Source organism: Nocardioides pollutisoli (assembly GCF_040045055.1).
Lineage (GTDB): Bacteria > Actinomycetota > Actinomycetes > Propionibacteriales > Nocardioidaceae > Nocardioides > Nocardioides tweenelious.
In genome coordinates, this window is record NZ_JBDZDU010000002.1 from 622,219 (window position 1) to 679,889 (window position 57,671).

Sequence of the window (57,671 nt, forward strand, 5' to 3'; positions counted from 1 at the left end):
TCGGTGTAGCGCCAGTGCGTGGTGCACTCCCGGCCGTCCAGCAGGCCGGCGGCGCCGAGCTCGAAGACGCCCGAGCAGTGGGCGTAGAGGATCGCGCCGCGGTCGTACGCCGCCTGCACGGCCTCCAGGACAGCCGGGTCGTGGTCGAGGAACTTGTACTTCGGGGCCAGGCAGACCAGGTCGGCGTCGGCGACGGCCTCGAGGCCCCGCTCGACGTACAGGTCGTAGTCGGAGCGACCCTGGACCCGGCCCGGGCGCGGGGTGCAGACCTGGAAGTCGAAGACCGGGTTGTCGTCCTCGGGGTGGTAGGGCTCGCCCCACACCTCGACCAGGGAACCCAGGCCGAAGGGCTCCGCACCGTCCTGGACGATCACTGCCACCTTGCGCACCCGCACAGCATGCACCCGCGGTGGCAGTAAATCAACGTACCGTGACTTTTCTGCCACTGGTGGCGGGATATCGACAGGCGCAGTATTACTGCCATGACCTACCTGATGATCCTGCTGCTGATCGCAGTCGCGTTGAGTGTCGGCACGGTCCGGCTCATCGCCCGAGACGGCCGGGGGCCGCAGCGCCCGCCGGTCTCGCACTTCGAGGACTCCCGCTTCCTCGCACCGCGTGCGCACTGATCCGCCTCTCCCCCGTTGACCCGCCCGAAAGTATCGGGCGGGTCGACGTCATTTCGGGGATGCGTGGGATGGGTACGGCGTCCTCCGGGCGCTTCATTGTCTGACCCGCCCGGCGCCGGTCAAGGGTTCCCTGCGGCGCTTCGCGCCCTTGACAGTCGCCGTCCGGGACAGAAGATCGCGCCTATCCGGATGCCGCCGCAGGTGTGGTCAGCTGGGTGCGGGTTCTTGGATCGGTCGAATGGTCACAAAGCGCACGGAATCGGCCCGTAAATGTGCGGTTTGTGACCAATCGACACGGGTTCTACCCCGCAAATCGGGCCGAGGCACCGACCACAGGTCGGCGTCGTCCCGATAGCCAGCCGATCTCGGCCGGAGGCGGCGCGGTCCAGGGCGCGAAGCGGCGAAGCGAACCCTTGACGGCGCCGGTGGAGGCCGCACCCTTGCGCTATCGGGAGGACGCCTCCGAGAGCACCCGAAATGCAGATCGACCCGGCAGCAACTGCTGCCGGGTCGATCTTTTCGTTCTGGTCAACAACCTGGTCTCGATACGCGGGTCGCGAGCTCGTTCCTCGCTCGCGTCGCTACTCGACCTGGCTGCTGATTCCTGGCCTCCCGAGCACGCTCGGGAGACCAGGGCATCGCATCACTGACCGCCGGTGAGCTTCTCGCGGAGCGCCTGCAGCGCCTCGTCCGAGGCGAGCGAGCCGCCGGTGCTCTCGTCCTCGGCGGCGTCGTCGCTGCCACCGCTGGAGTACGAGGTGGCCTCGCCGGCCTCGACCTCGGCCTGCTTGGCCTCGGCCTGCTGCTTGACGTGCGCCTCCCAGCGGTCGTGCGCCTTGGCGTACTGGTCCTCCCAGACCGCACGCTGCTCGTCGAAGCCCTCGAGCCACTCGCCGGTCTCCGGGTCGAAGCCCTCGGGGTAGACGTAGTTGCCCTGCTCGTCGTACGTGGCAGCCATGCCGTAGAGGGTGGGGTCGAAGTCCTCGACGTCACCCGCGGCGGCGGTCTCGTTGGCCTGCTTGAGCGACAGCGAGATCCGGCGACGCTCGAGGTCGATGTCGATGATCTTCACCATGACGTCGTCGTTGACCTGGACGACCTGCTCGGGGATCTCGACGTGACGCTCGGCGAGCTCGGAGATGTGCACCAGGCCCTCGATGCCCTCCTCGACGCGGACGAAGGCGCCGAACGGGACGAGCTTGGTGACCTTGCCGGGCACGATCTGACCGATCTGGTGGGTCCGCGCGAAGTGCTGCCACGGGTCCTCCTGCGTCGCCTTCAGCGACAGGGAGACACGCTCGCGGTCCATGTCGACGTCGAGGACCTCGACGGTGACCTCGTCGCCCACGGCGACGACCTCGGACGGGTGGTCGATGTGCTTCCAGGACAGCTCCGAGACGTGGACGAGACCGTCGACGCCGCCGAGGTCCACGAACGCACCGAAGTTGACGATCGAGGACACGACACCCTTGCGGATCTGGCCCTTCTGGAGCTGGGTGAGGAAGCCGTGGCGAACCTCGGACTGGGTCTGCTCGAGCCAGGCACGGCGCGACAGCACCACGTTGTTGCGGTTCTTGTCGAGCTCGATGATCTTGGCCTCGAGGGTCTGACCCACGTAGGGCTGCAGGTCGCGCACGCGCCGCATCTCGACGAGCGAGGCGGGCAGGAAGCCGCGCAGACCGATGTCCAGGATGAGACCACCCTTGACGACCTCGATGACGGTGCCCTCGACGACGCCGTCCTCCTCCTTGACCTGCTCGATGGTGCCCCAGGCGCGCTCGTACTGTGCGCGCTTCTTGGACAGGATCAGCCGGCCTTCCTTGTCCTCCTTCTGGAGGACGAGGGCCTCGACCTTGTCACCGACGGTGACGACCTCGTTGGGGTCGACGTCGTGCTTGATCGACAGCTCGCGCGAGGGGATGACGCCCTCGGTCTTGTAGCCGATGTCCAGCAGGACCTCGTCGCGGTCCACCTTGACGATGGTGCCCTCGACGATGTCGCCGTCGTTGAAGTACTTGATGGTCGCGTCGATAGCCGCGAGGAAGTCTTCTTCAGAACCGATGTCGTTGACCGCCACCTGGGGCGCGTCGTAATCGGGAAGAATGGAGATGGTGCTCGTCATAAGGGAGGTAGTTCCTTGGATGGATGGGGTCGTGCGGGCACGTCGAAAGTCCGTTTCACCAACCGATGAGGGGAAGTGAGCGAGGGGTCGCTCCGTCTGGAACCCAGGCAGACCTCCGGCGCAGCCTCCAGCCTACGCGCGGCGCGCGAGCTACGTCCAACCGGCGGTCAGGGGTTGTTTTCAACTATCCGACCCCGGGTACGGTCGGTCGCGAGTGGGACTCGGCCCACAACACCGTCCCACGCCGGAGTATCTCGGACTCCGCTGACGCGCTCGTGCTCCGGGCGTGTCGGAACCGTGGGGTCCGAGGCATGGGTCTCCGGTCCGCTCTCGGGCCCTTGGAGGACCGATGAGAACCTCTCTACCCCTCGCCATCGGCGTGGGACTGTCCACCGCCGCCATGTACTCCATGGCCGCGATCACCTCGCCGTCCGCGGCGGCAGCAGCTCCCCCGACCGGGGCTGATGCCTCCGCCTCGGCGGAGATCCTGCACGTCTCGGCTCTCGCCGTTCCCGGCGCCGCGACCGTTGCCGATGCCGGCATCGGTGCCTCGAACGGCACCGTCGACGGGTCCGGCAGCCCGCGTACGGCGGCCTCCGCGGCCAACCTGACCGCGGCGCTCGCCGACCAGGCGTTGCCCGACATCCTGGCCGTCGCGCAGCAGCACGCTCCCGGGGACCACTTCACGCCCGCGACGGCCCAGTCCGTCGACGGCGCGGTGCCCGGGCTGGCCTCGGTGGACGCCTCCACGGCGTCCGCCCAGGCGCGCTGGACCGGCGCCGACAGGTGTCCCGCGTCCAGCGCTCCGCTCACCACGTCGAGGATCTCGACGGCCGACGTCGGCACCCAGTCGGTGCCGGGGGTCGGGACCCTGCTGAGCCTGGACGGCACGGTGTCGACGAGCCAGAGCACCGTGCTCGCCGGCGGCTCCACCCGCAGCGTGGTGACGACGGCGAGGGGAAGCGCGGCCGACGTACGCCTCCTCGACGGCCAGCTGCGCGTCGCCGTCACCGATGCGCCGGTCCTCAGGGCGCGGGCCAGCGGCACACCGGGCGGCGCGAAGGTCACCTGGAGCGCACCCGTGGTCACGGTCGCGCTCGCCGGTCAGAAGCAGGTCCTGCCTGCCGACGGCAGCCCGCTCGACCTCACCTCACCCGACAACCCGCTGCTGCACGTCGAGCTCAGCCTCGGACAGCCCGGTGACGTGGTCGAGTCGGCCGACGGCAAGAAGGCCTCGGCCACCGCGACCGTGCTCCACGTGAAGGTGGACCTGGGCGCCGGCGCAGCCCGGCTCGGCGTCCTCGACGCCGACCTCTTCCCGCTCGCCGCATCGGCGTCCGCTCCGGCGGGTGGCGTCGAGTGCGGTGCCGGGTCCACCGACACCGACGGGGACGGCCTCACCAACGGTGAGGAGACGTCGGGCGCCGCGAACGGCGCGTTCGACCACGCACCGACCAACCCGCGGGACGCCGACACCGACGGTGGCTCGGTCTCGGACGGCGCCGAGATCAAGGCCGGCACCGACCCCAACGACCCGAGTGACGACGTCAACGGCGGCGGCGGTGGCGGGTCGGCAGACGACCCCGACCACGACGGCCTGAGCAACCAGGACGAGGCCGACGCGGGCACCAACCCCGCCGACCCCGACTCCGACGACGACGGGATCAACGACGGCGACGAGGTCTCCGGCGCGAAGAACACCGCGTTCGACAAGGAGCCCACCGACCCGACCGAGTCCGACACCGACGGCGGGACCGTCGGCGACGGCGCCGAGATCAAGGCCGGCACCGACCCCAACGACCCGAGCGACGACGTCGCCGGCGGTGGCGGCGGCAGTGCCCAGGACCCGGACGACGACGGCCTGAACGCTCAGCAGGAGGCCGACGCGGGCACCGACCCCGCCGACCCCGACTCCGACGACGACGGGATCAACGACGGCGACGAGGTCTCCGGCGCGAAGAACACCGCGTTCGACAAGGAGCCCACCGACCCGACCGAGTCCGACACCGACGGCGGGACCGTCGGCGACGGTGCCGAGATCAAGGCCGGCACCGACCCCAACGACCCGAGCGACGACGTCGCCGGCGGTGGCGGCGACGGAGGTGGTGGAACACCGACTCCGGGCGACCTCGACGGTGACGGTCTGAGCAACCAGGAGGAGGCCGACGAGGGCACCAACCCCGTCGACCCGGACACGGACGGTGATGGTGTCGACGACGGCGACGAGGTGAACGAGTTCCAGACCTCGCCGACCGACGCCGACACCGACGGCGACCGGCTCACCGACGGCCAGGAGACGTCGAAGTACGACACCGACCCCAAGGTCAAGGACACCGACCGCGACGGCGTCGGCGACGGTCTCGAGGTGCTCAGCTACCAGACCGACCCGCTGAAGAAGGACACCGACAAGGACGGCCTGTCCGACGGCAAGGAGATCAAGAAGTACCAGACCAAGCCGTTGAAGAAGGACACCGATCGCGACGGTCTCGGCGACGGCGCCGAGGTCGACGGCCCGAGCAAGCGGTTCAGCACCTGCTCGACCGACCCGAGGAACAAGGACACCGACCGGGACGGCCTGACCGACCGCGCCGAGGTGAAGCGCTTCCACACCGACCCGTGTGACCGTGACACCGACGACGGCGGCATCAGCGACGGCAACGAGGTGAAGGCGGGCAGCGACCCGCTCGACCCCGACAGCGGCCCGAAGCACCCTGACGGCCGCGCGTCGATCGGCACGATGTTCTTCGGCCTCGGCGGCTGATCAGGACCAGCACCACCTGAGCGGGTGGCCCGGGGTCAGGACTCCTCGGGCCACCCGTGGTGCTCGGTCAGGCGCGCCTCGACCCGGGCGATGTCGTCCTCGCTCGGCAGCGCGTCGGTGATCTTCGTGATGTGTACGCCGATGTCCGCGGGGTCGGCGTCCTCGCCGCCGGCGATCTCGCGAGCGATCTCGTGCACCTCGTCCTCGGTCAGCCGCCGACGCAGCAGCGCGAGCAGCGGGATGTAGTCCTTCGGCGGCACACCCGTGGGGTAGCCCTCGCGCAGCCAGTCGAGCAGGCCGCGCAGCCGGCGGCCCGGTCCGTCGTGCTCCGTGCTCATCAGTCCTCCTTCGCCACGATCGTGGGGTAGCCGTGCTCGAACGAGACGACCTTGCCGAAGCCGGCCGCCGCGATGATCGTGATCCCGAGGGCGACACCGGCGAGCACGATCGCGAGGCAGACGGCGGCCAGCACCGTGCCGACCGGGTTCGGCCGGGCGTGGCTGACCTCGGCGTCACCCCCGGCGCCCCAGGCGAGCGAGCGGATCCCGAGGGCGTAGACGAGCGGGAGGCCGGCACCGAAGACCAGGCTGGCGACGAGCACCCGCCAGGCTCCGTCGAAGGCGTACTGCAGGTTGTCGATCATGCCGGTGCTCCTGTCCGGGTCCCGCGCGCCGACGGCGTGCCGTCCCAGTCGTCGTTGACGTTGTCGGCCGAGATCGGCTGCCGCCTCGACCGGAGGTAGATCAGTCCGGACAGGCCCACCAGGACGGCGACGACCACGATCGGGCCGGCGTACCCGCCGAGCAGGTCACCGACCCACCACATCGCGGCGCCGACCAGCCCCGCCGCCGGGAGGGTCAGCAGCCAGGCGACGACCATCCGCCCGGCGACGCCCCAGCGGACCTGGGCACCCGGCTTGGCGACGCCGGTGCCGACGACCGAGCCCGTCGTGACCTGCGTGGTGGACAGGGCGAACCCGAGGTGGCTCGACGCGAGGATCACCGCTGCCGAGGCGCTCTCGGCGGCCATGCCCTGGGGCGAGCGGATCTCGACCAGCCCCTTGCCGAGCGTGCGGATGATCCGCCAACCCCCGAGGTAGGTGCCGAGCGAGATCGCGAGCGCGCACGAGATCTTGACCCAGAACGGGACCGCACCGGTGTCGCTCCAGTGACCGCTCGCGATCAGCGCCAGGGTGATCACGCCCATCGTCTTCTGGGCGTCGTTGGTGCCGTGCGCCAGCGAGACGAGCGAGGCGCTGCCGACCTGGCCCCAGCGGAAGCCGGTCTCCGTGAAGCGCCGCGCGACCCCGGTGGTGACCCGGTAGACGAGCCAGGTGCCGACCCCGGCGACCACGCCCGCGATGACGGGTGACGCGACGGCCGGCAGGATCACCTTGCCGACGACCCCGTCCAGCTCGCTGCCGTCGCCGTTCCAATTCACGCCGCTGAAGCCGAGCGCGGCGATGGTGCTGCCGATCAGGCCGCCGAAGAGCGCGTGCGACGACGAGGACGGGAGTCCCAGCAGCCAGGTCGTGAGGTTCCAGACGATGCCGCCGACCAGCCCGGCCAGGATGATCAGGAGCAGGGCGTAGCCCTGGTCGGCGACCAGGTCCGGTCGTGGTGCACCGTCGTCGCCCTGCACCTTGATCACCGCGTTGGTGACGGTGAGGGCGACCTCGACGGACAAGAAGGCGCCGACCAGGTTGAGCACGGCGGAGAGCAGGACCGCCACCTTCGGGCGGAGGGCACCGGTGGCGATGGACGTGGCCATCGCGTTGGCGGTGTCGTGGAAGCCGTTCGTGAAGTCGAAGGCCAGCGCCGTGACGATGACCAGGACGAGGATGAGGGTTGCGGCTGTCACGACCACCCCGTGCGCTCCGGGGGCGCTGAGCAAACCCGACGTACGGCGCCTTCGCGTCCTGTTCATCTCCCATCAACGTCCGGGGCGGTCGAGGCACAGCGCTACGCTCCGAGCGTGGACAACCATCCCCCTGTGCGGGTCGAGCGTCGGCCCGTCTCGGAGGCGGAGTCGCGCCGGGCCAACGGACCCGACTGGGACCGCTACGCGGACGAGTACCAGGCCACCCACGGCGAGTTCCTCGGCGACGCCGGCTTCGTGTGGGGCCCCGAGGGCTTCACGGAGGCGCAGGCGGGGGTGCTCGGCGACCTCGCCGGCAAGGACGTCCTCGAGGTCGGCTCGGGCGCCGGGCAGTGCTCCCGGTGGGTGCGCTCGCGCGGGGGGCGCTCCTACGGGCTCGACCTCTCCTTCCGGCAGCTCCAGCACTCGCGGCGCATCGACGACGACACCGGCGTCGCGGTCCCCTCGGTGCTCGGCACGGCGACCGCGCTCCCGTTCGCGGACGACTCCTTCGACGTCGTCTTCTCGTCGTTCGGAGCGCTGCAGTTCGTCAGCGACATCGCCGACGCGGTCGCCGAGACCGCCCGGGTGCTGCGCGCAGGCGGCCGCTACGCCTTCTCGATCACCCACCCGACACGGTGGATGTTCCCCGACGACCCCGAGGAGCCGGGACTGGTCGCGAGCCAGTCCTACTGGGACCGCACGCCGTACGTCGAGATCGACGACGCCACCGGCGTCGTGTCCTACGTCGAGCACCACCGCACCCTGGGCGACTGGGTGGCGCTGCTCGCCGGCCACGGCTTCGTGATCACCGAGCTGCTCGAGCCCGAGTGGCCCGACGAGCACGAGCGCGTGTGGGGCGGCTGGTCCGCGGTCCGCGGCCGGCTCACCCCGGGCACAGCGATCTTCGGCGCCCGGCTCGGGTGAGCCGGACGCCGAAGAGGTAGAGCGGGAGGAGCGATCAGGCGGAAGCGCCCGTCAGCTCCTTGTCGTTGCTGGACCCCTCGTTCTTGCGACGTCGGGCGGTCAGCAGGAGGGCCCCTCCGGCGAGCAGGCAGAGGACGCCACCGACGAAGCCGACGATCGGCATGGTCACCGTCATCATGTCGAGCATCTGGATGTTCTTCTTCGTGTCGGACGCGAAGTCCTTCTGCTGCTGCTCGGTGAAGCCGATGTTCAGGTCGACGACCTGGGTGCCGTCGTCGAGGTACTGCTGCATGTCGACCTTCTGCTGCTGGATCGCGCCGGTCTTCGGGTCGATGTAGTAGGTGATCACGGTGTCGTAGGTCCCGGTGATCCCCTCGGCGATCGTGATCGGGGCGTCCTTGATCGTCTGGATGTAGACGTAGCACTTGACGCCGAGCAGGTCCTCGGTCCGGTCGTAGACCGCGTCGGTCGCCTCTCCGGCGGTGCCGTCCCAGACCGGGTAGGACTTCTTCTCCGCGTCGAAGGGCCACTTGTTCTGGAGGCCCTCGACGCGCGGGGTGCCGGGCGGCAGGCCCTTGTAGTCGGGGTTCGCGAGGGCGGTGACCCGGTCGGTCGCGAACACGTCGGTGCCGGCGCTGACCAGGCGCGGGTCGTCGCCGTCGACGCAGTTGGGCGCGTTGTCGATGTCGATCACGACGCACTGGGTCTGGGCGAAAACGACGTAGTCGTTGTCGGACGCGTCGGCGTCCGTCTTCGAGATGCTCTGCACCTTGACGGGGTTCTCGACCAGCTCGCCGGTGGCGGGGTCGAGCTTCTTCACCGTGCCGCTCAGGTAGGTCGTCTGGTTGATGTCGAGAGGCGTCTTCTTCACGACACCCGGAGCCCACACGGTGGCCATCACGCCTACGACGAGAAGGAACGCGCCCAGTCCGAGCAGGACCAGTCCGAACACCTTGCGCTTCACGAATTCCCCTCCCAAGGATGATGTGATCTCGGGCACGGTAGCAGTACCCGTCGGTAGAAATGCGGTGTCCGTCACACCCGTGATCGAAATGTTTCCCGGGCCCTGTGACAAACTCCCGGCGTGCTGCGCCGACCGGATCGTCTTGTCGCCGTGGGCGGGCTGCTGATCCTGATCCAGCTCGGATTCCGGGCCTGGGCGCTGTGGGGATCGTGGTTCTACTTCGACGACCTGGCCTTCATGTCGCGGGCGATGAACCAGCCTTTCGACGTCGGCTACCTCACCGAGTCGTACGGCGGGCACCTGATGCCGGCGGGCTTCGCGGTCGCCTGGGTGCTGACCCACGCGGCGGCCTTCGACTGGGCACCCTGGGCCGCCGTGCTCCTCGTCCTCCAGCTGGTCGCGAGCATCGGGATGCTCCGGCTCCTGCTCTCCATGTTCGGCCGCAAGCCGTTCGTGCTGGTCCTGCTCACGGGCTACCTCGCCTGGATCTTCACCCTCCCGGCCGGGCTCTGGTGGGCGGCGGGGATCAACCAGCTCCCGCTCCAGATCGCCCTGGTCTTCGGGCTGCACGCCCACCTGCAGTACCTCCGGACCGCGCGGGTCCACCACCTGGTCGCCGCCCTGGTGTGGGTGCTCGCCGGGCTCCTCTTCTACGAGAAGACGCTGCTCGTCATCGGGGTCTACGCGATCGTCACGCTCGCCTACTTCACGACCGGTACGACGCCCGAGCGGCTGCGCGCGCTCTGGACCGACTACCGCCCCGCGGTGATCGGCTTCGGGGTGCTCGGCGTCGCCTACCTCGGCTTCTACGTCGCGTTCGGGCTCGACTTCTCCCCCGCCGACTCCTCGGGTGGCGGCTGGGGCCAGCTGGCGTGGAACTTCGTCATGGTCACCTTCGCGACCGCCCTGATCGGCGGACCGGTGACGTGGCAGTCCCTCGGGGTGGGGTCGCTCGCCGACCCGTCCACGCTGGTCCAGCTCGCCGGCTGGGTCGCCCTGGCGGGCGCGACGTACTACGCCTTCGTGACCCGCACGCTGAGCCGGCGCGCCTGGTTGCCGCTCGTCTTCACGATGGTGGCCAACGTGGTGCTGCTCGCCAGCGCCCGGGCGATCGTGGTCGGGCCGGACATCGCGCGGGAGTACCGCTACCAGACGGAGTCCGGCGCGCTCTTCGCCATCTGCCTCGGTCTGGCGGTGCTGCCGCTGCTCGGCGCACGCGAGGTCAACGACGTGCGCGAGGAGGTCGCCCGGCCCTACGAGCGCCCGGCCCTCGTGGTGCCCGTGACGCTGGCAGTCGTGGCCGTCGCGACGCTCTCGAGCGTCCGCTACGTCGACACCTGGCAGCACGGCAACCCGTCGGAGGCGTTCTTCTCCACCGTGCGCGCCGAGCTCGACAGCGCCGACGGTCCGGTGCCGCTCGTGGACGCGGGCCTCCCCCAGGCGCTGCTCTGGTCCTACCGCTACCCGGAGAACATCTACAGCCACATCCTGCGCCCGTTCGCGGACCAGACGGCGTTCCCCGACGTCGCCGTCGACGACCTCTCCCTCATCGACGACACCGGCAGGCTCGCGCCCGTGGGCGTCACCCCGGTCCGGTCGATGAAGCCCACCGACGGCTGCGGTTACCGGTTGACCGGCGACAGCGTGACGATCCCGCTCGACGGCCCGGTGATCGGCGGCGGCTGGTGGATCCAGATGGACTACCGGAGCACCGCAGAGCTCCCCGCCCGCCTGGTCGCGGGCGACGCGGTGCACGACATCGACCTCCCCGCAGGGACGCACACCGTGTTCTTCTCGGCCGAAGGCACCTTCCGCGCCGTGGACGTGGAGCATGATGGGGACGACAGCGAAGGCCGAGACCCGGGACTGTGCGTGACCTCGCTCGTCCTCGGCCTGCCCGTCCCCACGAGGTGAAGACACTGACCACCCCGACGTCGACTGCGTCCGCGGCCCGTACGACGAGCCGCCGCGCCCCGGGCGCATCGGCGCGTCTGCAGGCGCGCGCCCGGGGGCTCGGCGCGCTGCTCCGCACCGACCGGGTCGCCCAGGCGGTCGCCGCGCTGGTGGTCGTCCACCTGACCTACCGCACCTGGATCACCGCGATCTCGTGGTACTCCGGGGACGACTTCGCCTTCATGTCCCGGATGTGGAACGACGGGCTCTCGCTGCGCGTCGCCGCCGAGCCGTACGGCGGGCACCTGATGCCCGGCGGCATGTACCTCACCTGGCTGGCCGGCGAGATCCGCCCGTACGACTTCACCGTCGCGGGCGCGATCCTGGTCGCGATGCAGCTCCTCGCCGACCTCGGTGCGGTCGTGCTGCTGGTCCGGATGTTCGGGCTGCGGCCGGGCATCCTCCCGCCGCTGGCGCTCTACTTCTTCACGGTCTTCTCCACGCCGATGGCCGTGTGGTGGGCCGCGGCGGTCAACCAGCTGCCCTTCCAGATCGTCTTCTTCTGGGCGATGGCCTCGCACATCTCCTACCTGCGCGACCCGCGGTTGCGACACCTCGTCGTGACGCTCGCGTGGCTGGCGGCCGGCCTGGTCTTCTACGAGAAGACCGTGCTGATCCTCGGGGCGATCGGCATCGTGTCGGTCGCCTACTTCTCCTCGGGCTCCCTGCTCGCCCGGGTGCGCACGATGTGGACCCGCTACCGCGCCGCGAGCCTGGTGATGATCGTGGCGGGTGCGGCGTACCTCGTCGCCTACGCGGCGCTCGGCCTCAACTTCAGCGCCACGGACTCCGACAACGACCTGCTCGGCGGGGTCGTCACCAACATGGTGGTCGACGCCTACGCCCCCGGCGTCGTCGGTGGTCCCCTGGGCTGGGACTTCCAGGGCCAGGGTGGCCTGCCGCACCCCGGCACGCTGGTGACGCTGGCCAGCCTGGCCGTGATCGCGTTCGTGCTCCGCGAGATCCACCGCTCGCGGCGACGCAGCCTGCGCGCCTGGTGGCTGCCGGCGTTCTTCCTCGGCTGCGACATCGTGCTGGTGCTCGCCGGGCGGGCGTCCCTGGTCGGCGACGCGATCGCCCTCGAGTACCGCTACCAGAGCGAGCTCGGCGCGGTGACCGCGCTCGCTCTCGCCTGCGCGACGATGCCGATCATCGGTGCGGTCGAGTCCGTCGAGACCCGGCGAGCCAGCAAGCTGCTGGACGACCCGCGCCGCGTCGGCGCGGTCGTCGCGGTCGTGTCGGTGCTCGGCCTGGTGTCCTCGACCCAGTTCGCCTGGCACTGGAGCACCCACGCCGAGGGCCGCGACTACTACGCCAAGCTGCTGCCCGTCGTGAGCGACCCCGTCTTCCCGGTCCCGATGGTCGACGCGGGCGTCCCGAACTTCGTCATGTGGGGACTGGGCTACCCCGCCAACCTGCTCAGCCACGTCCTCGAGCCCTACTCCGACAACATCGACTACGAGAGCTCGGCGGTCGACCACCTGATGGCCGTCGGCGAGGACGGCCAGGTCGCCCCGCTCGTCGTGCCCCCGACCCGTCGCGGCAAGCCCGGACCCGAGGCCGGCTGCGGCTACCCCGTCTCGGCGAGCCCGGTGAAGATCCCCCTCGACGGTCCCGTGGCGTACGGCGGGTGGTGGGTGCGTGTCGGCCTGCTGGCGTCTGCCGACACCCCGGTCCGGGTCGACGCGGGCGGGAAGTCCTACGACCTGGTCGTGCCGGCCGGAGTGCACGCGATCTACGTGCAGGGCGGCGACGACTTCGACTCCGTCCGCCTCTCGCGGGAGAATGACGCCGCCACCGTGTGCACCGACGACATCACGGTCGGTCGTCCCCAAGCCGTGACCCAGACGCAGTCGCAGGAAGGCGCCCCGTGACGCGCAGCAACGACCGGACCTTCCCGACCCTGAACGCGCTGCGCGCGATCGGGGCGATCATGGTCGTGCTGACCCACTCCGCCTTCAACACCGGTCGGATCAACGACGGCTGGACCGGCGCCGTGCTGGCCCGCTTCGACTTCGGCGTGACCCTCTTCTTCGTGCTCTCGGGCTTCCTGCTGAGCCGGCCGTGGTTCCTGGCCGCCGCCCGCGGTGAGACCCATCCCTCGACCCGCCACTACCTGTGGAAGCGCGCGCTGCGGATCCTGCCGCTCTACTGGGTCGTCGTGGTGGTCGCCCTCGTCCTCGACCCGGCCAACAAGGACGCCGACTGGGTCGACTGGGTCACCAACCTCACGCTCACCCAGCTCTACGTCCACGGGCTGCTCCCGAGCTCGCTGACCCAGATGTGGAGCCTCTGCACCGAGGTCGCCTTCTACGTCGTGCTGCCGCTGCTCTGCCTGGCCTTCATCGGCCGCAGCGGACGCTCGCTCGACCTGCGCCGGGTCCTGGTGGGGGCCTCGGTGCTCACGGTCGCCGGCGTCGCTTGGCAGGTCGTCGCCGCCCAGATCCCCGGCTACCACGGCCACTACGCGCAGTGGCTGCCCGGCTACCTGCCGTGGTTCATGGTCGGCATGGGCTTCGCGGCCTGCTCGGCCAGCCTGGCGGCCGAGCCCCGCGACCACGTCCTGACCCGGCTCGGCAACGACCTCGCCGGCTGCTGGATCCTCGCCGTCGCCGTCTTCGCCGTCGCCTGCACCCCGCTGGCCGGGCCACGCCTCCTGCTCGTCCCCGGCGCCTGGGAGGCCGGCTCCAAGGTCGTCCTCTACACGGTCGCGGGCGCGTTCTTCGTGCTGCCGCTGGTGTTCGGCCCGGAGCGCGAGGGCTGGGTCCGCGAACGTCTCAGCGGCCCGGTGCCTCAGTGGCTCGGCGAGATCTCCTACGGCATCTTCGCGATCCACATGCTGGTGCTCAACCTGGTCTTCTCGCTCCTCGACCTCACCGTCTTCACCGGCCGGTTCCTCACCGTGGCCGCGATGACGATGGGCATCACCATCGCCCTGGCGAGCGTGTCCTTCTACCTGCTCGAGAAGCCCGCCCTGCGGGCCAAGAACATCCGCTACTTCGCCCGGATGGAGCCGCGGGACAGGACCGTGGCGCCCGCGCCCGACATCGCGCCATGACCGCAGGATCCCGGCGGCGCCCCGCGGGCGCCGACCGAGTCCTGCTCGGCGGGGTCGCCCTCATCGTGCTCGCGGCCGCCATCCGCACGTGGACCGCGACGCAGACCTGGTTCTACGTCGACGACTTCCCGCTCGTCGCGACCGCGGCGCGCGACGGGCTGTCGCTCCACGACCTGTTCCAGCCCTACATCGGTCACCTGATGCCGGCCGGGCGCGCGGCGGCCTGGCTGACCACCGCCGGGGGCGGCTACGACTACCCGGTCGCGGTCGCCGAGCTGATCGCGCTCTACGTGCTCGTCGGTGCGGGCGCCCTGCGCCTGTTCCGCACGCTCTTCGGCTCCCGTCCGGTCGTCCTGCTGCTGCTCGCCTACCTGCTCCTCAGCCCGTGGCTCATCTCCCCCACCGCCTGGTGGGCGGCCGGCATCAACCACCTGCCGGCCCTGGCGGCGACCGCCTGGGCGCTCGATGCCGTCATCCGCCACCTCCGCGACCCCCAGCGCCGGCACCTCGTGGCCTCGGTCCTCTGGATCGTCTTCGGCCTGGCGTTCGCCGAGCTCGCCCTGCTCGCCTACGTCCCGGTCCTCGTGGTCGCCCTCGGCTACTTCGCCCGCGGCTCGCTCCCCCAGCGCGTCGGGCACCTGTGGACGTCGTACCGCTCCCTTGTCGTGGTGCACGCCGTCCTCGGGGCCGCCTACCTGGCGGCGTACGTCGCGACCTCGTGGGACCCGACCGGCGACCGGCCGCCCGCGCCGTGGCGCGACTACCTGGTCAACCTCATCGGCACCGTCCTCCCGAGCGCCTTCATCGGCGGCCCCGGGACCTGGAAGCAGGAGTGGGCGGCGCAGTTCGACGTCGCCCCCGCCGTCTGGATGCGGCTGCTCGGGCTCGCCGTCGTGGTCGGGCTGGTCGCCCTCTCGGCGATGACCCGGGAGCGCGCGCTCCGGGCCTGGCTGATCCCGCTGAGCCAGGTCGCGGCCACGGTCGTCCTGATGTCGCAGACCCGGTCGATCTTCGGCGGCAGCTTCATCCTCGACCTGCGGTTCACGACCCCCCTCGCCCTCGGCACCGCGCTCGCGCTCGGGCTGGCGTTCCTCCCCGTCGAGGGCGCGCTCGAGAGCTCGGCGCCGCGCAGCACCCACTGGCTGGTCGACCGACCTGCGCCAGCGGTCCTGGCGCTCGCCGTCTTCGCCGGGCTGGCCGTCTGGAGCGCGACGACGTTCCCGCTCCTCCACGTCCCGCAGGACCAGTCGGCGAAGCGGTTCTTCGCGACGTTCGAGCGATCGCTCGACCAGCACGACGCCCCGGTGGAGATGGTCGACGCCCCGATGCCCGGCTTCGTCTTCAGCGGCGTCGAGGGCAGGTACGCCACCTCGCTCTCGATGTACGACGAGGTCGAGGTCCCCGCCGTGGTCCAGGACGACTACTACGTCCTCGACGACACCGGCGCCCTCGTCCGTCCCGCCCTCGACGTCGCCCGCCGTGCCCCCGCGGTGACCGGTGGGACCGGCTGCGACGGCCACCTCGTGGGCAGCACCGGCGCCGGCATCGCGCTCGACGGCCCCGTCTTCGGAGCGACCTGGCGGCTGCGGGTCACCTACTCGGCGACGGCCGAGACGCCGGCGGTCATCACCCTCGGCGACCGGGAGGTGCCGGTGACGCTGCTCGCCGGCGAACACACCCTGGAGACCTCGGGGGCCGGCCAGTACGACGCCGTGCGCATCGACGGGCTCGACGACGGCGTGAGCGCGTGCGTCAGCTCGCTGGAGGTCGGGACGACGCGCGTGCCCTGAGCCCGACCAGGCCTCCGACCAGGCACACGATCGCGACCAGGCTCCAGGCCTGGGTCCACTCGACCGCCCACGACTGCTCGGTCAGGCGGTCCCACGACATCGCCGTCGCACCGATGATGAAGGCCAGGCCGGCCAGCAGCGCCCAGCCGTGGAAGACCCGGCGCAGCACGGTCGCCACCACGATCGTGGCACCGGCCGCGACCACACCCCACCAGCCGGCGAGCAGCGCCGGGACCGCGAACGCGACGACGAGGTCGAGCAGTCCCGGTCGTCCGGTCTCCAGCGCGGGCAGCACCCTGCGCGGCGTACGGCGTCGGGCCAGCGGCACCACGACGACCAGCAGCACCAGGGCGACCCCGATCGCGCCGAGGCCGAGCGCCCAGGCGAAGGTCCGGTCGGGCGGGTAGCTGAGGTGGACGGTGCCCGCGGCACCGGCGGGGAGCACCCACGCCTGCTTCCAGCCGGCGACCCGGGTGGACGCGAGCGTCTTGCCGTCGAAGGTGGCGACCCACCCGGCGTTGAGGTTCTGCGGGAGCGTGAGGACGGTCGGGCCCGACCGCTCGGCGACGTGCACCGAGGTGGGCATCCCGCGGTCGTCGCGGTCGAGCTCCAGCGGCTGGGTGGCGGCCGCACCGGCGCCCACCCGGGTGAGGTCGAGGGTGTCGACCCGGAAGAGGGCCGACGGCGGCGCCGAGATCACGTGGTCGACCCCGCCACGGACGGCGGTCAGGTCGGAGCCGCAGATCCGGAAGGGGACCCGCTCCCCCCGGACCAGCTCCCGGGTGCTGGCGACGACCTCGGTCTGGAAGACGCGCCGGTCGACGTTGACGGTGGGACCGGAACCGCAGCCGAAGGTGCGGGACTTGATCGCGGCGGCCCGCTGCTCCTTGGCCAGCGCGTAGCCGCCGAACGCGAGGGTGCTGATGCCGGCCGGCGCCTGGACGAAGCGCTGACCGACCACGAGGAACGCCGGCTCGGTCGCGACGACCTGCAGGTCGACCTTGTCGACGTCCCAGCGCGGGAGCTCGCCGTGCCCGTCCTTGTCCAGGGTGACGACCCGGATCCGACCCTCGGACGTCAGCTTGATCCGCGTCGGTCGCGAGGCGGCCGCCGCGGGGTTGACCCGCACCCGGATGTTCTTCAGCTGCGTCGTCTCGGGGAACTGGACGGTCACGGTCTCGTCGTCGTCCTGCGAGAGCCACGTCGTGCCGGGGTCGCCGTCGAGCATCGCGGTCGGGCCGGCGGCGACGTCGAAGGAGTCGGCCTCGTCGCTCGTCGCCGACAGACCGGAGTCGACGAACGGCAGCCCGTCGATGCTGCGGCGGAGCGAGACCGTGCCCGCGAGCGTGTAGCTCGCGGTCTCGTTGACCTGGAACTGCCGGACCAGGCTGTCACCGTCCTCGCCGGGCGCCACCAGCGCCTGCACGCAGGGGTAGGTCCGGCCGACGGTGAGGCAGGGAGCGCGGTCGGGGTCGCGGGTGAGCGAGACCAGGTCGACCGGCAGCTCCGCGTCGGGATCGGGGAGGGTGAGGAAGCGCAGCGGGAACAGGTCGCGGACCTGCACCTCGCTCAGTGCGAAGGAGCCCGGGAGCGAGAGGTCGCGGCCGGCTGCTGTGATCCGCAGGAAGTCACCCGTGCCGAGGTGGGTGAGGTAGCTGCGCGTGCTGCCGGGCTTGGGCGCCGGCGCCTCGACCTTGAAGCCGCCGGCCCAGAACTCCAGCTTGTCGACCGGGGCGGCGTCGGCCGGCATGGTCACGGAGACGGAGTCGACGTCGGTGGTGGACGCGAAGTTCTCCTGCCAGAACTGGCCGGTCGGGTCCAGGTGCTGAGCGGAGCGCCAGGCTGTCGACGGGTCGCGGTCGAGCGCCGCTCCCGGGTGCGACCCGATCTCCAGCGGTGGGATCGCGTTGGCGGCGGACTGGCTGGTGCTGGCCTCGACGGAGGTGATGCCGGCCCACGACTCGGTCGTCTGCCAGCGGTCCTGGTCGTCCACCACGCGGTGGGTGTGCTCCGGCCCGGAGAGCAGGTAGGGGTCGTCGGCGGCCATGGTGGCCGACTGGTTCCAGCGGACGGCGGCGAAGTTGGTCTCGCGGCGCGGCATCCCGTCGGTCAGGACCTGCCCGGTCACCCCGGTCTTCTCCTCCGCGTCGTCGCCGAGGTCCTCGACGTCCGCCGCGAGCAGTCCCTGGCCGGCCGTGGCCGTGCCGACCGCGGGGTCCAGCCCGCTGGCCGGGTCACCGACGAGCGCCTTCGGGTCGCGGGTGAGGTAGGCGGACTGGGTGCCGGAGACGTCGTACACGTCGACGGAGCCGACCCGGAGGGAGAGCCCGGAGCCCTGGATGACCCGGGTGTCGTTGCCCGGCGCGCGGGTCATCACCGCCGACCCGACGCGCGGGCCGAAGGACTTCGCGAGCGTGATGCCCTGGGCGTGCGCGAGCAGCCCGGCGACGTACGACGGGTCGGGTGCGCCGGTCTCGAAGCGGTCGAGGTCGTTGCGGACCACGAGCCGGCCGACACCGTTGTCGGCGAGGAACCGGGCGAAGTCGGGGCTGGGGTGGCCGGACTCGAGGTAGCGGGTCACCGCGTCGAGGAAGACGACGTTGCCCGGCTGGGCCAGCGGGATCACGTTGCGCACGGCCCACGGGCTGCGGGCCAGCCCCTGGAGGACGTCGTCGTGGGTGTTGCCCCAGGTGTAGACACCGAACGCCGAGGCGGGCACCTCGAGCGCGACGTTGCCGTCGTCGGTCTCCTCGAGGTAGTCGGCGACCCCGTTCCAGTAGTCGGGGACGGCGAGCACGCCCTCGCGCGGGGCGATGTGGTCCTGGGCCCACGGCAGCGCGAGCGAGCAGAGCGCCAGCACCGTGGCGAGCCGGACGACCGTCAGCCCGGCGCGGGCGCCCTGGCCCCTGATCAGCGACGGCAGCACGGCGAAGAGGTGCGCCAGGCCGAGGACGAGCGGGATCCGGAGGACCACGTCGAACTTGTGGAGGTTGCGCAGCGGCGCGAGCGACTGGTCGAGCCAGGCGGTGCGGTCGGCGGCGAGGAAGCCGGCGACGTCACCGGAGTAGCCGAAGCCGATCAGGGCGACGCCGGTCAGCACACCCAGGGTGAGGAAGCGCTGGTGCGGGTTGCCCCGCAGGCACACCCCGACCAGGCCCAGCGCGGCGATCGCGGCGGCGTCGAGCACGAGGAACGGCGTGGTCACGAGCTGCTGGCCGGCGGTGTAGTCGACGCCGGCGAAGTAGGCGACCCAGTCGGAGGTGCCGACGACGGTGCGGGCCAGGCCGGTCGGGATGCTCGTGATGGTGGCGTTCTCGATGTAGTCGAGGAACGGCGGGCTGTAGCGGCCCAGGATGAGCAGGGGCAGGCTCCACCACAGGGTGGCGAGCCCGGTGAAGAGGGTCCACCAGCCGAGGAGCCGCCACTTCCGCGGTCCGCCGGCCCGGGTCAGGATCCAGATGACGCCGAGCGGGAGCGTCGCCGCGACCGCGATGGCGTTGACGCCGCCGCAGCAGGCCACCGCGAGGGCGCTGAGGGCCGCTGCACGGCGTACGGATCCGCGCTCGGCGCCGACGACCAGCGGGATCAGCACCCAGGGTGCGAGGGCCATCGGCCAGATCTCGACCGACGTGCCGCCGAGCAGCGTGGTGATCCGGGGGGTGAGGACGAAGGCGAAGCCGGCCAGCACCTGGGTCAGCGGCGAGCCGAGAGCCAGCTTCTGGGCGAGCTTGACGATGCCGAAGAACGCCAGGCAGAGCAGCAGGCTCCACCACAGTCGCTGGGTCACCCACGGCGGCAGGTTGACCAGGTCGCCGAGCAGGAAGAACGGCCCCATCGGCCAGAGGTAGCCGTAGGCCTGGTTCTGGATCTGGCCGAACGCCGCGATCGGGTCCCAGAGCCGCAGGCCGCCGGCGAGGAACTTCAGCGGGTTGGTGAGCAGGTCGAACTTGGTGTCGGCCACCATCCGGCCGGCGGACTGGGAGAACGAGAGCGCGACGATGATCGCGGCGTAGCCGAACATCCGCAGGCGCGACGTCGCGAGGCCCTTGTGCGGGCTGTCCTTCGGCGATTCCGTCACGCTTTACGCACCACGATCACGAGGTTCCAGGTGACGAGCTCGCGCAGCAGCGGCACCCGGGTCAGCCAGTAGCTCCACCGGGGGTTGTAGCGCGGGATCAGGGCGAGCACCTCGCCGCCCTGCTGGCGCTCGGCCCACCGGATGCCGTCGCGGACGGTCACCTGGAAGAGCGACTCGCCGTACTTGTTCTTGGGCTCGTGACCGTGCTTGCGGGCGTAGCGCCGGCGGGCGCGGGCACCGCCGAGGAAGTGCCACGGCGACGTCTCGTGACCGCCCCAGGGGCCGTACCAGAGCGTGTAGGAGATGAAGGCGATGCCGCCGGGGCGCGTGACCCGGAGCATCTCGTCGGCCATGTCCCAGGGCCGCGGCACGTGCTCGAGCACGTTGGAGGAGTAGCAGAGGTCGACCGCGCCGTCGCGGAACGGGAGGTTCATCCCGTCGCCGACGACGGTCCCGCGGGCGATCTCGCCGAGGCCGGCCAGCTCCCCCACGTCAGCATCGAGCGCCCAGTAGGCCGCACCCGCGGCCTGGAACGCGTCGCGGAAGTAGCCCGGCCCACCGCCCACGTCCAGGACGGTGCTGCCGGCCAGGTCGAGATAGCCCGACAGCTGGCCCACGGAGTCGGCTGCGAGGGCGGAGTAGAAGCGCGCCGGGTCGGTCTGCTCGACCCTGAAGTCCGACATCAGCCGGACCGATCGGCGCAGGTCGGCGGTCCACGGCGTGGCCCCCCGTGTCGCCGCGTCAAGCATGCGCGCACCTTATCCGAGCGGCCCTCTCCGAGCGGCGGCGAGGTGTGACGGGCGGCACGGTAGCCTCGCCGGGTGCCGAGGACCGACGCTGCTCTGCTGGTCGGGCGCCATGTCGCGTTCTTCAGCTGGCGCGACACCCGCAACCCCGAGGGCGGCGGCGCCGAGCGCTACCTGGAGAAGGTGGCGACGGGCCTGGTCGAGCGTGGCTGCACGGTCACGATCTTCTGCGCGGCGTACGCCGGCGGCGCACCCGACGAGGTCGTCGACGGGGTCCACTACGTGCGCCGCGGCACCAAGCTCTCGGTCTACGTGCTGGGGATGTGGGCGCTGCTGCGTCGCCAGCTCGGCCGCGTCGACGTCGTGGTCGACGTCCAGAACGGGCTGCCCTTCTTCACGCCGCTGGTCACTCGCAAGCCGGTCGTCGTGCTCGTCCACCACGTGCACCGCGAGCAGTGGCCGGTCGTCTACCCGGGCGTCACCGGACGGGTGGGCTGGTGGATCGAGAGCAGCTTCGCGCCGCGGCTCTACCGCCGCCGGCAGTACGTCGCCGTCTCGCGCGCCACCCGGGCCGAGCTGCGCGAGCTCGGCGTGACCGGGCCGCGCGTGGCGGTGGTCCACAACGGCACCGACCCGGTGGTGTCGGTCGACGCGCGCAAGTCGGCGTACCCCTCGATCTGCGTGGTCGGCCGGCTGGTCCCCCACAAGCAGGTCGAGCACGCGATCGACGCCGCCCGGGAGCTGGTCGAGGAGTTCCCCGACCTCCGCCTGCGGATCGTCGGCGGCGGCTGGTGGGAGGCCGAGCTGCACGACTACGCCCGCGACCTGGTCGAGCGCGGCGTCGTGGTGTTCGAGGGACACGTGACCGAGGTGCGCAAGCAGGAGATCTACGAGGAGTCCTGGCTGATGGCGCTGCCGTCGGTCAAGGAGGGGTGGGGGCTGGTGGTCGGCGAGGCGGCCGCGCACGGAACGCCCACCATCGCCTACGCGAGTGCGGGCGGGACCCGTGAGTCGATCGTCGACGGCGTCTCCGGCGTGCTCGTCGACTCACCCGGTGAGCTCACGGCCGCGCTCGGCGCGCTGCTGCGCAACCGTGAGGAGCGTGAGCGGCTGGCGCTCGGTGCCACGACCCACAGCGAGGGCTTCACCTGGGCGCACTCGCAGTCGGCCTTCGCGCACGTCGTGGCGTCGGCCTTGCGAGGAGACCTGGTCACCGACCAGGACGCGACCGAGGACTGATCCTCCAGGTCGGCGTGCCCGTGGCCGGTGTCAGCGCGTCAGTTGGACGACGAGCCGTAGTCGAGCGTGACGTTGCTCGAGTCGATCGGAGACTTGTCAGGCGCAGCAGTCTGCGAGTTGACGAGCCCGACAACCGTCGCCCCGGCGAGTGCACCGCCAACGACCAGGCTCACCATGGTGATCAGAATTGCTTGCACGTGAGTTCCTCCCTCTCGGCGCAGACCGTATCACCCGGAACGGGGTCGGGTACGCATTCTCGACGCCCCCGACCGGAACGCGTGCCACAAGCCTAGCCCGACCACCCCGAGGAACCCCGCCCACGCTGCGGCCAGCGCGATCCACCACCCGGTCGTCACCTCGCGCGCGTCGACGGGCGTGTCGAGGGCAACCAGCTCGACGTCGGCGCCCTGGTGGAGAACGGTCCCGGCGATAGGCGCGTCGTACGTCGCGTTGGTCGGCACGTCGGTCTCCCGCGCGACGACGCCGATCCCGATCTCACCGAGAGCGGTGGCGCGGGTCTCGGGTGTGGGCTCCCGCAGCGCCGCGAGCACCTCGGGCACCCGCGGGTCCTCACCGTCGATCAGCCGGCCGTCGACGGCGAGCTGGTCGTTGACCACGTAGTTGGGCTGGAGGTAGCGCGGCAGCGGGTCGAGCACCTTGCGGTCGTGGTTCCACGCCGGGGCGCGGTAGCTGGTGAACGGCAGCACGAGCACGTCGCCGGGCGGTGCGTCGTCGAGGGCGCTGCGGGCGGCGGCGTAGTCGGCCGGGTAGATCGCGGGTCGCAGGTTGCCCGAGATGCCCCACGCCGCGTCGGGCATCACCGCCAGCGGGACGAGCGCGGCGGCGACCGCGACGACCACGCGCGGGGCCGGGTCGCGCCAGCGGTGCGCCAGCCGCTCCACCCCTGCCGCGACCAGCACCACGGTGAGCGGGGCGCAGAGCACCAGGAACCGGGCGCCGTCGCGGAGCAGTCCTCCGCCGGGGACGTGGGCAGCCACCCAGCCGATCGCGTCGGGCGCGGCCCAGGAGAGGACGGCGAGGCCGTAGCCGAGCACCCAGAGACCGACCAGCGCGCCCGTCGTACGACGTCCGAGGCGGCGCGCCGCGGGCTGGGCTCCGAACGCCGCGGCCGCGAGCAGCAGCACGGTGAGGACGAGGGGCAGCAGGACGCCGTCGCGCGAGGACGGCACCACCTCGGCGTTCCAGATGCCGCCGAGGCTGAGCGCGGCGAGCGGAGCCGGCAGGCCCTCCGAGCCGAGGCCGAACAACGCACCGGCAGCGCTCGAGGTCGCATCGGAGGCGTGCAGCAGCCCGGCGACGAGCCAGGGCGCGTTGGCGGCGACCACGAGCAGGACGAGCTTCGCGGCACCTCGCCAGGTCAGCCCGACGGCGAGCACCGTGAGGGCGGACATCAGGCCGGCGTTGGCGCTGAGCGAGCCGATGAGGAGGAGGAACGGCAGCGCCGCACCGATCCGGGCGTCGGCGCGGAAGCGGACCGCCGCGGCGACCAGCCAGGGCAGCACGGCCCAGCAGAGCAGCAGCGGCCAGTGCCCGATCCAGAGCCGCTCGACCACCAGCGGGCTCCACACGAAGACGCTCACCGCGGCGAGCCGGGCCACGACCGAGGGGCCGACCAGCCGGGCAGCACCGAGGCCGCCGAGCAGCAGGGTGCCGACCAGGACGACCTTCTGCAGCAGCATGCCGGGGAGCACGGCGTCGAGGACGGCGACGACCGCGTCGGAGGGTACGGCGCGGGGCAGGGCCGTGCCGGCACCGAGGAAGTCGGAGCGCACGGCCAGGTCGGGCACCCACACCATGTCGTAGGTCAGGACGTAGCCGTGCCCGAGCGCCGGCCCGAGCATCAGCACGGCGAGGGCGAGCGCCCACGCCGGCACGGCGTACCTCCGGATCACCGACAACTAGATCGGGAGCTTCCGGAAGAGCGCTCGCGGGACGTGGCGCAGGCCCGACATCACCCCGCGCATCGCGCCCGGCACCCAGATCAGGTCGTCGCCGTTCGCGACCGCCTTGGTGACCGCGGCGGCGACGTCCTCGGCGTCGACCGACAGCGGAGCCGCGTCGCGGCCCTCGGTCATCTTGGTGCGCACGAAGCCGGGGCGGACGACGAGCACGCGGCCGCCGGTGCCGCGCAGCGCCTCGCCGAGACCGAGGTAGAAGCCGTCCATGCCGGCCTTGGTCGAGCCGTAGACGAAGTTGGAGCGACGCACCCGCTCCCCCGCGACCGAGGACAGCGCGACGATCACGCCGTGGCCCTGCCGCTTGACCTGCTCGGCCAGGCAGACGCCGACGCTGACGGGTGCGACGTAGTTGACGGTGGCCAGCTCGACGGCCAGGTCGTGGTCCTGCCAGGCCCGCTCCTCGTCGCCGAGCAGGCCGAAGGCGACCACCGCGACGTCGATGTCGCGCGTGCTCGCGACCGACGCGATGAGCGCGGCGTGCGTGTCGGTCGCGTGCGCCTCGAAGTCGACCGCGTCCACGGTGAGACCCAGACCGGTCAGCTCGGTGACGGCAGCGTCGCGCCGGGGCCCCGGCCGGGCGGCCAGCGTCACGTGCAGGGCACCACGGCGGGCCCAGTCCCGGGCGATGGCCAGCGCGATGTCGCTGGTGCCGCCGAGCAGCAGCAGGGTCTGGGGCTGGCCGAGCGCGTTGATCATGGGGTCCTTCTCAGGTGGGTGTCAGAGGTCGAGGCGGCGGGAGAGGTCTGACTGGAAGGTACGTCGTGGGTCGACCCGCTCCCGCACGGCCCGGAACTCGTCGAGCCGGGGGTACATCGCCGGCAGCATCGCGGCGGACAACCGGGAGTCCTTGGCGAGGTAGACGCGGCCGCCGGCGGCGACCACCTGCTCGTCGAGGCTGTCGAGGAGCGGTGCCAGGGCGGGGTGGGCCGGCACGTCGTACGCCAGGGTCCAGCCGGCCATCGGAAATGACAGCGGGCTGTCGTTGCCCGGGCCGAACCGCTTGAGCACGGCGAGGAAGCTCGGCAGCCGCGCCTCGGCGATCTGCTCGAGGATCCGGACCAGGGCCTCGCCCTGGTCGTCGGGGACGACGAACTGGTACTGCACGAACCCGTGCGGGCCGTAGGCGCGGTTCCACCCGCCGATCCCGTCGAGCGGGTGGAAGAAGGCGCTCAGCGACTGGATCTCCCCGACCCGGTGCCGGGGCGCCTTGCGGAACCACGCCTCGTTGAACGCGCGCACGGCCGGCCCGGAGACCAGGTTGACCGGCGGGGTGATCGGGACGGTCAGCCGCGGCGGACCCGGCGGGACCAGCGGCTCGCGCGCACCGATGACATCCCTGGCGGCGTGCTCGCCTCGCGAGAGCACCGAGCGCCCGAGCGAGGCACCCCGGGCGAGCGTGTCGATCCACGCCACCGAGTAGGTGAAGTCCGCGTCGCCCTCGCGCATCGCGCGCATCACCTCGTCGAGGTTCGCGAGGCGCTGCGTGGTGACCTCGGCGTACGCCGTCTCGACCGGGATCGTGTCGACGACGGCGCTCAGGACGACCCCGGTGAGTCCCATCCCGCCGACGGTCGCCCAGAAGAGGTCAGCGTCGGTGTCCGGGCCGACGGTCCTGGTGCTGCCGTCGGCGAGCACCAGGTCGAGCGAGCGCACGTGGTCGCCGAAGCTGCCGGTGACGTGGTGGCTCTTGCCGTGCACGTCGCAGGCGATCGCGCCGCCGACCGTGACGTAGCGGGTGCCGGGCGTCACCGGCACGAAGCGGCCCTGCGGCAGCAGCGCCGCGATCAGGTCGTGGAGGCTGGTGCCGGCGCTCACCCGGACGGTGCCGTCGGCGGCGACCGGCCCGATCTCGGTCGGGAGCGGCAGCAGCACCCCTCCCCCGGCGTTCTGCGCCGGGTCGCCGTACGACCGGCCGAGGCCGCGCGCGATCAGGCCACGCCGACCGGTGGCGCGCACCAGGTCCGGCACCTCGGCCGCGGTCGGGGCGACCGGCGCGCCGACCGACGGCGCCGTCCGTCCCCAGCCGGCGAACTCAGGCACTCAGGACTCCCAGCGCGAGCACCACGATCCAGACCGCGCCGATGCCCTGCAGGACCCGGTCGCGCCACACGATGTCCTCGGGCTCGGCGGCCAGGCCCTTGTCGATGTCGACGGCGTAGCGCATCAGGCCGACCACGAACGGGATGATCGAGAGGGTGTGCCACGGGACGCCGTCCTCGGTGGCGTTCTCGAAGGCCCACAGGCAGTACGCCGTGATGGTGACGGCCGCGGCGATGCTCCACACGAACCGCAGGTAGGTGTCGGTGTAGCGCACCAGCGAGCGGCGGGTGCCGGCCTCGCTGCCGAGCGTGTGCAGCTCGGAGTAGCGCTTGCCCGCGACGATGAAGAGCGAGCCGAAGCCCGACACGAGCAGGAACCAGTCGGAGATCAGGATGTCCGCGGCGAGGCCGCCGGCCACCGCTCGCATCAGGAAGCCGCCCGCGACCAGGGCCAGGTCCAGCACCGGCTCGTGCTTGAGCCAGAGCGAGTAGAGGACCATCACCACGATGTAGGTGAGCAGCAGCACCACGAACTCGGGTCGGGCGGCGAACGCCACGGCGATGCTGGTCGCGAGGAGCAGGGCGGCGACGACCAGGGCTGCCCGGACCGACAGCTCGCCGGCGGCGATCGGGCGGGACCTCTTGCGCGGGTGCAGCCGGTCGGCCTCGACGTCGGCGCAGTCGTTGACCAGGTAGATCGCCGACGACGCCGCGCAGAAGGAGACGAAGGCCAGCACGGTCGGGCCGAGGACTCCCGGGTCGCTGAGGTCACCGGCCGCGAGAGGCGCCGCGACGACCAGCAGGTTCTTGGTCCACTGCTTCGGTCGCATGGACCGGAGCACAGCACCAAGGGAGATCACGGCCGCGAGTCTAGGGTGCGGCGTTCTGGCCGGGGTCGGGACTCGCATACGCTTCCGGCCGTGTCCTCCACCGCTCCCGGCCGCGTGCGCTCGCTCCTGAGCGGCGGCGGCTCGATCGCGGTGGCGATGGGCATCATGAACGTCGCGACGTACGGCTTCACGATGATCGCGGCCCGGATGCTCGGGCCCCGGTCGTACGGCGCCCTCGCGAGCCTGATGGCGACTCTCCTGGTCATCACCGTGCTCCAGCTCGGCCTGCAGGCCACCGCAGCCCGGCGGATCGCCGCCGAGCCCGAGCACGTCGCGCAGATCGAGAAGACCATCCTCGGCGTGACCTACCGGGCGGCGGTCGCGCTCGGCGTGCTGCTGCTGGTGCTCGCACCGCTGCTCAACGTCGTGCTGCGGCTCGACAGCCTGGTGACCGCGGCCCTGGTCTCGGTCGTGTCGATCCCGTTCACGATCATGGGCGGGCAGGCCGGCATCCTCCAGGGCGAGCGCCGCTGGACCGCGCTCTCGGTGCTCTACCTGCTCAGCGGCGTGCCGCGGCTGGTGATCGGCACCGCCCTGGTCGCCTGGCACCCGACCGAGCTGGCCGCGCTGATCGGCACCGGCCTCGGCGCCTGCTTCCCGGTGGTCGCCGGCTGGTGGTTCCTGCGCCGTACCCGCGTCCCGGGCATCCAGAGCGAGGAGCACGGCTTCCGGAAGGTGATCCGGGAGTCCTTCCTCAACTCCAGCGTGCTGCTCGCCTTCTTCGCGCTGTCGAACGCCGACATCGTGATCGCCCGCAACGTCCTCGACGAGCACGATGCCGGTCTGTACGCCGGCGGCCTGATCCTCACCAAGGCGGTGCTCTTCCTGCCGCAGTTCGTGGTGGTGATCGCGTTCCCGTCGATGTCGACGATCAGCGAGCGCCGCCGGGCGCTCACCGGCAGCCTGGGTCTGGTCGTCGGCCTGGGCGCGGCGGTGACCCTCGCGACCGCCGTGCTGCCCGACCTCGCGCTGATCTTCGTCGGTGGCGACGACTACCAGGAGATCTCCGACCACCTGTGGATCTTCGCGATCCTCGGCACGGTGCTGTCGATGCTCCAGCTGCTCGTCTACTCCGTGCTCGCCCGTCAGGGCCAGCGCTCCGTCTACCTGGTGTGGGCGGCGTTCGTCGCGCTGATCGTGCTCGGCCTGATGGCCGAGAGCCTGCGCGGCCTCTTGAGCGTGGTCATCGTGATCGACTCGCTGCTCCTGGTCGCGCTGCTCGCGATCAGCCTCTACGTCACCCGGCCGTCAGTGAGCAGCCTCGTGCCAGCTGCGCCCGAAGCCGACTGACACGTCCAGCGGGACGGTGAGCTCGGCCGCGCTGCCCATCTGCTCGCGGACCAGCAGCTCGAGCGCCTCGCGCTCGCCCTCGGCCACGTCGAACACGAGCTCGTCGTGGACCTGGAGCAGCATCCGCGAGCGGAGACCAGCCTCGGTGATGGCGCGGTCGACGTTGAGCATCGCGACCTTGATCAGGTCGGCCGCCGAGCCCTGGATCGGTGCGTTGAGCGCCATCCGCTCGGCCATCTCGCGACGCTGCCGGTTGTCGCTGGTGAGGTCGGGCAGGTAGCGGCGCCGGCCCATGATCGTCTCGGTGAAGCCGGTCTTGCGGGCCTCCTCGACGACGCCGCCGAGGTAGTCGCGGATGCCGCCGAAGGTCTGGAAGTACTCGTCCATCAACCCGCGGGCCTCCCCCGGGTCGATCCCGAGCTGCTGGCTCAGGCCGAACGCGGACAGGCCGTAGGCGAGGCCGTAGTTCATCGCCTTGATCTTGGCGCGCATCTCGGAGCTGACGTCGTCGGCGGGGACGTCGAAGACCCGGGCGGCGGTGATGGAGTGGAAGTCGTGGCCCGAGCGGAACGCCTCGATCAGGAGCTCGTCCTCGGAGAGGTGGGCCATGATCCGCATCTCGATCTGGCTGTAGTCGGCCGTCATCAAGGACTCGTAGCCGTCGCCGACGACGAAGCCCTCGCGGATCCGGCGGCCCTCCTCGGTGCGGACCGGGATGTTCTGCAGGTTGGGGTCGGTGCTGGAGAGACGTCCGGTCGCCGCGATCGTCTGGTTGAACGTCGTGTGGATCCGGCCGTCGGAGGCCACGGTCTTGAGCAGCCCCTCGATCGTCTGGCGCAGCCGGGACACGTCGCGGTGGCGGAGCAGGTGGAGCAGGAACGGGTGCTCGGTCTTGACGTAGAGCGCCTGGAGCGCGTCGGCGTCGGTGGTGTAGCCGGTCTTGGTGCGCTTGGTCTTCGGCATGTCGAGCTCGTCGAAGAGCACCACCTGGAGCTGCTTGGGTGAGCCGAGGTTGATCTCCTTGCCGATGACGGCGAAGGCCTCCTCGGCCGCCGTACGCACCTCGGTGGCGAAGTGGCTCTCGAGCGACTCGAGGTGGTCGACGTCGACCGCGATGCCGGTCTGCTCCATGGTGGCGAGCAGGTCGACGAGCGGGAGCTCGACGTCGTTGAGGAGGCGGGTGCCGCCCCGCTCCTCGAGCTCCTCGTCGAGCGCGGACGCCAGGTCGAGGACGGCCCGGGCGTGGAGCATCTCCACCTCGCCCGCGTTGTCGTCGTCGAGGCCGTCGAGGCTGAGCTGGCCGTCGTCGGCCCCGCCCTGCTTGAGCTCACGCTTGAGGTAGCGGACGGTGAGGTCGGCCAGGTCGTAGGAGCGCTGGTCGGGCCGCGCGAGGTAGGCCGAGAGCGCGGTGTCGCGGTCGAGCCCGGAGAGCGGCATCCCCCACGCAGCGAGGGCGAGCATCGGGCCCTTCGCGTCGTGGAGCACCTTGGGCCGGGCCGGGTCGGCCAGCCACTCCGCCAGCGCCGTCTGGTCGGCCGGGTCGAGGGTGTCGGCGGCGACCCAGGCGGCGGTCCCGTCGGTGGTCGCGAGCGCCAGCGAGGTGACCTCGCCGGTCCCGGCACCCCAGCGACCGGCCAGGTGGAGGCCGACGCGCTCGCCGGCGACGGTGTGCTCGGCGAGCCAGGCGCCGAGCTCGCCGGACTGGAGGACGCTCATCGCGACGTCGAAGCCGGAGTCGTCGATGTCCTCCTCGGAGGACAGCGTCTCGAAGAGCCGGTCGCGCAGCACCCGGAACTCCAGCCCGTCGAAGAGCGTGTGCACCTCCTGCCGGTCCCACGGCCTGAGCGCCAGGTCGGCGGGCGCGAGCTCGAGGTCGAGGTCACGGATCAGCGCGTTGAGCTGCCGGTTGCGGATCACGTCGCCGAGGTGGGCGCGCAGCGCCTCGCCCTTCTTGCCCGGGATCTCGTCGGCGTGGGTGATGACGTTGTCGAGGCCGTCGTACTGGTTGATCCACTTGGCGGCGTAGCCGACGCCGACCCCGGGCACGCCCGGCAGGTTGTCGGAGGTCTCGCCCACGAGCGCCGCGATCTCGGGGTAGCGGGCGGGCGGGACGCCGTACTTGTCCTGCACCCAGGCGGGCGTCATCCGGGCCAGGTCGGAGACCCCCCGCATCGGGTAGAGCACGGTCGAGGTGTCGGTGACGAGCTGGATGGAGTCGCGGTCCCCGGTGAGGATCAGCACCTCCATGCCGTCGGCGAGCGCCTGGGTCGCGAGGGTGGCGATGATGTCGTCGGCCTCGTAGCCGTCCTTCTTGAGGAACGGGATGCGCAGCGCGTCGAGCACCTCCTCGATCAGCGGCAGCTGGCTGCTGAACTCGCTCGGCGTCTTGCTGCGGCCCGCCTTGTACTCGGCGTACTCGGCCAGCCGGAAGGTCTGCCGCGACACGTCGAAGGCGACGGCGATGTGGGTGGGCTGCTCGTCGCGCAGGACGTTGATCAGCATCGATGTGAAGCCGTAGACGGCGTTGGTGTGCTGACCCGTCGTCGTCGAGAAGTTCTCGACCGGGAGCGCGAAGAAGGCGCGGTAGGCGAGCGAGTGACCGTCGAGCAGCAGGAGGCGTGGCACCCTGCGACTCTATCGGCGACCGCCGACAGGCAGGATGGCGCCATGAGCGACGTTCCGAGCGAGAACCTGAGCATCGACGACTACATCTCCTCCATGCCCGAGGGCATGGGCGGGCTCAACGAGAAGATGGGCATCGAGCTCGTCGAGATCTCGGCCGAGCGGGTCGTCGGCACCATGCCCGTCGAGGGCAACACCCAGCCCTACGGCCTGCTCCACGGCGGCGCGTCGGTCGTCCTGGCCGAGACCCTCGGCTCGGTCGGCTCCGCCGTGCACGCCCACCCGGACAAGCTGTCGGTCGGCATCGAGATCAACGCGACCCACCACCGCTCCGCCACCTCCGGCACCGTCACCGGCACGGCCACCGCCATCCACCTCGGCCGCACGACCGCGACGTACGAGGTCGTCATCACCGACGAGCGCGGCAAGCGGGTCTGCACCTCGCGGATCACCTGCGCCCTGCTCCCGCGGGAGCGGTACGCCGGCTGAGCGTGCCGCCGGTGGTTGAGGAAGGACGAAGTCCTGTCTCGAAACCCCTGCCGTGCGCGCGACGCTGCTGGTCGTCTCACCGGGTCTCGACACGCCAGTCGCGACTTCGTTCCTCAGTCGCGCGGCTTGCTCGACCACCATCAGCGGATCCGCTGACGCGTCCCCGCTAGCTCTCGAGGCCGGCCCGGCTGCGGCGCAGGGACCGGCGGGCGGCCAGGACCTGGGTCAGCTGACGGCCCGACGCGGCGTTGGCCGGCCGACGGTGGGCAGCGAGCCGGGTGCGTACGGCGTGGGTCGTGGCGACCCGCAGCACGGCGTACGGACCGAGGGCGATGCGGGCCATGAAGCGGTTGGCGTCGCGAGACCCCGCGACCGCCGCGGTCGCGACGTGACCCACGCCGAGCTCCTCGGCCCAGGTCACGGCGGCGTCCATCAGCGCGCTGCCGACACCGTGCCGGCGGAACGGCACCAGGACGTGCGGTGAGAGCGCTCGGACGACCGGCTCGAGGTTGAGCGGGGACATCGTGGTGGCCTGCAGGTGCACGGCACCGGCGAACTGGGCGTCGTACTCCGCGACCACGATCCGCTGGTCGGTGGACGCCTCGACCCGGGCGATCACCGCGACCATGTCGGCGACCTGCTCCTCCGGTGCGGCCTTGCGCAGGACGTCGCCCCACACCTCAGCGAGGTGGGGCGCGTCCTCAGCCGTCGCCGAGCGTAGCGACACCATCGAGCGCGTCATCGGGCCCTGGCCTTTCCGGGTCGGCCGCGTCTCTCGTCCCCCGAACGCGGCGCCACTGGATGAGACTACGCTCAGCGTCCTTGTCCTGTCATTGGAGTCCCGTGATCCCCGGAATCGGCACCATCGTCAACGTCGTCGCCGTGCTGATCGGCTGCACGATCGGCGTCCTCCTCGGCAACCGGTTGCCCGTCCGCACCCGCGACGTCGTGACCGACGCGCTCGGCCTCGTGACGCTCCTGATCGCCGGTACGTCGGCCATGGCGGTGCTCGACGACGACTTCTCGGACGCGGTCGGCGACAACGCGCCGATGCTGATCGTGCTCGGCTCCCTCCTGATCGGCGGGATCGTCGGCTCCCTGCTGCGCCTCGAGTCACGGGTGGAGGGTGTGGGCGGCTGGCTGCAGAGCCGTCTGTCGGGCGGCGCGGGCGCCGTCGAGCGGCACCGCTTCATCGAGGGCTTCGTGGTCTCCTCCCTCGTCTTCTGCACCGGCCCGCTCACCATCTTGGGATCCCTGAACGACGGACTCGGGAACGGTGCGGACCAGCTCTTCCTGAAGTCCGCCCTGGACGGCTTCGCGGCGATCGCGTTCGCGGCGTCCTTCGGGTGGGGTGTGGCCGCCAGCGCGGTGACGATCGTGGTGATCCAGGGTGGCCTGACGCTGCTCGGGCTGGCGCTGGGCGACGTCCTGCCCGACGCTCATCTGGCCGCGATCACCGCCACGGGTGGTCTGCTCCTCGTCGGGGTGGCCATCCGGCTGCTCCGGATCCGCGAGATCCCCGTGGCTGACCTGCTTCCGGCGCTGCTCGTCGCACCGGTCCTCGTGGAGATCGTCAGCGCCCTGCGTTGACTGTGCAGCATTGACGTAACGGTTCGCTAACGACAGGGTGCCGTAAAGCCCGGCACCATGCGGCCAGTCCTACGGTGGCATGGCTAATGCCCAACCTTTCGGGAGGGCGGGCGCGGTGAAGTGCATCAACGCGACAGAAAGGTTCACCCCGTGAATCGACCCAAGACCGCCACATGGCTGCGGCTGATGGCCGGCACGGCCGTCCTCGGCCTCGCCCTGACTGCTTGTGGCAGTGACTCGGACGGCAGCAGTGCCGGCGACACTCCCAGCACCAGCCCCTCGGCGTCGGAGTCCGATTCCGCACCTCCTGCGGACTCGTTCACCGACGACAAGTGCTCGTCCAGCCAGACCAGCGCAGACACCCTGCGCGTCGGCGGCATCCTGCCGCTCACCGGCTCCCTCGCCTTCCTCGGCCCGCCGGAGATCGCGGGCGTCGGCCTCGCCGTGTCGGACATCAACGCGGCTGGCGGCGTCAACGGCTCCCAGGCCTGCCACGACATCCAGGACTCGGGTGACTCCAGCGACATGTCGGTCTCGACCGCGTCCGCCGGCACCCTGGTCGCCAGCAAGCCGTCGGTCGTCATCGGTGCCGCCTCGTCCAGCGTCTCGCTGAACGTCGTCGACACCTTCGCCGACAACAAGATCACCGAGGTCTCGCCGGCCAACACGGCCGTCGACCTCAGCGGCTACTCGCCGTGGTACTTCCGCACCGCCCCGCCGGACGGCGTCCAGGGCAACGCGCTCGGCACCCTGATCACGACCGACGGTTACACCAAGGTCGCGTTCATCGTGTTCGCCGACACCTACGGCACCGGCCTGCGCAACGCGGTCGAGGAGACGGTCAAGGCCGCTGGTGGCTCCTGCACCTACGGCTGCAAGGGCCAGGGTGACGAGTTCCCGCCGGGACAGACCACCTTCTCCTCCGAGGTCAGCGGTGCGCTCGCGTCGAAGCCTGACGCGATCGTCGTCCTGGCGTTCGACGAGACCAAGTCGATCGTCCCCGAGCTGAAGTCGCAGGGCTGGGACATGTCCAAGACCTACTTCACGGACGGCAACACGGCCGACTACAGCAAGGACTTCGCGAAGGGCACCCTCGAGGGCGCTCAGGGCACCATCCCCGGTGCTGACCCGGACCAGACCTTCAAGGACCGCCTCAGCGGTTGGGCCGAGGTCGGCGAGGGCAAGCCGCTGCAGGACTACTCCTACGGTGCCGAGTCCTACGACGCCACCATCCTCGCCGCGCTCGCCGCGGTGAAGGGCGGTGCGACCGACTCGCAGACGATCCGCGACAACTACGCGGCCGTCTCCGGTGCCACCGACGGCGAGGAGTGCAACACCTTCGCCGACTGTGCCGCTCTGCTCGCAGACGGCAAGGAGATCCGGTACGCCGGTCCTTCGGGCATCGGTCCGATCGACAAGGAGAACGACCCGTCCTCCGCGTTCGTCGGCATCTACACCTTCAACGCCGACAACAAGAACGAGCTCACCAGCACGGTCGAGGGCTCCAAGCAGTAATCACCACCCGTAGCACCGAAGGGCCCCGGACCGTCAGGTCCGGGGCCCTTCGTCTTGCCCGGCACGCACGCCACCCATCCCCCACCACCGGCCCGGCTGCCTCGGTGTCGGTCCGGCACGGCGATGGCGCGGGCGGAGCCGGCGCCCCACTCCGGACCGGCACCGGTTGGTCAGCACGGACCAAGCCCGGACAGCGGAAAGCCCGACGCGCAGCGTCGGACACCAGGTCCCAGGAGGGCTGCGGGGGTTTCGAGACAGGCCCCCAGGGGGCCTTCCTCAACCGCCGCACATGAACATCGACCCGCCCGAAAGTTTCGGGCGGGTCGACGTGCAGAACGGGTCAGTGGTCGTCGCGCGCGTCGTCCACGTCCTTCGCGAGCGTGCCGAGGTAGAGCTCGATGACCTTCGGGTCGTTGGCCAGCTCGCGACCGGTGCCCGTGTAGGCGTCGCGGCCCTGGTCGAGCACGTAGCCGCGGTCGCAGATCTGCAGGCAGCGGCGGGCGTTCTGCTCCACCATCACCACGCAGACGCCGGTCTTGTTGATCCGGCGGGTCCGCAGGAAGGTCTCGTCCTGACGGACCGGGGACAGACCGGCGGACGGCTCGTCGAGGAGCAGCACCGACGGCTCCATCATGAGCGCCCGCGCCATGGCGAGCGACTGGCGCTCACCACCGGACAGCGCGCCCGCGCTCTGGTTGCGCCGGTCGTGCAGCACCGGGAACAGGTCCCACATCGCGTCGAGCCGCTCGCGGACCTTCTTGGGGCGCAGGTAGAGCCCCATCCGGAGGTTCTCCTCGATCGAGAGCGACGGGAAGACGTTGTTGGTCTGCGGCACGAAGCCGACACCCATCTCCACGAGCTGGTTGGTGCGCAGGTTGGTGATGTCCCGGTCACCGAGCACCACCGAACCGGAGTGCACCTTGACCAGGCCGAACATCGCCTTGAGCAGCGTCGACTTGCCGGCGCCGTTCGGGCCGATGATGCCGATCATCTCGCCCGGGTAGGCGACCAGGCTGCACCCGTTGAGGATGTTGACCCCCGGCAGGTAGCCGGCGACGACGTCCTTGGCCTCGACGACGGCCTTCTGCGTGGGTGCCGCGGTCGCGACACCACCTTGCTGCTGCTCGCTCACTTGAGACCCTCCGCCTCTTCCTCGGCCTGGCGTTCCGCTTCTTCGGCGGCCACCTCTTCAGCGATCTCCTCGAGTGCCTCGTCGCTCAGCAAGGCGTCGTCACCGAGGTCGGTGTCGTGGTGCGCGCCGAGGTAGGCGTCGATGACGGCCGGGTTGGACATCACGGTGTCGGCCGAGCCCTCGGCGACCAGCCGACCTTCGGCCATCACGGCGACCCAGTCGGAGATGTGGCGTACGACGTGCATGTCGTGCTCGACGAAGAGCACGGTCATGCCCTCGTCGCGCAGGCTCTGGATGTGGCCGAGCAGCGACTGCGTCAGCGCCGGGTTCACGCCGGCCATCGGCTCGTCGAGCATGATCATCTTCGGGTCGCTCATGAGCGCACGCGCCATCTCGAGCAGCTTGCGCTGGCCGCCGGAGAGGCTTCCCGCGTAGTCGTGCTTCTTCTCGAGCAGCTTGAACCGGTCCAGGAGCTCGTCGGCCTTCGCCTCGATGTCGCGCTCCTGCGCGCGCCACGCGGGACGGAAGACCGACTTCAGGAGGTTCTCGCCGGCCTGGTTCTGCGCGCCGAGCATCATGTTGTCGATGACGGTCATCCGGCTCAGCGCCTTGGTGAGCTGGAAGGTCCGCACCATGCCGGCCTGGGCGACGCTGGACGCCGAGGTCTTGTCGAGGGTGCGACCGTCGAAGGCCCAGTGCGCACCCTGCTTCGCCGAGGTCGGCCGGTCGAAGCCGGTGATCAGGTTGAAGAACGTCGTCTTGCCGGCACCGTTGGGACCGATCAGCGCGGTGATGATGCCGCGCTGGACCTCGAGGTGGCCGACGTCGACGGCGGTCATGCCACCGAACTGACGGACGATGTTGTCCACGACCAGGATCGGGTCGGGCTTGCTCGCGCCGGGGTTGGCGTCGAACCTCGTCACCAGGTCGCGGCGTACGGCGGGATCTGCCATCCCGGTCGGGGTGATGGTGTGCTCAGACATCGAAGCGCAACTCCCTCTTGTTACCGAGGATGCCTTGTGGTCGGAAGATCACGATCAGCATCAGCGCCACACCGACGACGATGTAGGAGAACTGCTCGGTCTGCTGGTTGTTCATGATGCTGTCGGGGATGTACGCCGCAGCGGTGTACTTGATCCCGATCCGGGCGGCGTAGAAGATCACCGCGCCGAGGACCGGGCCGAAGATCGTCGCGGCGCCACCGATCAGCAGAGCGGTGTAGCAGAAGAACGTCAGCGAGCGGCCCATCGAGTCCGGCTGGGTGCTGGTCGGCAGCACGTAGATCATGCCGCCGATCGCGCCGAAGAGACCACCGATGATGAGCGCCTGCATCTTGATCGAGAAGACGTTCTTGCCGAGCGACCGGATCGCGTCCTCGTCCTCACGGACGCCTCGCAGGAGCCGCCCCCAGGGGCTGCGCACCAGCAGGAAGACCACGAACGTGCACACGGCGACCAGCGCCCAGGCGACGAACCGGACCCACCAGCCGTTGACGCCGGTGGCCTGGTTGGGCACCGGGAAGAGGAAGAACAGCAGGAGGACGCCGACGACGCCGAGAGCGATCGCGGCGAGGATCCGACCGTTGCCCGACAGGCCCGCGCGACCGCGCAGGACGAAGACGAGTGCGGTGATCAGGCCGATCAGCAGCAGCCACCCGACGATCCTCACCCAGGCGGCGCCGTCGGCGACGTCGAGGTAGTTGAACGGCAGCAACGTGAACTGCCCCTTGCCGAAGAACGACAGATTCTGGAAGGGGTGGGCGTACTGGCTGCCGGGGATGCCCTGCGCGGCACCCGTGAAGTCGGAGAGCAACGACGACCTGCTGACGTACCTGAGGATCTCGGCGGCCGAGATCGTCACGATCGCGAGGTAGTCACCGCGCAGCTTCAGCGTGGGTACGCCGAGCACGAGCGCGAAGACCAGGGCCGCCGCGAGACCGAACAGGATGCCGACCGCGAAGGGCAGGCCGTGCCAGACGGAGATCGCCATGCCGTAGGCACCGAGCAGCATGAAGCCCGCCTGGCCCATGTTGAGCAGGCCGGTGAAGCCGAAGTGGATGTTGAGGCCGATGACGGCGATGGCGACGGCAGCGGTCTGCGGAGACAGCGCCTCGCGCATCATGCCGTTGAGAATTCCCTGGATGGTGTCCATGTCCCTGTCCTTCCTCAGCCGACCCGCTGCGGCTTGCCGAGGAGGCCCTGGGGCCTCACCAGCAGGAGCAGGATCAAGATCAACAGCGCCGTGGCGTACTTGAAGTCACCCGGCATGCCGACCACCGGCGAGACCTCGACCACCAGTCCGATGATCAGGGCGCCGACGAGAGCACCGAACGCCGTACCGAGGCCACCGAGCGTCACCGCCGCGAAGAGCAGCAGCAGGATCTGGAGACCCGAGTCCCACTTCACGCCGTTCACGACGAGGGCGTAGAGCAGGCCGGAGAGACCCGCCAGGCCCATCGCGACCGTCCAGACCAGGCGGATCACCTTGTCGGTGTCGATGCCGGACGCGGAGGCGAGGGCCGGGTTGTCGGAGACAGCGCGGGTCGCGCGACCCACCCGGGTGCGGAGCAGGGCGTAGCCGACCAGGGCGAGCACGACGACGGAGATCCCCATCGCGGCCAGCGACTGGTTGGTGATGGTGATCGGGCCGAACTCGGAGACCGACGGGTTCTCCTGCAGCACGCGGACCGTCCCGGCGCCGACGAGGTACTGGTAGACGTACTGGAGGGCGAGCGAGAGACCGATGGTCACGATCATCATCTGGCTCAGCCCCAGGCCACGGCGTCGCAGTGGTTGCCAGAGCACCCGGTCCTGGAAGTAGCCGGTGAAGGCGCACAGCAGGACGACCAGGATCCCGCCGACGAGCAGGCCGAGGCCGTGCACGTTGATGAGGAAGTAGCCGAGCATGCCGCCCAGGGTGACCTGCTCGGCGTGCGCGAAGTTGGAGAGGCCGGTCGTGCCGTAGATCAGCGACAGGCCGACCGAGGCGAGCGCGAGGAGCAGGCCGAGACGCAGCCCGTTGACGGTGCTCTGCAGGAGCTCGTCGAACTTGCTGGTCGACGCGCTGTAGTTCTCGGTGCGAATCGTCAGCAGGGCCGGGATGGTCGCGCCGAACTTGGCCTTGACCGTCACCTGACCGGTGTCGACGACCAGGTCCTTCGGCAGCGTCGTCTCGTCGATCTTGACGACGTACGTGCCCTCGTCCTCGACCTGGATGTTCCACTTGCCCGTGTCGCTGGTCGTGACCTCCTGAGCCTGACCGGCCTCGTCGGTGATCGTGATCGTGACGTCGGGCAGGACGCCGTCCTCGGTGCGCAGCGTTCCTGCGATGCAGGCCTTGTCAGGGCCAGGGAGGCACAGGGTGTCGACGGCGCTCGCCGTGCTCGCCGTGAACATCACCAGCAAGGGCGCGAACAGCAGCGCGACGATGAGTCCCGCTGCCCCCCTGCCCACGGTCCGTTCACGGACAACGTGTCGAGACTTCAAGTCGGTCCTCCCATCCCCGAACCCCCGCCGGGCTCGCAGGGCAGTCTAGGGGCCAACACGCCGCTGAGCGCCACATCGACACCATCGCCCTGCAGGTCGTGGCTGGGCTTTACCGAAGCGTGATGTTGCCGAGACGTCCGGTCAGCCGGCGATGCCGGGACCGTGGGTGATCACGCCGTCGGCGACCTGACGCATCGACAGGCGCAGATCCATCGCGGTCTTCTGGATCCACCGGAAGGCGTCGGGCTCGGAGAGCTTGAGCTGCTCCTGCAGGACGCTCTTGGCGCGATCGACGGACTTGCGGGTCTCCAGGCGCTCGGTGAGGTCGGCGACCTCGGCCTCGAGCATGGCGAGCTCGGCGAACCGGCTCACCGCCATCTCGATCGCCGGCACCAGGTCGGTCTGGGTGAACGGCTTGACGAGGTAGGCCATGGCACCGGCGTCGCGGGCCCGCTCGACCAGGTCGCGCTGGGAGAAGGCGGTGAGGATGACGACCGGGGCGATCCGCTGGGCGGCGATCCGCTCGGCGGCGGCGATCCCGTCGAGCACCGGCATCTTCACGTCGAGGATGACCAGGTCGGGCCGCAGCTCCTCGGCGAGCTCGACGGCCTTGGCTCCGTCGCCCGCCTGCCCGACGACGTCGTACCCCTCGTCGGAGAGCATCTCGGCGAGATCCATCCGGATCAGGACCTCGTCCTCGGCGATGACGACACGGCGCACGGGGCCCGCGGTCGGCTGGTCGGTCGGCTGGCTCACGGCAGAAGGTTATCCGCCGACGCGCACGTCCGGACGCGGGACGGTCAGGCTGGACGCGGCGCGGCGCCCACGGCCGGCAGCGAGACGGCCCGGTGCTGGTGGAGGAAGAGCTCGACCTCGTGGCGCTCGACGGCGCAGCGCGCGAGCTCCGTCGCAGCGGAGCGGGCGTTGCCGACCGCGACCTCGTTGCTGCTCCGGGGCCACTCCCACGGCTTCCACATGACGACCTCCACTGTCCCGAGCACCCTTCGGTCGAAACTGTAGTAGTTCGATCGACTTTAGCCAAGGGATCGACCCGACCGCGATTCGGCTAGGGTTCTCGCGCTGTCGGCCCCGGTATCCCAACGGCAGAGGAAGCGGTCTCAAACACCGTCCAGTGTGGGTTCGAATCCCACCCGGGGCACCCACGGTTGAATCGAGAGTTCCGTCGGTTGAATCGAGACATTTGTATCGACTCAACTGCCGGAAGTCTCGATTCGACTGACGGAAGTCTCGATTCGACGATCAGCGCGGGGCGCGCTTGTACGCCGGAGCCACCTCGTTGATCGCGTCGCCCATCCGGTGGATGCGGAGCGCGTTGGTGGAGCCGGGGATGCCGGGAGGGGCACCGGCGATGATCACCACGAGGTCGCCCTCCTTGACGCGGCCGATCTGGAGCAGCTGCTCGTCGACCTGGCGGACCATCTCGTCGGTGTGCTCCACCATCTGGGTCTTGAACGTCTCGACGCCCCAGCTCAGCGCGAGCTGCGAGCGCACCGCGGCCTCGGGGGTGAAGGCGAGGACCGGGATCGGGCCGCGCAGGCGCGCCATCCGGCGTGCGGAGTCACCGCTGGTGGTGAACGCGACGACGTACTTGGCCTCGACCCGCTCGGCGACCTCCTCGGCCGCCTTGGCGATCACGCCGGAGCGGGTGTGCGGGTCCCAGTCGATCGGGGCGAAGACGCCGGCGCCGTCGCCGGAGGAGATCGCGTGGTTCTCGGTCGAGGTGATGATCCGCGCCATGGTCTCGACGGTGTGCACGGGGAACTCCCCCACGCTGGTCTCGCCGGACAGCATCACGGCGTCGGCGCCGTCGAGGACCGCGTTGGCGACGTCGGAGGCCTCGGCGCGCGTGGGCGACGGGCTGGAGATCATCGACTCGAGCATCTGGGTCGCGACGATGACCGGCTTGGCGTGCAGCCGGGCCTTGCGCACGATCGTCTTCTGCAGGAACGGCACGTCCTCGAGCGGGCACTCCACCGCGAGGTCGCCGCGCGCGACCATGAAGCCGTCGAACGCGTCGATGACCTCATCGAGGTTCTCGATCGCCTGCGGCTTCTCGATCTTGGCGATGATCGGGAGGTGGATGCCCTCCTCGTCCATGATCTTGCGGACGTCGGCCGCATCCTTCGCGTCGCGCACGAAGCTCAGCGCGATGAAGTCGACCGTGAGGTGCAGCGCGAAGCGCAGGTCCTCGATGTCCTTCTCCGACAGCGCGGGGACCGACACCGCGACGCCCGGCAGGTTGATGCCCTTGTTGTTGGAGACCTTGCCGCCGACGAGCACCTCGGTGCGGACGTCGGTGCCGTTCTCCACGCCGAGCACCCGCAGCCGGATCTTGCCGTCGTCGATGAGCAGCGGGTCGCCCACGGCGACGTCACCGGGCAGGCCCTTGTACGTCGTGCCGCAGATCTTGTCGTCACCCGCGACGTCGCGGGTGGTGATCGTCCACTCCTGACCGCGGTGCAGCACGACCGGGCCGTCGGGGAAGGTCTCGAGGCGGATCTTGGGGCCCTGGAGGTCGGCGAAGATGCCCACCCCGTGGCCGCTCGCGTCGGAGGCCTCGCGCACGAGGCGGTAGGCCTCCGCGTGGTCCTCGTGGGAACCGTGGCTCATGTTCAGCCGGGCGACGTCCATCCCGGCGTACACGAGCTCGCGGATCCGACGCGGCGACGAGGTCGCGGGGCCGAGGGTGCAGACGATCTTTGCTCTACGCACGTGCCTCAGCCTACCGCGACTTTGATCGTTCAAAGACCTAACTCCCCCGGTTCCGTCGACCCGCCCGTAAGTTTCGGGCGGGTCGACGTCCCGTTCACACGACGAGAGGGCGTTCGGTCGGCTTGATCGGGGCCGGCAGCGTGGTCGAACCGGTGAGGAACTCGTCCACCGCGGCCGCTGCGGCGCGGCCCTCGGCGATCGCCCAGACGATGAGCGACTGCCCGCGACCCGCGTCACCGGCGACGAAGACGCCGGGCACCGAGGACATGTAGGACAGGTCGCGCGCGACGTTGCCGCGCTCGTCCAGGTCGACCTCGAGCTGCTCGACGAGGCCGGCCTTCTCCGGACCGGTGAAGCCCATCGCGAAGAGCACCAGCTCGGCCGGGATCTCGCGCTCGGTGCCCTCGATCTCGGTGAGCTTGCCACCCTCGAAGACCACGTCGACGAGCTTGAGCGCCCGCACGTTGCCGTCCGCGTCGCCCAGGAACTCCTGGGTCGACACGGCGTAGACGCGGTCGCCCGCCTCCTCGTGGGCCGAGGAGACCCGGAAGATCATCGGGTACGTCGGCCACGGCTGTCCGGCCGGACGCGACTCGGGAGGCTCCGGCATGATCTCGAGCTGCGTGATCGACGCGGCACCCTGACGGGTGGACGTGCCGAGGCAGTCGGCGCCGGTGTCACCGCCACCGATGATGACGACGTTCTTGCCGGTGGCGAGGATCTGGCCCTCGACAGACTCACCGAGCGCGACCCGGTTGGCCTGCGGGAGGAACTCCATCGCCTGGTGGATGCCGCCGAGCTCACGGCCCGGGACGTTCAGGTCGCGGGCCTCGGTCGCACCCATGGCGAGCACCACGGCGTCGTACCGCTCGCGCAGCTTGGCGCCGGTGATCTCCTCACCGACGTTGACGCCGGCCCGGAAGACGGTGCCCTCGCGGCGCATCTGCTCGAGACGCTTGTCGAGGTGCTTCTTCTCCATCTTGAACTCGGGGATGCCGTAGCGGAGCAGGCCGCCGACCTTGTCGGCACGCTCGTAGACCGCGACGGTGTGACCGGCGCGGGTGAGCTGCTGCGCCGCGGCCAGGCCCGCCGGGCCCGAGCCGATCACCGCGACCGTGCGGCCCGAGAGCCACTCCGGCGGCTGGGGCCGGACCATGCCGGACTCCCAGGCCTTGTCGATGATCGAGACCTCGACGTTCTTGATCGTGACCGGGTCCTGGTTGATGCCCAGCACGCAGGCGGTCTCGCAGGGTGCCGGGCACAGGCGACCGGTGAACTCCGGGAAGTTGTTGGTCGCGTGGAGGCGCTCGATGGCGCCGTCCCAGTCGTCACGCCAGACCAGGTCGTTCCACTCGGGGATGATGTTGCCGAGCGGGCAGCCCTGGTGGCAGAACGGGATGCCACAGTCCATGCAGCGGCCCGCCTGCGCGGTGATGATCGGGAGCAGGGCCCGTCCGGCACTGCCGGGGTAGACCTCGTTCCAGTCGTTGACGCGTTCCTCGACGGGGCGTCGCTCGGCGACCTTGCGGCCTTCCTTCAAGAAGCCTCTGGGGTCAGCCATGGAGCGCCTCCATCATCGCGTGGGCGGTCTCGTTCTCGTCCAAGCCGTCGGCCTCGGCCTTCGCCTTGGCCTCGAGCGACTTGCGGTAGTCGGAGGGCATGACCTCGGTGAAGCGGGTCAGGCTGGTCTCCCAGTCGGCCAGCAGCGCCTCGGCGACCGACGAGCCGGTCTCCTCGAGGTGGGCGCGGACCAGCTGCTCGAGCTCGGCGGCCGCGTCGTCCTTGACGGGGCCGAGCTCGACCAGCTCCGGGTTGACCCGGTTCTCCTTGAGGTCCAGCACCCACGCGACGCCACCGGACATGCCGGCCGCGAAGTTGCGGCCCGTCTTGCCCAGCACGACGACGCGGCCGCCGGTCATGTACTCGCAGCCGTGGTCGCCCACGCCCTCGGTGACGATCGTCGCGCCGGAGTTGCGCACGCAGCAGCGCTCGCCGACCCCGCCGCGGATGAAGATCTCACCCGAGGTGGCGCCGTACGCGATCACGTTGCCGGCGATGATCTGCTCGTTGGCCTCGAACGTCGCGGCCCGGTCGGGGCGTACGACGATCCGCCCGCCCGACAGGCCCTTGCCGACGTAGTCGTTGGCGTCGCCCTCGAGCCGCAGGGTCATGCCCCTGGGCACGAACGCGCCGAACGACTGGCCGGCGGAGCCCAGGAAAGTGAGGTCGATGGTGCCCTCGGGCAGCCCCTCGCCGCCGTACTTCTTGGTGACCTCGTGGCCGAGGATCGTGCCGACGGTGCGGTTGACGTTGCGGATCGCGACCTGCGCACGCACCGGCTCACCGGACTCGAGCGCAGCCTGGGCCAGCGGCACCAGCTCGGTGACGTCGAGCGACTTCTCCAGACCGTGGTCCTGCGACTTGGTGCGGTAGAGGTCCTGGTCGGGGAAGGCCGAGCGGTCGGGCTGGTGCAGGATCGGCGTCAGGTCGAGACCCGAGGCCTTCCAGTGCTCCACGGCGCTGCCGATGTCGAGCGTGCCGACCTGGCCGATCGCCTCCTCGATGGTGCGGAAGCCGAGCTCGGCGAGGATCTCGCGGACCTCCTCGGCGATGTACTCGAAGAAGTTCACGACGTACTCCGCCTTGCCGGAGTAGCGCTCGCGCAGGACGGGGTTCTGCGTCGCGACGCCCACGGGGCAGGTGTCGAGGTGGCAGACCCGCATCATGATGCAGCCCGAGACGACCAGCGGGGCCGACGCGAAGCCGAACTCCTCGGCGCCCAGCAGGGCGGCCACGACGACGTCGCGACCGGTCTTGAGCTGGCCGTCGGTCTGCACGACGATCCGGTCGCGCAGGCCGTTGAGGATCAGCGTCTGCTGGGTCTCGGCCAGGCCGAGCTCCCACGGACCGCCGGCGTGCTTGAGCGACGTCAGCGGCGCAGCACCGGTGCCGCCGTCGTGGCCGGAGATCAGGACGACGTCCGCGTGCGCCTTCGAGACACCCGCCGCGACCGTGCCGACGCCGACCTCGGAGACCAGCTTCACGTGGACGCGGGCCGACGGGTTGGCGTTCTTGAGGTCGTGGATCAGCTGGGCCAGGTCCTCGATCGAGTAGATGTCGTGGTGCGGCGGCGGGCTGATCAGGCCCACGCCCGGGGTGGAGTGGCGGGTCTTGGCGACCCACGGGTAGACCTTGTTGCCGGGCAGCTGGCCGCCCTCACCGGGCTTCGCGCCCTGCGCCATCTTGATCTGGATGTCGTCGGCGTTGGTGAGGTACTCCGACGTGACGCCGAAGCGGCCGGACGCGACCTGCTTGATCGAGCTGCGCCGCTCGGGGTCGTAGAGACGGTCCGGGTCCTCGCCGCCCTCACCGGTGTTGGACTTGGCGCCCAGCCGGTTCATGGCGATCGCGAGGGTCTCGTGCGCCTCCTGGGAGATGGAGCCGTAGGACATCGCTCCGGTCGAGAACCGCTTCACGATCTCGGAGACCGGCTCGACCTCGCCGATCGGGATCGGCTGGCGGCCGGTGCCGTCGGCGTCCTTGAACTTGAAGAGGCCGCGCAGCGTCATCAGCCGCTCGGACTGCTCGTCGACGCGGGCGGTGTAGAGCTTGAAGATGTCGTAGCGACCGCTCCGCGTGGCGTGCTGGAGGCGGAAGACCGTCTCCGGGTCGAAGAGGTGCGGCTCGCCCTCACGGCGCCATTGGTACTCGCCGCCGATCTCGAGCTCACGGTGCGACGGCGAGATGCCGCCGCGGGGGTACGCCGTGGCGTGCCTGCGGGCGACCTCCTCCGCGATGACGTCGAGCTCGATGCCGCCGAGCTTGGACGTCGTACCGGTGAAGTACTTGTCGACGACCGCCTGCGACAGTCCGACGGCCTCGAAGATCTGGGCGCCGGTGTAGGACGCGACCGTCGAGACGCCCATCTTGGACATCACCTTGAGGACGCCCTTGCCGAGCGCCTTGATCAGGTTCTTGACGGCCTTCTCGCCGTCGGTGGAGACGTAGTAGCCCTCGCGCGCGAGGTCCTCGACGGACTCCATCGCCAGGTAGGGGTTGACCGCGGCCGCGCCGTAGCCGACCAGCAGGGCGACGTGGTGGACCTCGCGGACGTCGCCGGCCTCGATGAGCAGACCGACCTGGGTGCGGGTCTTCTCGCGGACCAGGTGGTGGTGGACCGCACCGGTGAGGAGCAGCGACGGGATCGGCGCCAGCTCCGCGGTGGAGTGCCGGTCGGACAGCACGATGATCCGGGCGCCGTCGGCGATCGCCGCCGAGACCTCCTGGCAGATCTCGTCGAGCCGCTCGGCCATCGCCGCTCCCCCACCGTCGACGGGGTAGAGACCCCGCGCGACGTGGGTGATGAAGCCCGGCATGTCGCCGTCACGGTTGATGTGGCGGATCTTGGCCAGGTCGTCGTTGGAGATGACCGGGAACGGCAGCTCGACCATTCGGCAGGACGCCGGAGCGGGCTCGAGCAGGTTGGACTCCGGACCGATGGTGCCGGCCAGCGAGGTGACCAGCTCCTCGCGGATCGCGTCGAGCGGCGGGTTGGTCACCTGCGCGAACAGCTGGCTGAAGTAGTCGAACAGCAGCCGGGGCTTGGCGCTGAGCGCCGCGATCGGCGTGTCGGTGCCCATCGAGCCGAGCGGCTCGCCGCCGCCGTTGGCCATCGGCGTGAGGATGACCCGCAGCTCCTCCTCGGTGTAGCCGAAGACCTGCTGGCGGCGGGTGACCGACGCGTGGGTGTGCACGATGTGCTCGCGCTCAGTGACGTCGTCGAGGTGGATCAGGCCGGCGTGGAGCCACTCGTCGTACGGGTGCTCGTTGGCCAGCTCGCTCTTGACCTCCTCGTCCTCGATGATCCGGTGCTCGTCAGTGTCGACGAGGAACATCCGGCCCGGCTGCAGCCGGCCCTTGCGGACGATCGAGGCGGGGTCGAGGTCGAGCACGCCGACCTCGGAGGCCAGGACGACGAGACCGTCGTCGGTGACCCAGTAGCGCGAGGGACGCAGGCCGTTGCGGTCGAGGACCGCGCCGATCTGCGAACCGTCGGTGAAGACCACACAGGCGGGGCCGTCCCACGGCTCCATCATCGTGGAGTGGAACTCGTAGAAGGCGCGGCGCTTGGCGTCCATCTCGGTGTGGTTCTCCCACGCCTCGGGGATCATCATCAGCACCGAGTGGGGCAGGGAGCGGCCACCCATGTGCAGCAGCTCCAGCACCTCGTCGAACGACGCGGAGTCCGAGGCACCAGGGGTGCAGATCGGGAACAGCCGGTCGAGGTCGCCCGGGATCACGTCGGAGGCGAGCAGCGCCTCGCGGGCGCGCATCCAGTTGCGGTTGCCCATCACGGTGTTGATCTCGCCGTTGTGGGCGATGAACCGGAACGGGTGCGCCAGCGGCCAGCTCGGGAACGTGTTGGTCGAGAAGCGCGAGTGGACGACCGCGAGGGCCGAGGCGATGCGCTCGTCGAGCAGGTCCGGGAAGAAGGTCTCCAGCTGCGCCGTGGTGAGCATGCCCTTGTAGGCGAGGGTGCGCGAGGACAGCGACGGGAAGTAGACGTCGGTCTCGTGCTCCGCGCGCTTGCGCAGGCAGAAGGCCAGCCGCTCGAGCGCCATCCCCGTGATCCGGGTGCCGGCGCCGGCGACGAACAGCTGGACGAACGTCGGCATCACGCCGAGCGCCATCTGGCCGAGGCCGTCGGGCTCGGTCGGGACGTCGCGCCAGCCGAGGACCGTGAGGCCCTCCTCGGCGGCGATCTCCTCGACCCGGCGGCGGGTCTTGGCGACCTGCTCCTCGTCACCGGGCAGGAACGCGGTGCCGACGGCGTACGCGTGCTGCGCGGGCAGCTCGAAGTCGACGACCGCGCGGAGGAACTCGTCCGGGACCTGGAGCAGGATGCCCGCGCCGTCCCCCGAGTTGACCTCGGCACCAGCCGCGCCGCGGTGGTCGAGGTTGCGCAGGGCGGTCAGCGCCTTGGCCACGATGTCGTGGCTGGCGACGCCGGTCAGGGTGGCCACGAACGCAACGCCGCAGGCGTCGTGCTCGAAGCGGGGGTCGTAGAGCCCTTGTGCTTGCGGGCCGCGCCAGTGTGCGGGCCCAGGCAAGGGTGCGGGCGGCGGGAATGCGTGCGAAGGAGGCACCGGGCATTCTCCCGTCGTCTCAGCGCGGCGCCCGCCCCACGACGTTGTCGGGCCGGCTCCAGCGGATCAGCGATGCAGATTCTGCGGGCAGGGGACGACATTGGCCCTGGCAGAAAGGAAACACTAACACCGGTCTAGGGCTGCGGATGACCTGTGTCCGCGGTGGGGTCGTCCGCCTCACGCGTCGCCAGGGTCACGTCTGGGTCGGACGACTCGGCGTCGGGTGCTTCCACCGGCGCGCGGCCCGGCTCGTAGACCTCTTCCTCGCGCCCCGGACTGCGGCGAGCGCTGATCACGAACCAGATCAGCGCCGCGACGAACAGGACGATCGAGGTCCAGACGTTGAAGCGCAGGCCGAAGACGTTCTTGAGCTCCACGTTGTCGACCCGCAGCATCTCGATCCAGCCGCGTCCGAGCGTGTAGATCATGATGTAGAGCGCGACCACCCGACCGTGCCCGAGACGGAACCTGCGGTCGGCCCAGACGAGCAGCGCGAAGCCGGCCAGGCACCACAGGCACTCGTAGAGGAACGTCGGGTGGAAGGTCGTCCCGGGCGCGTAGCCGAGGTTGATCGCGGTGTCGTCGCTGACGGACAGGCCCCAGGGGAGGTCGGTCGGCCGGCCGAAGAGCTCCTGGTTGAACCAGTTGCCCCAGCGACCGATCGCCTGGGCCACCAGGACGCCGGGCGCCATCGCGTCGAGGACTGGCATCAGCCGGATCCCCTTGCGCTTGGCCCCGATGATCACGCCGACCGCACCGAAGGCGATCGAGCCCCAGACACCGAGGCCGCCGCGCCAGACGTAGAGCGCGTCGATCGCGTGCCGGCCGGCGCCGAAGTAGAGGTCGTGGTCGGTGGCGACGTGGTAGAGGCGACCGCCGACCAGGCCGAACGGGACGGCCCAGATCGCGAGGTCCTGGATGTCGCCGGCCGTGCCGCCGCGCGCGACCCAGCGGCGCTCGCCGATCCAGATCGCGGCGACGATGCCGAGGATGATCGCCAGCGCGTAGCCGCGGATCGGGAACGGGCCGATGAACCACTCCCCCGAGGACGGGCTCGGGATCGAGAGCGCGGTGATCAGCGTGTCCATCAGTCCTCGTTCAGCAGCGTGTGGATGTCGGAGGCGAACTCCGCGGACGACGTGTCCTGGTCCCAGTAGACCGGGGCGACACCATGGTCCTCGATGCCGGTGATCGTGGTGCCGTGCGTGACGTCGTAGCCCCCGGTGGGCAGCTTCTGGCCCTGCTCGACCCCGACCGCGAGGGGCTTGCCGACGGCGATGATCGTGTTGATGTCGCCGGTCAGCCCGATGAAGCCCGGGTCGAAGTGCTGGAGGTAGGTCTTCAGCACCGACTCGGTGTCACGCTGCGGGTCCGTGGTCACGAAGACCACGTCCACCCGCTCACGGTCCTGGGTGTCGAGCCGGGTCATTGCCGACGCGAGCGACGACATCACCGCCTGGCAGATGTCCGGGCAGTGCGTGTAGCCGAAGAACACCAGGGTCAGCGGCTTGTCGGGCGAGCTGGCGAGGGAGTACGGCTGTCCGTCGGTGTCGGTCAGCGAGTCCGGCGACGCCTGGAACGGCGGGTCGAGCTTGTTGCCGTGGAACGTGGCAGCGGCGTCGCTGCCGCCGCACCCGGAGAGGACCAGCAGCCCCGCGGCCACCAGCGCGACGAGGCTCTTACGCACGCCGGACGCCTCCCGCGAGCTCCTCGGTCAGCGTGGTCAGGGCGCGCAGGCCGGCCGCGCGGTCGTCGGGGTGGTCGAGCAGGCAGCGGACGAGCGCCGTACCGACGATCACGCCGTCGGCGAGCGCAGCGAGCTCGGCCGCCTGGGCGCCGGTGCTCACGCCCACGCCGACGCCGACCGGGAGCTGGGTCGTCGCCTTCGTGCGGGCGATCAGCGGGCCGACCCCCGCGGCCGTCGTCTGGGTCGTGCCGGTCACGCCCATGACCCCGGTCGCGTAGACGAACCCGCGCGAGGCGGCGGTGGTCATCGCGATCCGTTCGTCGGTCGACGACGGCGACACCAGGAAGACCTTGTCGAGGTCGTGGGCGTCGGCGGCGGCGATCCACTCGGGGGCGTAGTCCGGGGTGATGTCGGGCGTGATCAGGCCGGCACCCCCGGCGTTGGCGAGGTCCTGGGCGAACCGCTCGACGCCGTACTTCTCGATGGGGTTCCAGTAGGTCATCACGAGCGTGGGCGTGCCGGTCGCCGCGACCGCCTCGACGGTTCGGAGCACGTCGGCGGTGCGGACCCCGCGCTCGAGTGCCTGCTGGGCGGCGGCCTGGATCGTGGGTCCGTCCATCACCGGGTCGCTGTAGGGAAGGCCGATCTCGATCACGTCGCAGCCGGCGTCGACCAGTGCGAGGAGTCCGTCGATGCCGCCCTGGACGTCCGGGAAGCCCGCGGGCAGGTAACCCACCAGGGCTGCGCGACCGTCGGCGCGCGCCTTCTCGTAGGCGGTGCTCGTGCTCACTGACCGACCTCCTCGTCGGGGCTGCCGAGCTTGAAGTAGTCGAGCGCGGTGCCCATGTCCTTGTCACCGCGACCCGACAGGTTGACCAGCAGGGTCTGGCCCGGTCGCTCGGCCGCGATCTTCAGCGTGCCGGCGAGCGCGTGGGCGGACTCGATGGCCGGGATGATGCCCTCGGTGCGGGCGAGCAGCGCCATCGCGTCCATCGCCTCGGCGTCGGTGACGGGGAGGTACGTCGCCCGGCCGATGTCGGAGAGGAACGAGTGCTGCGGGCCGACGCCGGGGTAGTCGAGGCCGGCGGAGATCGAGTGGGACTCGACGGTCTGGCCGTCCTCGTCCTGGAGCACGAAGGTGCGGGCGCCGTGGAGCACGCCGCGGTCGCCGGCGTAGATGGTCGCGGCGTGCCGACCGGTCTCGTAGCCGTCGCCCCCGGCCTCGAAGCCGTAGATGTCGACCTCCGTGTCGTCGAGGAACGCCGTGAACAGCCCGATCGCGTTGGAGCCGCCGCCGACGCAGGCGGTGATCGCGTCCGGCAGCACGCCGTACTGCTCGAGGCACTGGGCGCGCGCCTCGTCGCCGATCCCCCGGCAGAACTCGCGGACCATGCTCGGGAAGGGGTGCGGCCCGGCGGCCGTGCCGAAGAGGTACGCCGTGTGGTCGACACTGGCGACCCAGTCGCGGAGTGCCTCGTTGATGGCGTCCTTGAGCGTCGCGCTGCCGGAGTCGACCGCGACGACCTTCGCGCCGAGGAGGTTCATCCGGGCGACGTTCAGCGCCTGGCGCTTGGTGTCGACCGAGCCCATGTAGACGGTGCAGTCGAGTCCGAAGTACGCCGCGGCGGTGGCGCTGGCGACACCGTGCTGACCGGCTCCGGTCTCGGCGATGACGCGCGTCTTGCCCATCCGCTTGGTGAGCAGCGCCTGGCCGAGCACGTTGCGGATCTTGTGGGCACCGGTGTGGTTGAGGTCCTCGCGCTTGAGCAGGATCCGGGCACCGACCTTGTCGGAGAGACGCTCAGCGAAGTAGAGCGGGCTCGGGATGCCGGCGTAGTCGCGCAGGATCGCCTCGAAGTCGCCGACGAACGTGGGGTCGGCCATGGCGTCGTGCCAGGCGACCGTGAGCTCGTCCAGCGCGGCGACCAGCGCCTCGGGCATGAACCGGCCGCCGAACCCCTTCCCCGGGTCGCCGAACCAGCCGTGCTCGTCGGCGTCGAACCTGGAGGGTGCCGTGCTCATGCTTCGACTCCTGTCATCTCGGCGACTGCGTGCTGCGGGTCGCCGTCCTTCACGAGTGCCTCGCCGACGAGCACCGCGCGGGCGCCTTCGCCGACGAAGCGCTTCACGTCGGCCGGACCGAAGATCCCGCTCTCGGCGACCTTGACGCGGTCGTCCGGGACGAGCGGCGCCAGCCGGCCGAAGGTGTCGTCGTGGATCTCGAGCGTCTTCAGGTTGCGGGCGTTGACGCCGACCAGCTCCGCACCGAGCTCGACCGCACGCTCCGTCTCGGCCTCGTCGTGCACCTCGACCAGCACCGTGAGACCGAGCTCGCGCGCCTCGTCGTACAGCCGGCGGAGCTCGTCGCCCGGCAGGGCCGCGACGATGAGCAGGGCCAGGTCGGCACCGGCCGCCCGGGCCTCGACCAGCTGGTAGGTCGACACGATGAAGTCCTTGCGCAGGACCGGGATGTCGACAGCCGCACGCACGGCGCGGAGGTCGGCGAGGCTGCCGCCGAAGCGGCGCTGCTCGGTGAGCACGCTGATCGCGGCCGCACCGCCCGCGGCGTAGGCGCTCGCGAGCTCGGCCGGATCGGGGATGTCCGCCAGGTCGCCCTTGCTCGGGCTGCGTCGCTTGACCTCGGCGATCACGCTCGACCCGCTCGATCGCAGGTGGGGCATCGGATCGAGCGGAGGTTCGACGTCGGCGAGCGCGGCCCGCAGGTCCGCCAGACCGGTCACCGCCTCGCGCTCGGCGAGATCGATGCGCACTCCGGCCACGATGTCGTCGAGCACGGACATGCGGGAACTCCAAGATCACGAGCGGGTGGGAGGTCCCAGTGTTTCACGCGCCGGAAGGCCGTCTCGAAACGGTAGGGTCCGCTGCACGAGGCCGGAACAGACGGACGGCCGCAACGAAGGGTTCGACCAGTGAGCTACTCAGAGCCACCTCCTCCGCCGCAGTACGGCGCTCCGGTTCCGCCCATGGGTGGTGTGCCGCCGAAGCGTTCGGGCATGGCGGTCGCCGGCCTCGTGCTCGGCATCATCGGCGTCATCCCCTGCTTCTGGGGATGTTTCATCTTCTCGATCCTGGCAGTCGTGTTCGGCCAGCTGGGCAAGAAGGACATCCGCGAGTCCGCGGGCGCCAAGACCGGTGAGGGTGCCGCCAAGTGGGGCTTCATCCTCGGCATCGTCGGGATCGCGCTGGGTGTCGTCTACTACATCCTCGTCGCGACCGACGTCATCAACTTCAGCTACACCACCAGCTGAGGCACACGGCGTACGACGGGGTCGGTCCTGCGGGACCGGCCCCGTTCGCCATTTCCTGAGGCGCCTAGGGCGCGAGCCAGCTGCCGGGCAGGTTGCGCAGCACCGTGAAGACCACGAGCAGCGCGAGGGCGGCGTAGGACACCGGGCGCACCACGCTCATCGGCGGGGCGTAGCTGCGGCCCTGCCACCGGCCGAGCGCCCAGAGCGCGAGCCCGACCAGGATGAAGGGCAGCGCCACGACGAAGGCCAGGTTGCTGGAGGCGGCGCCGAGCAGGTCACCGTTCGAGAGGTCGTTGACCGCCCGCAGGCCACCGCAGCCCGGGCAGTAGAACCCCATCGCCGCGCTCGGGCAGAAGCCCCACGACCCCGAGGAGTGGGGGTCGCGCACGTGCAGGGCGAGCGTCGCGAGCGACAGCCCGCCGATCACGAGGACCGGCCGCCGCATCCGCTCCCGGCGGGTCGCCGGGGTGTCCCGGGCGACTGCGGTGGGGAGCGTGGCGGTCACGGCCGGCTCGTCAGTGGCTGGCCTCTTCGTGGTAGCCGAGCTTGGCCATCACGAAGAAGATCACCAGCGAGGCAAGGGCGAGCGCGACGCCGACCCAGAAGATCGTCCAGTTGATCGGGTCGAGCAGCATGCCCGCCGCGCCGACGACGAACCCGAGCATCGCGACCGTGACGAAGGTCCATGCTGCTGGGGTGTTGCCGTGGTTGTCAGACATGCAGGGCTCCTCGGGCGCGGGGTGTCGTCTCGTGCGGGTGCAGTCTATTCGGGTCGGTCACGCGGTGGGGTCACGACCCTCGTCCATGGCCTTCCAGAGGTCGAGGCTGGTCTGCTCCTCGGGGTCGATCACGGGCGCTGCGGGCTGCGCACCGGGGGCGTCGTACTTGGTGCCCATCTCGGGCCACGACGGCGCGAGACGCACCGCGAGCACACACGCCCCGACCGAGAGCAGGGCGCCGAGGACGGCGAGGAACGCCCAGACGGTCGGGAACGTGTCGACCCCGCCACCGAGCGCGGCGATCGCGTCCTTCAGGCGCCCGGGCTCCTTCACGAGACCGACCACCGCCGCCACGAGGGCACCCGCCGACGCGACCACACCGAGCAGGGCGACACCACGTCGTACGCGCCCGCGGGTCACCAGGACCACGCCCCAGCAGGCCAGCACCACGAGCCCGAGGGCCGTCACCAGCGGCTGGTGGGCGTCGTAGCGGGCCAGCGAGATCGCCGTGCCCGTCGCGCCGTCGTCGTTGGTCGAGGTGACGTGGGCAGCCGCCCGGTCCCCCGCGATCGCGACCAGGCCGGCCGACGCGAGTCCGAGGAGGACGACCGGGCCGAAGGTACGCCGGCGCTTGCCCGGCTCAGCCATCGGACGGGAGCAGGTCGGCGTCGAAGCAGGTGCGGTCACCCGTGTGGCAGGCGGCGCCGACCTGGTCGACCTTCACCAGCAGGGTGTCGCCGTCGCAGTCGAGCCGGACCTCCTTGACCCACTGCACGTGGCCCGAGGTGTCGCCCTTGATCCAGTACTCCTGGCGCGAACGGCTCCAGTACGTCGCCCGCCCGGTCGTCAGGGTGCGCGCCAGCGCCTCGTCGTCCATCCACCCGAGCATCAGCACCTCGCCGGTGTCGTGCTGCTGCACGACGGCGGGCACCAGCCCGTCGGAGGTGCGCTTGAGCCGGTCGGCGATCACGGGGTCGAGAGACGTCACCGGTCCAGTATCCCGCGTGGAAGAACCCCTCCCCACCACCGGCCCGGCTGCCCGGGCGCCGGTCCGGCCACGGCGACGGCGCAGCCGGAGACGCGAGGGCCCTCGGCGGACGAGTGGATGGGCTTGGCCCCCCGGAGCGAGGAACGAGCGTAGGGGTGGTTTCGTCCGACGAGGGCCCTCGCGGCGCAGGCGGAGCCGGCGCCCCACCCCGGACCGGCACCCGTTGGACAGCACGGACCGAGCCCCGCGCAGCGGCCAGCCCGAAGCGCAGCGTCGGACACCAGTCCCCAGGAGGGCTGCGGGGGTTTCGAGACAGGCCCCCAGGGGGCCTTCCTCAACCAACGGTGCGTCAGCCGTGCTGGGCGACCCAGGACGCGTGGAGCCCGGCGTAGACGGACCCCTCCTGGGTCACAAGCACGGAGTGCGGGCCGCGCTGGACGATCCGACCCTTGTCGACCACGACGACCTCGTCGGCCTGCTCGGCCGTCGAGAGCCGGTGGGCGATGGTGACCGAGGTCCGCCCGCTCATCAGCCGCTCGAGCGCCCGGCCGATCCGCATCTCGAGCGCCGGGTCGACGGCGCTCGTCGCCTCGTCGAGCACCAGCAGGTCGGGGTCGACGAGCTGGGCCCGCAGCAGCGCGACGAGCTGTCGCTCCCCCGCCGACAACGACTCGCCGCGCTGGCCGACCAGGGTCTCGATGCCGGCCGGGAGCCCGGCCAGCCAGTCGCCGAGGCCGAGCTCGTCGGCGCTGGCGAGGATCTCCTCGGGGGTCGCCTCGAGCCGGCCGTAGCGGACGTTGGCCGCGAGGGTGTCGTCGAAGAGGAAACCCTCCTGCGGCACCAGCACCACGCTGCGGCGCATCGAGGTCTGGGCGATCGAGCGGACGTCGACGCCGTCGAGGAGGACGTCTCCGGTGGTCGGGTCCATCAACCGGGTCAGCAGCTTGGCGATCGTCGACTTGCCCGACCCGGTCTCCCCGACCACCGCGACACGGGTGCCGGCGGCGATGTCGAGGTTGATGTCGCGCAGCACCGGCGGTCCGCCGGGGTAGGCGAACGACACGTCCTGGAACCGCACGTCGAGCGGGCCGCGCGGCAGCGTCTGACCGTCGACGCCCGGGTCGACCAGGTCGGCCGGCGTCTCGAGGATCCCGATCACCCGGCGCCAGCTGACGATGGCGTTCTGGGCGTCGGTGAGGATCTGGGTGCCCATCTGCACCGGCCCGACGAACAGCGAGACCAGGAACGCGAAGGCGAGCACCTTGCCGGCCGTCATCTCCCCCGCGAAGCCGAGCCAGATGCCGATGATGAGCACGCCCGCGTTGGCGAGCCCCGCGGAGATGCCGCCGAGCGAGAAGGACACGACGGTGAACTGCTGGGCGCGGGTGCTGGCGGCCTTGTACTCCTCGATCGCCTCGTCGATCCGCGCCTGGGTGCGGTCCTCGACGGCGTACGACTTCACGACCGCGGCGCCGACGACCGGCTCGGAGATGGCCGACAGCATCACGGCGACCTGGCTGCGGACGACGCCGTACGCCTCGGAGAGCTTGCGCTGGAAGTAGCGGATGGAGAGGAAGAGCGGCGCGAAGCACAGCCAGACCACCAGGGCGAGCTGCCAGCTGTAGAAGACCATCACGACGGTCGCGATCAGCACCTGACCGGTGCTGACGATCAGCAGCAGCCCTCCGAACACGAGGAACTGGCTGACCTGGTCGACGTCGCTGGTGACCCGGGAGACGAGCGCTCCGCGCCGCTCGGTGTTCTGGGTGAGCAGCGGCAGGTCGTGGACGTGGCGGAACGCCTTGATCCGCAAGGTGGCCAGGCCGCGCTCGGCTGCGGTGAACAGCCGGGCGGTCATGGCGTACGACGCCAGGGCGCTGACCCCGATCACCAACGCGGCGGCGATCGCCATCAGGACGACGAACGACACGTCGGGCCCACCGGGTCCGTTGATGCCCCGGTCGACGGCCTGCTGGACCGTGATCGGCACGACGACCTGGCCGACCGAGGCGATCACGGCCAGCACCAGGGTCCACCCGATGCCGACCCTGAGCTCGGGCGAGAAGAACATGCCGCGACGGATGGTCGCGAAGGCGCCGATCTCCTCGCCGGAGTCGAACGTGGTGCCGGAGGTCTGCTCGACGGTGCTCATGTCGCCAGCTCGCCTTCCTGCTCGTAGGCGTTGACCAGGTGGGCGTACGACGGGCTCCGCCGCAGCAGCTCGGCATGGGTGCCGCGACCGGCCACCCGGCCGTCCTCGAGGTGGATGACCTCGTCCGCCAGCCCGATGGTGGCCTTGCGGTAGGCGACCACGACCAGCGTCGTGTCGTCGTCGCCCGAGCGCAACGCCTCGAGGATCCGCGCCTCGACCTCGGGGTCGACCGCCGAGGTGGCGTCGTCGAGGATCAGCAGCCGTGGGTGACGGACCAGGGCGCGGGCCAGGGAGATCCGCTGCCGCTGCCCGCCGGAGAGGGACGTGCCACGCTCGCCGAGCCGGGTGTCGAGCCCGTGCGGGAGCGCGGCGACGAAACCGTCGCCCTGCGCTGCCCGTAGCGCGGCCCAGACCTCGTCGTCGGTGACGTCGGCTCCCAGCGTGACGTTGCCCCGGACGGTGTCGTCGAAGAGGAACGCGGTCTGCGGCACCATCGCCACGGTCTCGGCCAGCTCTCCGTGGGCGAGGTCGCGCAGGTCGGTGCCGTCGAGGAGGATCCGGCCGTCGTCGGGGTCGACTAGCCGGGTCATCAGGCTGGTGAGGGTGCTCTTGCCGGACGCGGTCGCGCCGACCAGCGCGACGGTGCGACCGGGCTCGACCGCGAAGGTCAGGTCGTCGATCAGAGGCTGGTCGGGCTCGTAGCGGTAGCCGAGACCCTCGATCTCGAGCCGCGCGCCCGCGCCGGAGACGCGGTCGGCCGGCTGGTCGCCGTACGGCATGTCGCCGCGCGCCCGCAGCACCGACTGGACCCGCCGGAAGCCG

The 57,671-nt window shown here is 70.7% G+C and carries 48 protein-coding genes and 1 tRNA gene (2 of these 49 only partly in view); 14 read left to right on the top strand and 35 right to left on the bottom strand.

Annotation, left to right across the window (positions count from 1 at the left end; all coding sequences use genetic code 11):
• Positions 1-389, bottom strand: partial view of a GlxA family transcriptional regulator gene (locus tag ABLE68_RS21080; protein WP_348874034.1) — the 5' portion only. It extends 556 nt beyond the left edge of the window; only the first 389 of its 945 coding nucleotides appear in the window; its start codon is at positions 387-389; its stop codon lies off the left edge, out of view.
• Between the two features lie 93 nt (positions 390-482).
• On the opposite strand from ABLE68_RS21080, the gene ABLE68_RS21085 reads away from it, so the two are divergent.
• The gene (locus ABLE68_RS21085) at positions 483-629 is read left to right on the top strand and encodes a hypothetical protein (protein WP_348874036.1); all 147 of its coding nucleotides are present in this window, start codon (positions 483-485) and stop codon (positions 627-629) included.
• Positions 630-1,272: 643 nt separating this feature from the next.
• Here the strand turns inward: ABLE68_RS21085 and rpsA are convergent.
• On the bottom strand, positions 1,273-2,751 hold the full coding sequence (gene rpsA, locus ABLE68_RS21090) for a 30S ribosomal protein S1 (protein WP_348874037.1): 1,479 nt from the start codon (positions 2,749-2,751) through the stop codon (positions 1,273-1,275).
• Positions 2,752-3,100: 349 nt separating this feature from the next.
• Between rpsA and ABLE68_RS21095 the strand changes: the two genes are divergently transcribed.
• The gene (locus tag ABLE68_RS21095; RefSeq protein WP_348874039.1) at positions 3,101-5,512 is read left to right on the top strand and encodes a hypothetical protein; all 2,412 of its coding nucleotides are present in this window, start codon (positions 3,101-3,103) and stop codon (positions 5,510-5,512) included.
• Positions 5,513-5,547: 35 nt separating this feature from the next.
• On the opposite strand, the gene ABLE68_RS21100 is transcribed toward ABLE68_RS21095, so the two are convergent.
• Genes ABLE68_RS21100 through ABLE68_RS21110 form a run of 3 tightly spaced genes read right to left on the bottom strand, consistent with a single transcriptional unit; the run spans position 5,548 to position 7,372 of the window.
• Positions 5,548-5,850 (bottom strand): DUF3349 domain-containing protein, encoded by a 303-nt coding sequence (locus ABLE68_RS21100; RefSeq protein ID WP_348874041.1) that lies wholly within the window; start codon positions 5,848-5,850, stop codon positions 5,548-5,550.
• Entirely contained in the window at positions 5,850-6,155 is a 306-nt protein-coding gene (locus tag ABLE68_RS21105; protein ID WP_348874042.1) for a hypothetical protein, read from the bottom strand. Before ABLE68_RS21105 ends, ABLE68_RS21100 begins: the two co-directional genes overlap by 1 nt.
• On the bottom strand, positions 6,152-7,372 hold the full coding sequence (locus ABLE68_RS21110; RefSeq protein WP_348874043.1) for an inorganic phosphate transporter: 1,221 nt from the start codon (positions 7,370-7,372) through the stop codon (positions 6,152-6,154). Before ABLE68_RS21110 ends, ABLE68_RS21105 begins: the two co-directional genes overlap by 4 nt.
• A gap of 114 nt (positions 7,373-7,486) precedes the next feature.
• Here ABLE68_RS21110 and ABLE68_RS21115 point away from each other — a divergent pair, with 114 nt between their 5' ends.
• The gene (locus ABLE68_RS21115) at positions 7,487-8,296 is read left to right on the top strand and encodes a class I SAM-dependent methyltransferase (RefSeq protein WP_348874044.1); all 810 of its coding nucleotides are present in this window, start codon (positions 7,487-7,489) and stop codon (positions 8,294-8,296) included.
• Positions 8,297-8,330: 34 nt separating this feature from the next.
• On the opposite strand, the gene ABLE68_RS21120 is transcribed toward ABLE68_RS21115, so the two are convergent.
• Complete coding sequence (locus ABLE68_RS21120; protein ID WP_348874045.1) at positions 8,331-9,260, bottom strand: PorA family protein; 930 nt, start codon at positions 9,258-9,260, stop codon at positions 8,331-8,333.
• 120 nt (positions 9,261-9,380) lie between these two features.
• On the opposite strand from ABLE68_RS21120, the gene ABLE68_RS21125 reads away from it, so the two are divergent.
• Genes ABLE68_RS21125 through ABLE68_RS21140 form a run of 4 tightly spaced genes read left to right on the top strand, consistent with a single transcriptional unit; the run spans position 9,381 to position 16,061 of the window.
• Complete coding sequence (locus tag ABLE68_RS21125; protein ID WP_348874047.1) at positions 9,381-11,174, top strand: hypothetical protein; 1,794 nt, start codon at positions 9,381-9,383, stop codon at positions 11,172-11,174.
• The gene (locus ABLE68_RS21130) at positions 11,171-13,087 is read left to right on the top strand and encodes a hypothetical protein (RefSeq protein WP_348874049.1); all 1,917 of its coding nucleotides are present in this window, start codon (positions 11,171-11,173) and stop codon (positions 13,085-13,087) included. Before ABLE68_RS21125 ends, ABLE68_RS21130 begins: the two co-directional genes overlap by 4 nt.
• Positions 13,084-14,271, top strand: coding sequence for an acyltransferase family protein (locus ABLE68_RS21135; protein ID WP_348874051.1), 1,188 nt, complete (start codon positions 13,084-13,086; stop codon positions 14,269-14,271). Before ABLE68_RS21130 ends, ABLE68_RS21135 begins: the two co-directional genes overlap by 4 nt.
• On the top strand, positions 14,268-16,061 hold the full coding sequence (locus tag ABLE68_RS21140; protein WP_348874052.1) for a hypothetical protein: 1,794 nt from the start codon (positions 14,268-14,270) through the stop codon (positions 16,059-16,061). Before ABLE68_RS21135 ends, ABLE68_RS21140 begins: the two co-directional genes overlap by 4 nt.
• Here ABLE68_RS21140 and ABLE68_RS21145 read toward each other — a convergent pair.
• Positions 16,024-20,139: an alpha-(1->3)-arabinofuranosyltransferase domain-containing protein gene (locus tag ABLE68_RS21145; protein ID WP_348874053.1), complete on the bottom strand. Its 4,116-nt coding sequence runs from the start codon at positions 20,137-20,139 to the stop codon at positions 16,024-16,026. The genes ABLE68_RS21140 and ABLE68_RS21145 overlap by 38 nt on opposite strands.
• Positions 20,136-20,888, bottom strand: coding sequence for a class I SAM-dependent methyltransferase (locus ABLE68_RS21150; protein ID WP_348874054.1), 753 nt, complete (start codon positions 20,886-20,888; stop codon positions 20,136-20,138). The genes ABLE68_RS21145 and ABLE68_RS21150 overlap by 4 nt, the downstream gene beginning before the upstream one ends.
• A 72-nt stretch (positions 20,889-20,960) precedes the next feature.
• Here ABLE68_RS21150 and ABLE68_RS21155 point away from each other — a divergent pair, with 72 nt between their 5' ends.
• Positions 20,961-22,124: a glycosyltransferase family 4 protein gene (locus ABLE68_RS21155; protein WP_348874056.1), complete on the top strand. Its 1,164-nt coding sequence runs from the start codon at positions 20,961-20,963 to the stop codon at positions 22,122-22,124.
• Between the two features lie 38 nt (positions 22,125-22,162).
• Here ABLE68_RS21155 and ABLE68_RS21160 read toward each other — a convergent pair whose 3' ends face one another.
• Genes ABLE68_RS21160 through ABLE68_RS21180 form a run of 5 tightly spaced genes read right to left on the bottom strand, consistent with a single transcriptional unit; the run spans position 22,163 to position 27,050 of the window.
• Complete coding sequence (locus ABLE68_RS21160; protein ID WP_348874058.1) at positions 22,163-22,321, bottom strand: DUF2613 family protein; 159 nt, start codon at positions 22,319-22,321, stop codon at positions 22,163-22,165.
• A gap of 30 nt (positions 22,322-22,351) precedes the next feature.
• On the bottom strand, positions 22,352-24,037 hold the full coding sequence (locus tag ABLE68_RS21165; protein WP_348874059.1) for an MmpA family trehalose lipid delivery protein: 1,686 nt from the start codon (positions 24,035-24,037) through the stop codon (positions 22,352-22,354).
• 6 nt (positions 24,038-24,043) lie between these two features.
• On the bottom strand, positions 24,044-24,799 hold the full coding sequence (gene dprE2 / locus ABLE68_RS21170; RefSeq protein WP_348874061.1) for a decaprenylphospho-beta-D-erythro-pentofuranosid-2-ulose 2-reductase: 756 nt from the start codon (positions 24,797-24,799) through the stop codon (positions 24,044-24,046).
• A 21-nt stretch (positions 24,800-24,820) separates the two neighbouring features.
• Positions 24,821-26,143 (bottom strand): FAD-binding protein, encoded by a 1,323-nt coding sequence (gene dprE1 / locus ABLE68_RS21175; RefSeq protein ID WP_348874063.1) that lies wholly within the window; start codon positions 26,141-26,143, stop codon positions 24,821-24,823.
• A complete protein-coding gene (locus tag ABLE68_RS21180; RefSeq protein WP_348874064.1) occupies positions 26,136-27,050 on the bottom strand; it encodes a decaprenyl-phosphate phosphoribosyltransferase in 915 nt (304 codons plus the stop codon). The genes dprE1 and ABLE68_RS21180 overlap by 8 nt, the downstream gene beginning before the upstream one ends.
• A 12-nt stretch (positions 27,051-27,062) precedes the next feature.
• Between ABLE68_RS21180 and ABLE68_RS21185 the strand changes: the two genes are divergently transcribed.
• On the top strand, positions 27,063-28,322 hold the full coding sequence (locus ABLE68_RS21185) for a lipopolysaccharide biosynthesis protein (protein ID WP_348874066.1): 1,260 nt from the start codon (positions 27,063-27,065) through the stop codon (positions 28,320-28,322).
• Here the strand turns inward: ABLE68_RS21185 and polA are convergent.
• The gene (gene polA / locus ABLE68_RS21190) at positions 28,281-30,947 is read right to left on the bottom strand and encodes a DNA polymerase I (protein WP_348874067.1); all 2,667 of its coding nucleotides are present in this window, start codon (positions 30,945-30,947) and stop codon (positions 28,281-28,283) included. The genes ABLE68_RS21185 and polA overlap by 42 nt on opposite strands.
• 42 nt (positions 30,948-30,989) lie before the next feature.
• Here polA and ABLE68_RS21195 point away from each other — a divergent pair, with 42 nt between their 5' ends.
• Complete coding sequence (locus tag ABLE68_RS21195; RefSeq protein WP_348874068.1) at positions 30,990-31,433, top strand: PaaI family thioesterase; 444 nt, start codon at positions 30,990-30,992, stop codon at positions 31,431-31,433.
• Positions 31,434-31,599: 166 nt separating this feature from the next.
• Here ABLE68_RS21195 and ABLE68_RS21200 read toward each other — a convergent pair whose 3' ends face one another.
• Entirely contained in the window at positions 31,600-32,163 is a 564-nt protein-coding gene (locus ABLE68_RS21200) for a GNAT family N-acetyltransferase (RefSeq protein WP_348874070.1), read from the bottom strand.
• A 113-nt stretch (positions 32,164-32,276) separates the two neighbouring features.
• Here ABLE68_RS21200 and ABLE68_RS21205 point away from each other — a divergent pair, with 113 nt between their 5' ends.
• The gene (locus tag ABLE68_RS21205) at positions 32,277-33,023 is read left to right on the top strand and encodes a DUF554 domain-containing protein (protein ID WP_348874072.1); all 747 of its coding nucleotides are present in this window, start codon (positions 32,277-32,279) and stop codon (positions 33,021-33,023) included.
• 150 nt (positions 33,024-33,173) lie between these two features.
• Positions 33,174-34,538, top strand: a complete 1,365-nt coding sequence (locus tag ABLE68_RS21210) for an ABC transporter substrate-binding protein (protein WP_348874073.1) — start codon at positions 33,174-33,176, stop codon at positions 34,536-34,538.
• Between the two features lie 340 nt (positions 34,539-34,878).
• Here the strand turns inward: ABLE68_RS21210 and ABLE68_RS21215 are convergent, their stop codons facing one another.
• The 6 genes from ABLE68_RS21215 to ABLE68_RS21240 form a co-directional block, all read right to left on the bottom strand.
• Positions 34,879-35,670 carry an ABC transporter ATP-binding protein gene (locus ABLE68_RS21215; protein WP_348874074.1) on the bottom strand — a complete coding sequence of 264 codons (792 nt, stop codon included), beginning with the start codon at positions 35,668-35,670 and terminating at the stop codon, positions 34,879-34,881.
• Positions 35,667-36,653 (bottom strand): ABC transporter ATP-binding protein, encoded by a 987-nt coding sequence (locus ABLE68_RS21220; protein WP_348874076.1) that lies wholly within the window; start codon positions 36,651-36,653, stop codon positions 35,667-35,669. The genes ABLE68_RS21215 and ABLE68_RS21220 overlap by 4 nt, the downstream gene beginning before the upstream one ends.
• Positions 36,646-37,821, bottom strand: coding sequence for a branched-chain amino acid ABC transporter permease (locus ABLE68_RS21225; RefSeq protein WP_348874078.1), 1,176 nt, complete (start codon positions 37,819-37,821; stop codon positions 36,646-36,648). Before ABLE68_RS21225 ends, ABLE68_RS21220 begins: the two co-directional genes overlap by 8 nt.
• A 14-nt stretch (positions 37,822-37,835) precedes the next feature.
• Positions 37,836-39,122, bottom strand: coding sequence for a branched-chain amino acid ABC transporter permease (locus ABLE68_RS21230; RefSeq protein ID WP_348874080.1), 1,287 nt, complete (start codon positions 39,120-39,122; stop codon positions 37,836-37,838).
• A 174-nt stretch (positions 39,123-39,296) separates the two neighbouring features.
• The gene (locus tag ABLE68_RS21235) at positions 39,297-39,911 is read right to left on the bottom strand and encodes an ANTAR domain-containing response regulator (protein ID WP_348874081.1); all 615 of its coding nucleotides are present in this window, start codon (positions 39,909-39,911) and stop codon (positions 39,297-39,299) included.
• Between the two features lie 44 nt (positions 39,912-39,955).
• On the bottom strand, positions 39,956-40,132 hold the full coding sequence (locus ABLE68_RS21240; protein ID WP_348874083.1) for a hypothetical protein: 177 nt from the start codon (positions 40,130-40,132) through the stop codon (positions 39,956-39,958).
• A 109-nt stretch (positions 40,133-40,241) separates the two neighbouring features.
• Between ABLE68_RS21240 and ABLE68_RS21245 the strand changes: the two genes are divergently transcribed.
• Positions 40,242-40,314: transfer RNA gene (locus ABLE68_RS21245), tRNA-Leu, on the top strand.
• A gap of 101 nt (positions 40,315-40,415) precedes the next feature.
• Here the strand turns inward: ABLE68_RS21245 and pyk are convergent.
• The 8 genes from pyk to trpC all read right to left on the bottom strand — a co-directional run bounded on the left by pyk (position 40,416) and on the right by trpC (position 52,522).
• Positions 40,416-41,888 carry a pyruvate kinase gene (gene pyk / locus ABLE68_RS21250; protein ID WP_348874085.1) on the bottom strand — a complete coding sequence of 491 codons (1,473 nt, stop codon included), beginning with the start codon at positions 41,886-41,888 and terminating at the stop codon, positions 40,416-40,418.
• 94 nt (positions 41,889-41,982) lie between these two features.
• Positions 41,983-43,449, bottom strand: coding sequence for a glutamate synthase subunit beta (locus ABLE68_RS21255; protein ID WP_348874087.1), 1,467 nt, complete (start codon positions 43,447-43,449; stop codon positions 41,983-41,985).
• Positions 43,442-47,998, bottom strand: a complete 4,557-nt coding sequence (gltB, locus tag ABLE68_RS21260) for a glutamate synthase large subunit (RefSeq protein WP_348874088.1) — start codon at positions 47,996-47,998, stop codon at positions 43,442-43,444. The genes ABLE68_RS21255 and gltB overlap by 8 nt, the downstream gene beginning before the upstream one ends.
• Before the next feature lie 170 nt (positions 47,999-48,168).
• Positions 48,169-49,122, bottom strand: coding sequence for a prolipoprotein diacylglyceryl transferase (gene lgt / locus ABLE68_RS21265; protein ID WP_348874090.1), 954 nt, complete (start codon positions 49,120-49,122; stop codon positions 48,169-48,171).
• The gene (locus ABLE68_RS21270; protein WP_348874092.1) at positions 49,122-49,721 is read right to left on the bottom strand and encodes an SCO family protein; all 600 of its coding nucleotides are present in this window, start codon (positions 49,719-49,721) and stop codon (positions 49,122-49,124) included. The genes lgt and ABLE68_RS21270 overlap by 1 nt, the downstream gene beginning before the upstream one ends.
• Positions 49,714-50,511, bottom strand: coding sequence for a tryptophan synthase subunit alpha (gene trpA / locus ABLE68_RS21275; protein WP_348874094.1), 798 nt, complete (start codon positions 50,509-50,511; stop codon positions 49,714-49,716). The genes ABLE68_RS21270 and trpA overlap by 8 nt, the downstream gene beginning before the upstream one ends.
• Entirely contained in the window at positions 50,508-51,743 is a 1,236-nt protein-coding gene (gene trpB, locus ABLE68_RS21280; protein ID WP_348874096.1) for a tryptophan synthase subunit beta, read from the bottom strand. The genes trpA and trpB overlap by 4 nt, the downstream gene beginning before the upstream one ends.
• Positions 51,740-52,522, bottom strand: a complete 783-nt coding sequence (trpC, locus tag ABLE68_RS21285) for an indole-3-glycerol phosphate synthase TrpC (RefSeq protein WP_348874098.1) — start codon at positions 52,520-52,522, stop codon at positions 51,740-51,742. Before trpC ends, trpB begins: the two co-directional genes overlap by 4 nt.
• A 213-nt stretch (positions 52,523-52,735) precedes the next feature.
• On the opposite strand from trpC, the gene ABLE68_RS21290 reads away from it, so the two are divergent.
• A complete protein-coding gene (locus ABLE68_RS21290) occupies positions 52,736-52,990 on the top strand; it encodes a DUF4190 domain-containing protein (protein ID WP_348874099.1) in 255 nt (84 codons plus the stop codon).
• A gap of 64 nt (positions 52,991-53,054) precedes the next feature.
• Here the strand turns inward: ABLE68_RS21290 and ABLE68_RS21295 are convergent, their stop codons facing one another.
• The 6 genes from ABLE68_RS21295 to ABLE68_RS21320 form a co-directional block, all read right to left on the bottom strand.
• Complete coding sequence (locus ABLE68_RS21295) at positions 53,055-53,495, bottom strand: DUF2752 domain-containing protein (RefSeq protein ID WP_348874100.1); 441 nt, start codon at positions 53,493-53,495, stop codon at positions 53,055-53,057.
• A gap of 10 nt (positions 53,496-53,505) precedes the next feature.
• On the bottom strand, positions 53,506-53,709 hold the full coding sequence (locus ABLE68_RS21300) for an HGxxPAAW family protein (protein WP_348874102.1): 204 nt from the start codon (positions 53,707-53,709) through the stop codon (positions 53,506-53,508).
• Positions 53,710-53,766: 57 nt separating this feature from the next.
• Positions 53,767-54,357, bottom strand: coding sequence for a Trp biosynthesis-associated membrane protein (locus ABLE68_RS21305; RefSeq protein WP_348874103.1), 591 nt, complete (start codon positions 54,355-54,357; stop codon positions 53,767-53,769).
• Positions 54,350-54,697, bottom strand: coding sequence for a phosphoribosyl-AMP cyclohydrolase (gene hisI, locus ABLE68_RS21310; protein WP_348874105.1), 348 nt, complete (start codon positions 54,695-54,697; stop codon positions 54,350-54,352). The genes ABLE68_RS21305 and hisI overlap by 8 nt, the downstream gene beginning before the upstream one ends.
• Positions 54,698-55,046: 349 nt before the next feature.
• On the bottom strand, positions 55,047-56,849 hold the full coding sequence (locus ABLE68_RS21315) for an ABC transporter ATP-binding protein (RefSeq protein ID WP_348874106.1): 1,803 nt from the start codon (positions 56,847-56,849) through the stop codon (positions 55,047-55,049).
• Positions 56,846-57,671, bottom strand: the final stretch of a protein-coding gene (locus ABLE68_RS21320; RefSeq protein WP_348874108.1) for an ABC transporter ATP-binding protein. Its footprint extends 959 nt past the window's final position; the window shows 826 of its 1,785 coding nt (coding positions 960-1,785); the start codon falls outside the window, past its right edge — the gene reads right to left on this strand; the stop codon is at positions 56,846-56,848. The genes ABLE68_RS21315 and ABLE68_RS21320 overlap by 4 nt, the downstream gene beginning before the upstream one ends.

Coding starts and splice junctions, on each gene's coding strand:
- ABLE68_RS21105 (WP_348874042.1), bottom strand. CDS start 6,155: ATGATCGACAACCTGCAGTACGCCTTCGACGGAGCCTGGCGGGTGCTC.
- dprE2 (WP_348874061.1), bottom strand. CDS start 24,799: ATGATCAACGCGCTCGGCCAGCCCCAGACCCTGCTGCTGCTCGGCGGC.
- trpB (WP_348874096.1), bottom strand. CDS start 51,743: ATGAGCACGGCACCCTCCAGGTTCGACGCCGACGAGCACGGCTGGTTC.
- ABLE68_RS21220 (WP_348874076.1), bottom strand. CDS start 36,653: ATGTCTGAGCACACCATCACCCCGACCGGGATGGCAGATCCCGCCGTA.
- rpsA (WP_348874037.1), bottom strand. CDS start 2,751: ATGACGAGCACCATCTCCATTCTTCCCGATTACGACGCGCCCCAGGTG.
- trpC (WP_348874098.1), bottom strand. CDS start 52,522: ATGTCCGTGCTCGACGACATCGTGGCCGGAGTGCGCATCGATCTCGCC.
- lgt (WP_348874090.1), bottom strand. CDS start 49,122: ATGGACACGCTGATCACCGCGCTCTCGATCCCGAGCCCGTCCTCGGGG.
- ABLE68_RS21315 (WP_348874106.1), bottom strand. CDS start 56,849: ATGAGCACCGTCGAGCAGACCTCCGGCACCACGTTCGACTCCGGCGAG.
- ABLE68_RS21085 (WP_348874036.1), top strand. CDS start 483: ATGACCTACCTGATGATCCTGCTGCTGATCGCAGTCGCGTTGAGTGTC.
- ABLE68_RS21200 (WP_348874070.1), bottom strand. CDS start 32,163: ATGGTGTCGCTACGCTCGGCGACGGCTGAGGACGCGCCCCACCTCGCT.
- ABLE68_RS21095 (WP_348874039.1), top strand. CDS start 3,101: ATGAGAACCTCTCTACCCCTCGCCATCGGCGTGGGACTGTCCACCGCC.
- ABLE68_RS21100 (WP_348874041.1), bottom strand. CDS start 5,850: ATGAGCACGGAGCACGACGGACCGGGCCGCCGGCTGCGCGGCCTGCTC.
- ABLE68_RS21305 (WP_348874103.1), bottom strand. CDS start 54,357: ATGGCTGAGCCGGGCAAGCGCCGGCGTACCTTCGGCCCGGTCGTCCTC.
- ABLE68_RS21225 (WP_348874078.1), bottom strand. CDS start 37,821: ATGGACACCATCCAGGGAATTCTCAACGGCATGATGCGCGAGGCGCTG.
- ABLE68_RS21180 (WP_348874064.1), bottom strand. CDS start 27,050: ATGCGAGTCCCGACCCCGGCCAGAACGCCGCACCCTAGACTCGCGGCC.
- ABLE68_RS21300 (WP_348874102.1), bottom strand. CDS start 53,709: ATGTCTGACAACCACGGCAACACCCCAGCAGCATGGACCTTCGTCACG.
- ABLE68_RS21150 (WP_348874054.1), bottom strand. CDS start 20,888: ATGCTTGACGCGGCGACACGGGGGGCCACGCCGTGGACCGCCGACCTG.
- ABLE68_RS21195 (WP_348874068.1), top strand. CDS start 30,990: ATGAGCGACGTTCCGAGCGAGAACCTGAGCATCGACGACTACATCTCC.
- ABLE68_RS21140 (WP_348874052.1), top strand. CDS start 14,268: ATGACCGCAGGATCCCGGCGGCGCCCCGCGGGCGCCGACCGAGTCCTG.
- ABLE68_RS21255 (WP_348874087.1), bottom strand. CDS start 43,449: ATGGCTGACCCCAGAGGCTTCTTGAAGGAAGGCCGCAAGGTCGCCGAG.
- ABLE68_RS21290 (WP_348874099.1), top strand. CDS start 52,736: ATGGCGGTCGCCGGCCTCGTGCTCGGCATCATCGGCGTCATCCCCTGC.
- ABLE68_RS21240 (WP_348874083.1), bottom strand. CDS start 40,132: ATGTGGAAGCCGTGGGAGTGGCCCCGGAGCAGCAACGAGGTCGCGGTC.